The sequence below is a fragment of the Pseudomonas sp. Irchel s3h17 genome (genome assembly GCF_900187505.1).
Lineage (GTDB): Bacteria > Pseudomonadota > Gammaproteobacteria > Pseudomonadales > Pseudomonadaceae > Aquipseudomonas.
In genome coordinates this window covers 227,548-285,218 of sequence record NZ_FYDL01000007.1, presented here as the reverse complement: position 1 = coordinate 285,218, position 57,671 = coordinate 227,548, and the positions used below count along the sequence as shown (strand labels likewise).

42 protein-coding genes, 2 pseudogenes and 2 riboswitches (1 of these 46 running past the window's edge) are annotated in these 57,671 nt (G+C 61.8%); of the genes and pseudogenes, 24 read left to right on the top strand and 20 right to left on the bottom strand.

The window, feature by feature from the left end; all coding sequences use genetic code 11:
- From uvrC to CKW25_RS12590, 4 genes and pseudogenes are all read right to left on the bottom strand, one after another.
- Positions 1 to 522, bottom strand: the start of a protein-coding gene (gene uvrC, locus CKW25_RS12605) for an excinuclease ABC subunit UvrC (RefSeq protein ID WP_095079605.1). The gene continues 1,302 nt to the left of window position 1, outside the view; the window shows 522 of its 1,824 coding nt (coding positions 1–522); the start codon lies at positions 520 to 522; its stop codon lies beyond the left edge, outside the window.
- Positions 523 to 524: 2 nt separating this feature from the next.
- Positions 525 to 1,166 carry a UvrY/SirA/GacA family response regulator transcription factor gene (gene uvrY, locus CKW25_RS12600; protein WP_071555134.1) on the bottom strand — a complete coding sequence of 214 codons (642 nt, stop codon included), beginning with the start codon at positions 1,164 to 1,166 and terminating at the stop codon, positions 525 to 527.
- Between the two features lie 136 nt (positions 1,167 to 1,302).
- Positions 1,303 to 1,461 (bottom strand): annotated as a pseudogene (locus tag CKW25_RS27035) (GNAT family N-acetyltransferase); the annotation flags it as partial.
- Between the two features lie 18 nt (positions 1,462 to 1,479).
- On the bottom strand, positions 1,480 to 2,238 hold the full coding sequence (locus CKW25_RS12590; protein WP_095079603.1) for a carbon-nitrogen hydrolase family protein: 759 nt from the start codon (positions 2,236 to 2,238) through the stop codon (positions 1,480 to 1,482).
- 628 nt (positions 2,239 to 2,866) lie between these two features.
- Here CKW25_RS12590 and CKW25_RS12585 point away from each other — a divergent pair.
- The 13 genes from CKW25_RS12585 to CKW25_RS12525 all read left to right on the top strand — a co-directional run bounded on the left by CKW25_RS12585 (position 2,867) and on the right by CKW25_RS12525 (position 20,712).
- Positions 2,867 to 3,952 (top strand): 3-deoxy-7-phosphoheptulonate synthase, encoded by a 1,086-nt coding sequence (locus CKW25_RS12585; protein WP_095079601.1) that lies wholly within the window; start codon positions 2,867 to 2,869, stop codon positions 3,950 to 3,952.
- Between the two features lie 205 nt (positions 3,953 to 4,157).
- Positions 4,158 to 5,039 (top strand): triacylglycerol lipase, encoded by an 882-nt coding sequence (locus CKW25_RS12580; protein ID WP_095079600.1) that lies wholly within the window; start codon positions 4,158 to 4,160, stop codon positions 5,037 to 5,039.
- A gap of 126 nt (positions 5,040 to 5,165) precedes the next feature.
- A complete protein-coding gene (locus CKW25_RS12575) occupies positions 5,166 to 5,447 on the top strand; it encodes a peptidylprolyl isomerase (RefSeq protein ID WP_095079598.1) in 282 nt (93 codons plus the stop codon).
- A 135-nt stretch (positions 5,448 to 5,582) separates the two neighbouring features.
- Complete coding sequence (locus CKW25_RS12570) at positions 5,583 to 7,451, top strand: extracellular solute-binding protein (RefSeq protein ID WP_095079595.1); 1,869 nt, start codon at positions 5,583 to 5,585, stop codon at positions 7,449 to 7,451.
- Complete coding sequence (locus CKW25_RS12565; protein WP_095079593.1) at positions 7,451 to 8,509, top strand: microcin C ABC transporter permease YejB; 1,059 nt, start codon at positions 7,451 to 7,453, stop codon at positions 8,507 to 8,509. The genes CKW25_RS12570 and CKW25_RS12565 overlap by 1 nt, the downstream gene beginning before the upstream one ends.
- Entirely contained in the window at positions 8,509 to 9,531 is a 1,023-nt protein-coding gene (locus CKW25_RS12560) for an ABC transporter permease (protein WP_095079591.1), read from the top strand. Before CKW25_RS12565 ends, CKW25_RS12560 begins: the two co-directional genes overlap by 1 nt.
- A 105-nt stretch (positions 9,532 to 9,636) precedes the next feature.
- Positions 9,637 to 11,217, top strand: coding sequence for an ABC transporter ATP-binding protein (locus CKW25_RS12555; protein WP_095079590.1), 1,581 nt, complete (start codon positions 9,637 to 9,639; stop codon positions 11,215 to 11,217).
- A gap of 62 nt (positions 11,218 to 11,279) precedes the next feature.
- Positions 11,280 to 12,695 carry a sigma-54-dependent Fis family transcriptional regulator gene (locus tag CKW25_RS12550; protein ID WP_095079588.1) on the top strand — a complete coding sequence of 472 codons (1,416 nt, stop codon included), beginning with the start codon at positions 11,280 to 11,282 and terminating at the stop codon, positions 12,693 to 12,695.
- A 300-nt stretch (positions 12,696 to 12,995) separates the two neighbouring features.
- Positions 12,996 to 14,387, top strand: a complete 1,392-nt coding sequence (locus CKW25_RS12545) for a GntP family permease (RefSeq protein ID WP_095079586.1) — start codon at positions 12,996 to 12,998, stop codon at positions 14,385 to 14,387.
- 7 nt (positions 14,388 to 14,394) lie between these two features.
- On the top strand, positions 14,395 to 15,168 hold the full coding sequence (hbdH, locus tag CKW25_RS12540; RefSeq protein WP_095079585.1) for a 3-hydroxybutyrate dehydrogenase: 774 nt from the start codon (positions 14,395 to 14,397) through the stop codon (positions 15,166 to 15,168).
- A gap of 179 nt (positions 15,169 to 15,347) precedes the next feature.
- Complete coding sequence (locus tag CKW25_RS12535; RefSeq protein ID WP_095079584.1) at positions 15,348 to 17,303, top strand: acetoacetate--CoA ligase; 1,956 nt, start codon at positions 15,348 to 15,350, stop codon at positions 17,301 to 17,303.
- Positions 17,304 to 17,849: 546 nt separating this feature from the next.
- A complete protein-coding gene (locus tag CKW25_RS12530) occupies positions 17,850 to 20,396 on the top strand; it encodes a PAS domain-containing sensor histidine kinase (protein WP_095079582.1) in 2,547 nt (848 codons plus the stop codon).
- Between the two features lie 40 nt (positions 20,397 to 20,436).
- A complete protein-coding gene (locus CKW25_RS12525; RefSeq protein ID WP_007898282.1) occupies positions 20,437 to 20,712 on the top strand; it encodes a peptidylprolyl isomerase in 276 nt (91 codons plus the stop codon).
- A 28-nt stretch (positions 20,713 to 20,740) separates the two neighbouring features.
- Here CKW25_RS12525 and CKW25_RS12520 read toward each other — a convergent pair whose 3' ends face one another.
- The 4 genes from CKW25_RS12520 to CKW25_RS12505 form a co-directional block, all read right to left on the bottom strand.
- The gene (locus tag CKW25_RS12520; protein WP_095079580.1) at positions 20,741 to 21,676 is read right to left on the bottom strand and encodes a sugar kinase; all 936 of its coding nucleotides are present in this window, start codon (positions 21,674 to 21,676) and stop codon (positions 20,741 to 20,743) included.
- 285 nt (positions 21,677 to 21,961) lie between these two features.
- A complete protein-coding gene (locus CKW25_RS12515) occupies positions 21,962 to 23,179 on the bottom strand; it encodes an amino acid deaminase (RefSeq protein ID WP_095079579.1) in 1,218 nt (405 codons plus the stop codon).
- 36 nt (positions 23,180 to 23,215) lie between these two features.
- Complete coding sequence (locus CKW25_RS12510) at positions 23,216 to 23,980, bottom strand: IclR family transcriptional regulator (RefSeq protein ID WP_095079576.1); 765 nt, start codon at positions 23,978 to 23,980, stop codon at positions 23,216 to 23,218.
- Positions 23,981 to 23,998: 18 nt separating this feature from the next.
- Complete coding sequence (locus tag CKW25_RS12505) at positions 23,999 to 24,388, bottom strand: RidA family protein (protein ID WP_095079575.1); 390 nt, start codon at positions 24,386 to 24,388, stop codon at positions 23,999 to 24,001.
- Positions 24,389 to 24,880: 492 nt separating this feature from the next.
- Between CKW25_RS12505 and CKW25_RS12500 the strand changes: the two genes are divergently transcribed.
- Both CKW25_RS12500 and CKW25_RS12495 read left to right on the top strand, forming a co-directional pair.
- On the top strand, positions 24,881 to 25,957 hold the full coding sequence (locus CKW25_RS12500) for a GGDEF domain-containing protein (RefSeq protein ID WP_095079573.1): 1,077 nt from the start codon (positions 24,881 to 24,883) through the stop codon (positions 25,955 to 25,957).
- Between the two features lie 96 nt (positions 25,958 to 26,053).
- The gene (locus tag CKW25_RS12495) at positions 26,054 to 26,311 is read left to right on the top strand and encodes a DUF2790 domain-containing protein (RefSeq protein WP_095079571.1); all 258 of its coding nucleotides are present in this window, start codon (positions 26,054 to 26,056) and stop codon (positions 26,309 to 26,311) included.
- A 41-nt stretch (positions 26,312 to 26,352) separates the two neighbouring features.
- Here CKW25_RS12495 and CKW25_RS12490 read toward each other — a convergent pair whose 3' ends face one another.
- The 4 genes from CKW25_RS12490 to cobW form a co-directional block, all read right to left on the bottom strand.
- Entirely contained in the window at positions 26,353 to 26,958 is a 606-nt protein-coding gene (locus tag CKW25_RS12490) for a VWA domain-containing protein (protein WP_371855052.1), read from the bottom strand.
- Positions 26,959 to 27,011: 53 nt separating this feature from the next.
- The gene (locus tag CKW25_RS12485) at positions 27,012 to 28,019 is read right to left on the bottom strand and encodes an ATP-binding protein (RefSeq protein ID WP_095079567.1); all 1,008 of its coding nucleotides are present in this window, start codon (positions 28,017 to 28,019) and stop codon (positions 27,012 to 27,014) included.
- Between the two features lie 178 nt (positions 28,020 to 28,197).
- Positions 28,198 to 31,971 (bottom strand): cobaltochelatase subunit CobN, encoded by a 3,774-nt coding sequence (gene cobN, locus CKW25_RS12480; RefSeq protein WP_095079565.1) that lies wholly within the window; start codon positions 31,969 to 31,971, stop codon positions 28,198 to 28,200.
- Positions 31,972 to 31,974: 3 nt separating this feature from the next.
- Positions 31,975 to 33,042: a cobalamin biosynthesis protein CobW gene (gene cobW, locus CKW25_RS12475; protein ID WP_095079564.1), complete on the bottom strand. Its 1,068-nt coding sequence runs from the start codon at positions 33,040 to 33,042 to the stop codon at positions 31,975 to 31,977.
- Positions 33,043 to 33,140: 98 nt separating this feature from the next.
- Positions 33,141 to 33,352: riboswitch (cobalamin riboswitch) on the bottom strand.
- Between the two features lie 241 nt (positions 33,353 to 33,593).
- A riboswitch (cobalamin riboswitch) is annotated at positions 33,594 to 33,816 on the top strand.
- 97 nt (positions 33,817 to 33,913) lie between these two features.
- Here cobW and CKW25_RS12470 point away from each other — a divergent pair.
- The 4 genes from CKW25_RS12470 (at position 33,914) to cobM (ending at position 36,055) form a co-directional block, all read left to right on the top strand.
- Positions 33,914 to 34,105 (top strand): CbtB-domain containing protein, encoded by a 192-nt coding sequence (locus CKW25_RS12470; protein WP_095079563.1) that lies wholly within the window; start codon positions 33,914 to 33,916, stop codon positions 34,103 to 34,105.
- Between the two features lie 11 nt (positions 34,106 to 34,116).
- Positions 34,117 to 34,818, top strand: coding sequence for a CbtA family protein (locus CKW25_RS12465; RefSeq protein WP_095079561.1), 702 nt, complete (start codon positions 34,117 to 34,119; stop codon positions 34,816 to 34,818).
- Entirely contained in the window at positions 34,815 to 35,228 is a 414-nt protein-coding gene (locus CKW25_RS12460) for a cobalamin biosynthesis protein (RefSeq protein WP_095079559.1), read from the top strand. The genes CKW25_RS12465 and CKW25_RS12460 overlap by 4 nt, the downstream gene beginning before the upstream one ends.
- A gap of 80 nt (positions 35,229 to 35,308) precedes the next feature.
- Positions 35,309 to 36,055, top strand: coding sequence for a precorrin-4 C(11)-methyltransferase (cobM, locus tag CKW25_RS12455; protein WP_095079553.1), 747 nt, complete (start codon positions 35,309 to 35,311; stop codon positions 36,053 to 36,055).
- A 171-nt stretch (positions 36,056 to 36,226) separates the two neighbouring features.
- Here the strand turns inward: cobM and nfuA are convergent, their stop codons facing one another.
- Together nfuA and CKW25_RS12445 are read right to left on the bottom strand one after the other, a co-directional pair.
- Positions 36,227 to 36,811, bottom strand: a complete 585-nt coding sequence (gene nfuA / locus CKW25_RS12450; protein WP_007941757.1) for a Fe-S biogenesis protein NfuA — start codon at positions 36,809 to 36,811, stop codon at positions 36,227 to 36,229.
- Positions 36,812 to 36,945: 134 nt separating this feature from the next.
- Positions 36,946 to 39,237, bottom strand: a complete 2,292-nt coding sequence (locus CKW25_RS12445; protein ID WP_095079548.1) for a fatty acid cis/trans isomerase — start codon at positions 39,235 to 39,237, stop codon at positions 36,946 to 36,948.
- Positions 39,238 to 39,391: 154 nt separating this feature from the next.
- Between CKW25_RS12445 and metH the strand changes: the two genes are divergently transcribed.
- The 3 genes from metH (at position 39,392) to csrA (ending at position 44,630) form a co-directional block, all read left to right on the top strand.
- Positions 39,392 to 43,102, top strand: a complete 3,711-nt coding sequence (gene metH / locus CKW25_RS12440) for a methionine synthase (protein WP_095079543.1) — start codon at positions 39,392 to 39,394, stop codon at positions 43,100 to 43,102.
- 191 nt (positions 43,103 to 43,293) lie between these two features.
- Positions 43,294 to 43,728 (top strand): glycine zipper domain-containing protein, encoded by a 435-nt coding sequence (locus tag CKW25_RS12435; protein WP_095079540.1) that lies wholly within the window; start codon positions 43,294 to 43,296, stop codon positions 43,726 to 43,728.
- 707 nt (positions 43,729 to 44,435) lie between these two features.
- Complete coding sequence (gene csrA / locus CKW25_RS12430; protein ID WP_095079539.1) at positions 44,436 to 44,630, top strand: carbon storage regulator CsrA; 195 nt, start codon at positions 44,436 to 44,438, stop codon at positions 44,628 to 44,630.
- A 24-nt stretch (positions 44,631 to 44,654) separates the two neighbouring features.
- Here csrA and CKW25_RS12425 read toward each other — a convergent pair whose 3' ends face one another.
- Positions 44,655 to 45,848 (bottom strand): benzoate/H(+) symporter BenE family transporter, encoded by a 1,194-nt coding sequence (locus CKW25_RS12425; RefSeq protein WP_095079538.1) that lies wholly within the window; start codon positions 45,846 to 45,848, stop codon positions 44,655 to 44,657.
- A 189-nt stretch (positions 45,849 to 46,037) separates the two neighbouring features.
- Between CKW25_RS12425 and CKW25_RS12420 the strand changes: the two genes are divergently transcribed.
- Entirely contained in the window at positions 46,038 to 47,522 is a 1,485-nt protein-coding gene (locus CKW25_RS12420) for a PLP-dependent aminotransferase family protein (RefSeq protein ID WP_095079536.1), read from the top strand.
- Positions 47,523 to 47,675: 153 nt separating this feature from the next.
- On the opposite strand, the gene CKW25_RS12415 is transcribed toward CKW25_RS12420, so the two are convergent.
- From CKW25_RS12415 to CKW25_RS12400, 3 genes and pseudogenes are all read right to left on the bottom strand, one after another.
- Complete coding sequence (locus CKW25_RS12415; protein WP_095079535.1) at positions 47,676 to 48,314, bottom strand: glutathione S-transferase N-terminal domain-containing protein; 639 nt, start codon at positions 48,312 to 48,314, stop codon at positions 47,676 to 47,678.
- 112 nt (positions 48,315 to 48,426) lie between these two features.
- Positions 48,427 to 49,414, bottom strand: a pseudogene (locus tag CKW25_RS27405) (NYN domain-containing protein).
- A 190-nt stretch (positions 49,415 to 49,604) separates the two neighbouring features.
- Positions 49,605 to 50,180 carry a hypothetical protein gene (locus CKW25_RS12400; protein ID WP_095079533.1) on the bottom strand — a complete coding sequence of 192 codons (576 nt, stop codon included), beginning with the start codon at positions 50,178 to 50,180 and terminating at the stop codon, positions 49,605 to 49,607.
- Positions 50,181 to 51,448: 1,268 nt separating this feature from the next.
- Between CKW25_RS12400 and CKW25_RS12390 the strand changes: the two genes are divergently transcribed.
- Positions 51,449 to 51,877: a hypothetical protein gene (locus CKW25_RS12390; RefSeq protein WP_143497313.1), complete on the top strand. Its 429-nt coding sequence runs from the start codon at positions 51,449 to 51,451 to the stop codon at positions 51,875 to 51,877.
- Between the two features lie 262 nt (positions 51,878 to 52,139).
- On the opposite strand, the gene CKW25_RS12385 is transcribed toward CKW25_RS12390, so the two are convergent.
- Both CKW25_RS12385 and CKW25_RS12380 read right to left on the bottom strand, forming a co-directional pair.
- The gene (locus tag CKW25_RS12385; RefSeq protein WP_172736498.1) at positions 52,140 to 52,940 is read right to left on the bottom strand and encodes an OmpA family protein; all 801 of its coding nucleotides are present in this window, start codon (positions 52,938 to 52,940) and stop codon (positions 52,140 to 52,142) included.
- Positions 52,941 to 53,033: 93 nt separating this feature from the next.
- A complete protein-coding gene (locus CKW25_RS12380; RefSeq protein ID WP_095079525.1) occupies positions 53,034 to 57,503 on the bottom strand; it encodes a YadA-like family protein in 4,470 nt (1,489 codons plus the stop codon).
- Positions 57,504 to 57,671: the final 168 nt, after the last annotated feature.

The following is a 57,671-nucleotide window of genomic DNA, read 5'->3' as shown; positions in this document are numbered from 1 at the left end:
GCAGCGCTTGATCTGATACTGCAGGCAAGGCCGCGTGCGGTTCTTGTAGTAGCTGTCTTCGCACTGGCGAACGAAGAAGGTCTTTTGCAACAGGCTGAGGCTTTCACGAATGGCCCCCGCGCTGGGGTAAGGCCCGAAATACTTGCCCTTGGCCTTTTTCGCCCCGCGATGAATGCTCAGGCGCGGAAATGCGCCGTCCGACAGGAAGACATAGGGGTAGGACTTGTCGTCCCGCAGCAGGATGTTATAGGGCGGCCGCCATTCCTTGATCAGCGTCTGCTCGAGCAGCAGCGCTTCGGTTTCATTGGCGGTGATGGTGGTCTCGACCTGGGCGATACGACCAACCAGCGCGGCGGTCTTGGGCGCCAGGCCGGACTTGCGGAAGTAACTCGCCAGGCGCTTCTTCAGGTTCTTGGCTTTGCCCACGTAAAGCAGGCGCGCATCGCTGTCGAACATGCGATACACACCCGGGCGCCCACTGCAGGTCGAGAGAAAGGCGCTGGGATCAAACGGTTCGGTCATTGTCAGAGGCTGGCGTCGACCATGCCATGACGCACCGCCAACAGTGTCAGCTCAACATCACTGCTGATCGAAAGCTTTTCGAAAATGCGATAGCGATAGGTGTTCACGGTCTTGGGTGACAGGCAAAGTTTGTCGGAAATGATCTGGACCTTCTGGCAGCCGACAATCATCAGGGCGATCTGGATTTCCCGCTCCGACAGCGCATCGAAGGGCGAATCATTGCTGGGCTGGAACGACTTGATGGCCAGTTGCTGGGCAATCTGCGGGCTGATGTAGCGCTGGCCGGCGAATACCAGGCGAATCGCCTGCACCATTTCATTGAGGCCGGCGCCCTTGGTCAGGTAACCCGCCGCGCCGGCTTGCAACAGCCGCGTAGGAAAAGGGTCCTCCTCGCACACGGTCACTGCCACGACCTTGATGTCCGGATGGCTGCGCAACAGCTTGCGGGTGGCTTCAAGGCCACCGATGCCCGGCATCTTGACGTCCATCAGGACCACATCGGGCTTCAGCTCACGCGCCTTGAGCAGGGATTCCTCCCCCGACTCCGCCTGGCCGACTACTTGCAGGCCATCGATGTCAGCCAGCATTCGTGTAATACCTGTACGAACGAGATCATGGTCATCGACTACTAGCACCCTAATCAAGCAGACACCCCGCGATATGTTCTTATTGATTGCCGAGCACCTTAGCAAAAAGGATCAGCCAGACCTAGCAGCAAGCTGTTATTTAAACAGTTTCAATACATCTTGGAAGGCTTGAGTTAAGGACCTTGCAGACAATTCAGCGGGCACATCGGCGCTCCATCCTCAGGAAGCAGGCGTCCCGCCCGACGTGCTGCAGTCCCAGGCGCAGGTAAAGCGCCTGCGCCGGGTTGTCCTCGAACACCGTCAGGCGCAGCGCTGGACGGGACTCCTGGCAAGCCCTGGAAAAAACCTGACCGAGCCCCTCGTCACCGGCTCAGGCACTGTGCACCGGGACCACCGCCCCGCTCCACAGGCCCGCCGTTCGACGCGCAATCACCAATGACTCGCCGACACCCGGGTCCGCCGCAATCAGCGAACCGTCCGCCGCCCAGATGGCGCTGCGCCCCGCCGATTCCCAGCCGCCGGTTGCACCGCCGTGATTGGCCATCAGCACCACCATCGAATGTTCGACCGCATAGCCCTGGAGTTGTGCGGCATCGGCCCCATAGCCACCCGGGGTAATCAGCACGCCGGCGGCATAAATGTTCGCACCGTTGTTCGCCGCCTCGGCGGCATGACTGGCATGGGAAAAATCGGCACAGACCGCCAGCGCGACCCGATCGTCAGCCATGGTCAGCAGCGAGCCGCCCGAGCCCGGCGCAAACGCCACTTCTTCGCCGGGGTGCAAATGCTGCTTGCTGTAGACCCCCAGGGAGCCATCGGCCGCCAGCACCAGCGCACCGATCAGTACCGGCCCATCGGCCGTCAACCGGATCGGCATGCCGACCACCGCCGTCACCCCCACTTCCCGCGCCAGATCGCGCAGCGGTTGCAACGCCGTGGAGTGCGGGGCGATCGCCAGTTCCGCCGCCAGCCCGCGCTCATAGCCGGTCAGTGACAGTTCGGGAAACACCAACAGTTGCACGCCGTGCTCGGCAGCGGCCTGGATCAAGTGTTGATGGCGCGCAATATTGGCCTGGAGATCTCCAGCCATGGAGATCGATTGAGCCGCGGCGATAGTCAGCGTTGTCATCCCTGCTTTCCCTGAAAGAGTGTCACGAGGCAAACCCCGAGTCTGTCACAAAGCGTTGCGCGACTTAAGCCATAGCGACAGGACGTTGGGTCGATAGTAATTTCTGATTGAATCTGCCTACCCGCCTCAAGTAAGCTCGGTGCATTCATCGGAGACAGATCATGTTGCATTCCCCTTCACAGCTTCATCTCGCCAGCGCCCAGCGCTCGGTTGCGGCTGCCTGGGTGAATCGCGCCTGTGTACCGGCAAGCTTTTATTTTGGGTATTGGTTTAGCCACTGGCGCGCCTGATACCCACACGGCGGCCACTACTCAAGGGGTCGCCTGCCAGAGAATTCTCAACCCCCGGTCGGCCTCCCGACCGGGGGTTTTGTTTTTTTAGCGCCACACCTTTTTAGCGACATCACTGACTTCAAGGAATTACGACATGAACTACGCCACTTATTACCGTTACGACAGTTTTTCCGCCTGGCGATTTACCAGCCTCCGCTCGGGACAGCCTGCCGCCTCCGATCGGTCACCCACTGGTGGCAAGCACACACGCCAGGCCAATCCGGCCAATTGTCGAACACCCCAGTAGGGCCGAGCGTGCGGGACAGAACCCGCCGCCAGCCCAAGGAAGCCCGAACATGAACGCATCCCTCTCCGCTCTGCCGCTGTCCACCCTGAGCCCTGCCAATGAAGCGCTGACCCAGCGCCTGCCCAGCTCATTGCAACTCAAACAGCAATTGCCTCTGAGCAATGCCCTGACGGCGCAAGTCGCCGCCCACCGCCAAGCGGTCCGCGCCATTTTGCAAGGTGAAGACAGTCGCCTGCTGGTCGTCGTTGGCCCCTGCTCCATCCACGATCCGCAATCGGCCCTGGAATACGCTGAAAAGCTCGCCCGACTCGCCACCGACGTCAGCGGTGAAATGCTCATCGTGATGCGCGCCTACGTCGAAAAACCCCGCACCACGGTCGGCTGGAAAGGCCTGGCCTACGACCCCCGCCTGGACGGCAGCGACGACATGGTCGGTGGCCTGACGCTCTCGCGCGAGCTGATGCGTGAAATGCTGCGCCTGGGTTTGCCCGTCGCCACCGAACTGCTGCAGCCCATGGCCGCCAGTTACTACGACGACCTGCTCAGCTGGGTCGCCATCGGCGCACGCACCACCGAATCGCAGATCCATCGGGAAATGGCCAGCGGCCTGGGCATCCCGGTCGGTTTCAAGAATGGTACCGACGGCGGCGTTGGGGTGGCCACCGATGCCATGCGCTCGGCCGCTCATCCGCACCGACACTTCGGCGTCGACAGCCAGGGGCACCCGGCAATCATTCAGACCCAGGGCAACCCGGACACTCACCTGGTACTGCGCGGCGGCCACCGCGGCCCCAACTACGACCGCCAGAATGTCGCGCACCTACAGGCAGACCTGCAGACGCTGAAGATGGCGTCGCGCATCATGGTCGACTGCAGCCACGCCAACAGCGGCAAGGATCCCTTGCGCCAACCGGCGGTGTTCAATGACGTGCTGGAGCAACGCCTGGACGGCAATCGCGCGCTGATCGGCATGATGATTGAAGGCCACCTGTTCGAAGGCTGCCAGCCCTTGAGCCCGTCGCTGCGCTACGGTGTGTCGGTGACGGACGGCTGCCTGGGCTGGGACGCGACCGAGCAGTTGCTGCGCAGTGCCAGCTTGAAACTGCGCACGCCCGGACACTCGGCGAGCGCCTGAAGCCATTTTGTTCGACCGCTATTGCGCCGGCCACGGCGCAATGGCGGCCACCTCGGAACAACCCCTTCACTCCTGATTATTCGTCGCATCTCTATTCCGCTTTCAACAACTGACAGCGGCTTTTTCGCACATCGATCCATTGCGCACCTGCATTAGAGTGAGGGCGTGAACATCCCTCCCGAACTAACGGAATAGAGGCACGCGTATGCAACGGAATGCAGACACGCAATACCCCATCATGCTGGTCCACGGTCTCTTCGGATTCGACCGCATCGGCAAACTCGAACTGTTCCACGGCATCCGGCAGGCACTCATGAACGCTGGCGCCCATGTGTTCATCCCCTACCTCTCGGCCACTCACAGCAATGAAGTCCGTGGCCAGCAATTGCAGACCCAGATCGAGCGGGTGCTGGCAGGTACCGGGGCGAGCAAGGTCAACCTGATCGGCCATAGCCAGGGCGCACTGGCGGCACGCTATGCAGCCGCCACCCTGCCGCGGCAGGTAGCCTCGGTAACCTCGGTCAGCGGGCCGAACCACGGCTCGGAACTGGCCGACTGCCTGCGCAAGGCCTTGACCCCGGGACGCTTGCCCGAACGAGTTGCCGTGGCCGCCTCGACCTTGTTCGTCGAGTTCCTGCGCTTTGCCAGTGGCCAACCGGACATCCCGCAGAACGCCCTGGTCGCCCTCAACGCACTGACCACTGAAGGGGTTGCCGCCTTCAATGCCAAATACCCGCAGGGCCTGCCGGATACCTGGGGCGGCCAGGGCGATGAGCAGGTCAAGGGCGTTCGCTACTACTCCTGGAGCGGCACGTTGCAGGACAACCTGCTGGCTGAAGGGGCGAATGCCCTTGATCCGCTGCACGCCTTCTGTCGCGGCTTTTCCGGTTTCTTCACGCGCGAGGCAGAGCAGAACGACGGCATGGTCGGTCGCTACAGCTCGCACCTGGGCACGGTCCTGCGCTCCGACCACCCCATGGACCACATGGACAGCATCAACCAGACGGCAGGCCTGGTGCGCACAGGCATCGACCCGGTGGGGTTGTACGTTGAGCACGCCGAACGCCTCAAGCGCATCGGCCTCTGAGGGGATCGAGCGTTGATTTTCGACCGACGGCAAGGCGACACCGAATCAATCACCAGATTGACAAGAAATAGACCACTGAATCCGGTAGGCTCAGCACTTTATTGAACATTGATTGGAGATTTCCCCATGGCCAAAGCCACTGCCCGCCACATCCTGGTTGCCAGCGAAGCCAAGTGCAACGAACTCAAGGCGCAGATCGAAGCGGGTACTGATTTCGCTGAAGTTGCCAAAGCCAACTCCACTTGCCCGTCCAGCCGCCAAGGCGGCGACCTGGGTTCGTTCGGTCCAGGCCAGATGGTCAAGGAGTTCGACGCCGTGGTCTTCAGCGCACCGGTCAACACCGTACAGGGCCCGGTCAAGACCCAGTTCGGTTACCACCTGCTGGAAGTGACCAGCCGTCAGGACTGATCACCTGCGAATGTGTTAAACAACGGCCCGCCTCTTGGTGGGCCGTTGCGCATGTAACGAATGAGATTGGCTGGCGAGTCACGCGCTGCTAGCGTACAAATTGAACCACCGATCACCCGGCGCTTAAGGCTGACAATGCGACTGGCTTTCCCCTCATTGATCTTCACGGTCCTGGCCTTGCTCTTGAGTGCTGGCGTCGCGAACGCGGCGCCTCAACACGCCTTGACCGTCTACGGCGAACCGGCCAGGTACCCCGCCAACTTCAGTCATTTCGCCTACGCCAACCCGCAGGCGCCCAAGGGTGGCAGCATGCGGCGCTCGGCAATCGAAATCGGGCGTTTCGACCACGTCTTGCCGTACATCGACAAAGGCATTGGCGTGTCCCAGCTCGACGGGATGATTTATTCGCCCCTGGCCCAGCGCTCACTGGATGAGCCCTACACCGTGTACGGGCTGGTCGCGGAAAAAATGGAGCGCGCCGACGATGGTTTGTGGCTGCGCTTCTACCTGAACCCCAAGGCACGCTTCGCCGATGGCACGCCCATTACCGCCGAGGATGTGCGCTACACCTTCAACCTGCTGATGACCCAGGGCAGCCTGCGCTACCGCACACAATTCGCCGACGTCAAAGGCGTCGAAGTCGAATCGCCGCGCACCCTTCGCTTCGATTTCAAGAACAACGAAAACCGCACCTTGCCGCTGGACGTCGCCACCTTGCCGGTGTTTCCCGAGCACTGGTGGAAAACCCGCGATTTCGCCAACGGTGGCGGCTACGAAGCCCCGCTGGGCAGCGGCCCGTACCGCGTGAGCAAGATTGACTCCGGGCGCAGCATTACCTTCGAACGCAACGCCGACTGGTGGGGCAAGGACCTGCCTGTCAGCCGTGGCCTGTACAATTTCGACCACTTCAGCATCGAGTACTTCGGCGACACCGACGTCGCCCGCCAGGTCCTGCGCGGGGGCGCCTATGACTACAACCGCGAGTTCTCCGCCACCGGCTACTCCATCGGCTACGACAGCCCGGCGCTGAGCGACGGCCGCCTGCAAAAAGCCCACCTGGCCAGGCAGGCGCCGCAACCGTCCCAGGGCTTTGTGTTCAACCTGCAAAACCCCCTGTTCAAGGACCGCCGCGTGCGCCAGGCATTGGCGATGCTCTGGGACTTCGAGTGGAGCAACCGGCAGATGATGCGCGACCTGTACATCCGCCAGCAGAGCTTTTTTTCCAACACCGAACTGGCCGCCAGGCAGTTGCCGGATGCCGGTGAGCGGGCGATTCTCGAACCCCTGCGCGGGCAGATTCCCGATGAAGTCTTCGCCCAGGTGTTCGAAGCACCGAAGACCGATGGCAGCGGCCTGATCCGCGACAAGCAACTGCAGGCCCTGGCTCTGCTCGAGCAGGCTGGCTGGAAAGCCGAAGGCGACCAATTGGTCAACGCCGAAGGCGAGCCGCTGGCCTTTACCTTCCTGATCAGCCAGAACGGCATGGACCGCTTGCTGCTGCCCTACAAGCGCACCCTGGCGCAGATCGGCATCAACCTGAACATCCGCTTGATCGACTCGTCGCAATACGTCAATCGCCTGATGAGTCGCGACTACGACATGATCGTCACCGGCTTCCCGGTCACCACTTCCCCCGGGGGCGAGCTGTTCAACTATTTCGGTTCGGCGGCGGCCAACGACCCGGGTTCCAACAACTACATGGCACTGAAGAACCCCGCTGTCGACACCTTGATCACCGGCCTGGTCAAGGCCACCACCCAGGTCGACATGCTGCACCATGCCCGCGCCCTGGACCGGGTGTTGCAATGGAACTACTACTGGATTCCCAACTACTACCCGCCCGGCACCTCGACGGTCTGGTGGAACCGTTTTGGCATGCCGGCGGTACAGGCGAGCAATGACGACGCCATCGAAAGCTGGTGGGAAGTGAGCCGGACCCCGCTGACCAATGAGCAGATGGCCGCCGAACGCATCAGGCGTAGTCAACCCGGAGGGCCCCATTGATGCTGGCTTACATCATTCGCCGCTTGCTGCTGATCATCCCCACCCTGGTGATCATCCTGCTGGTCAATTTCGTGATCGTGCAGGCGGCACCCGGCGGCCCGGTCGAGCAAGCCATCGCCCACCTGCAAGGGATCGGCGGTGCCAGCCCCGGTGCTTCCGGTGACGTGGTGAGCCATGGCTCACGGGCCAGCCGCGGCCTGGACCCGCAACTGATCAAGGACATCGAGAAACAGTACGGTTTCGACAAGCCCGCCGTGGAGCGCCTGTGGCTGATGCTCAAGAGCTATGCCCGCCTGGACTTCGGCAAAAGCTTTTTTCGCGGTGCCACGGTGACCGACCTGATCCTGGAAAAGATGCCAGTGACCATTTCCCTCGGACTGTGGGCGACCCTGATCACCTACCTGGTTTCGATCCCCCTGGGCATCCGCAAGGCGGTGCATCACGGCAGCCACTTTGATGTCTGGAGCAGCACTGCGATCATCATCGGCTATGCGATGCCGGCCTTTCTGTTTGCCATGTTCCTGATCGTGGTATTTGCCGGCGGCACCTCGCTGAACTGGTTTCCGGTGCGCGGCCTGGTGTCGGAGAACTTCGACCAGCTGTCGACACTGGGCAAAATCACCGACTACTTCTGGCACCTGGTGCTGCCCGTGACGGCATTGGTGGTCGGTGGATTTGCCACCCTGACCATCCTGACCAAGAACTCGTTTCTCAATGAAATCACCCGCCAGTACGTAGTGACCGCTCGCGCCAAGGGCCTGAGCGAGCGCCGGGTGCTCTATGGCCACGTGTTTCGCAACGCCATGCTGCTGGTGGTGTCGGGAATTCCCCAGGCGTTCATCAGCGTGTTCTTCGCCGGCTCTTTGTTGATCGAGGTGATCTTCTCCCTCGACGGCCTGGGGCGCATGAGCTATGAAGCGGCCGTGTCCCGGGACTACCCGGTGGTATTCGGCTCGCTGTTCATCTTCACCCTCTTCGGCCTGCTGATAAAACTCATCGGCGACCTGTGCTACACCCTGGTCGACCCGCGCATCGACTTCGCCGCGAGGAACGCCTGATGCTCAAGCTCTCGCCCCTGGCGCGCCGTCGTTTCGAGCGTTTCAAGAGGAACCGTCGGGGCTGGTGGTCGCTGTGGCTGTTCATCGGCCTGTTCCTGCTGACCCTCGGCGGCGAGTTGATTGCCAACGACAAACCGCTGGTGCTCAGTTATCAGGACACGTTGTACTTCCCGGCATTCAAGCGCTACACCGAGCAGGAGTTCGGCGGGCAACTGCCGTTCCAGGCCGACTACCGCAGTGACTACGTGCAGAAGCTGATCAAACAGGACGGCGGCTGGATGCTGTTCCCGCCGGTCCCGTTCAGTGACGACACCCCGAACTACGACCTCAACCAACCGGCACCGAGTCCGCCCTCGACCGTCAACTGGCTGGGGACCGATGACCAGGCGCGCGACGTGCTGGCGCGGGTGATCTTCGGGGCGCGGGTGTCGATCCTGTTCGCCCTGGCCCTGACCTTTATCAGCGCGCTGATCGGTATTACCGCCGGCGCCTTGCAGGGTTACTACGGCGGCTGGGTCGACCTGCTTGGCCAGCGCTTGCTGGAGGTCTGGTCGGGGTTGCCGGTGCTGTACCTGCTGATCATCCTGTCGGGCTTCGTCGAGCCGAACTTCTGGTGGCTGCTGGGGATCATGGCGCTGTTTTCCTGGCTGGCGCTGGTGGACGTGGTGCGCGCCGAGTTCCTGCGCGGGCGCAACCTGGAATACGTCAAGGCCGCACGCGCCCTGGGCCTGACGGACCGCAAGGTGATCGTGCGGCACATCCTGCCGAACGCCATGAACGCCACCCTGAGCTACCTGCCGTTCATTCTCACCGGTGCCATCTCGACCCTCACCGCCCTCGACTTCCTCGGCTTCGGCATGCCCGCCGGCAGTGCGTCGCTGGGCGAGTTGATCGGCCAGGGCAAACAGAACCTGCAAGCGCCGTGGCTGGGACTGACGGCGTTTTTCACCCTGGCGTTGATTCTTTCGTTACTGGTGTTCATCGGCGAAGCATTGCGCGATGCGTTTGATCCACGATCTTGATCCGCGATCTTGATCCACGATCTTGATCCGCGATCTTGATCCACGATCTTGATCCACGATCTTGATCCGCGATCTTGATCCACCATTTTTCAGCGGACTGTTGATATGAGCGACAACCTGATCGAAATCCGTGACCTCAACGTGGCCTTCAGTGGTCAGGCGGCGGTGCGCAACCTGTGCCTGGACATCCGTCCCGGCGAGTGCCTGGCGCTGGTGGGCGAGTCCGGCTCGGGCAAATCGGTGACCGCCCACTCGATCCTGCAACTGCTGCCCGAATGCGGTACCGAGTCGTCCGGCAGTATTCGCTACCGAGGCCAGGAATTGATGGGCGCCGACAGTGGCACCCTGCGCTCGCTGCGGGGCGATCGCATCGCGATGATCTTCCAGGAGCCGATGACTTCCCTCAATCCGCTGCACAGCATCGAAAAACAGATCGGCGAGACCCTGCTGGTGCACAAGGGACTGGGGGGCAAGGCGGCGCAGAAACGGATTCTCGAACTGCTGGACCTGGTGGGCATCCAGAAACCCGAAGAGCGCCTCAAGGCCTATCCGCACCAACTCTCCGGCGGCCAGCGACAACGAGTGATGATCGCCATGGCCCTGGCCTGCGAGCCCGAGTTGCTGATCGCCGACGAGCCGACCACCGCATTGGACGTGACGGTGCAACGCAAGATCCTGCTGCTGCTCAAATCGCTGCAACAACGCCTGGGCATGTCGTTGCTGTTGATCAGTCACGACCTCAACCTGGTGCGCAGCATCGCGCAGCGGGTGTGCGTGATGCGCGGCGGAGAAATCGTTGAGCAAGCCGATTGCGAGCGCCTGTTCAATGCACCGCAGCACCCCTACAGCTGCGTGCTGTTGAATGCGGAACCCGAAGGTGAAGCCTTGCCACGGGACGAACGCGAAGCGGTGCTGGAGGTCGACGACCTGAGCGTACGCTTCCCGCTGGGCGGTGGCCTGTTCAAACGCAAGACCTGGTTGCACGCCGTGGACGGTATCAGCCTGAGCATTCAACGGGGCAAGACCCTGGGCATCGTCGGCGAGTCCGGTTCGGGCAAGTCCACACTGGGCCAGGCGATCCTGCGCCTGCTGGATTCCGAGGGCAGCATCCGTTTCCAGGGCGAAGCCCTGGACCGCCTGAACCAGAAGCAACTACGGCCGTGGCGCAAAAAAATGCAGGTGGTGTTCCAGGATCCGTTTGGCAGCCTCAGCCCGCGCATGTCCGTGGCGCAGATCATCAGCGAAGGATTGGAAGTCCATAGCCAGTCCACCGCCGCCGAATGCGAGGCCCAGGTGATCCAGGCCCTCGAGGAAGTCGGCCTGGACCCGCAAAGCCGGCACCGCTACCCCCACGAGTTCTCCGGTGGCCAGCGCCAACGCATCGCCATTGCCCGGGCGCTGGTGTTGAAACCGGCGCTGATCCTGCTCGACGAGCCCACCTCGGCCCTGGACCGCACGGTGCAGAAACAGGTGGTCGCCCTACTCCGCCAGCTCCAGGAAAAACACGGCCTGACCTACCTGTTCATCAGCCACGACCTGTCAGTGGTGCGCGCCCTGGCCCACGACATGATTGTGATCAAGGACGGCAAAGTCGTGGAGCGCGGCGCCAGCCATGAGGTGTTCGATGCGCCCCGGCACCCCTATACCAAAGAGCTGTTGGCGGCCGCCCACCCGGGCTGGGCATAATCGCGCCAGACCGCATCATGGCCTTCGCGAGCATGGACGATACACATTCAGGAAATGCAACCATGAACACCACCGACAGCCTCAAGGACTACCAGCGGGTACGTCTGCTGGCGATCCGCTCGTTGTTCGAAATCATCGAGCAGTCCAGCGAAGGCACGGTCATCGTCGACCATGATGCGAACATCGTCTGGATGAACGAACGCTATGCCCGGCGCTTTGGCCTGGAGTCGGCTGCGGTGGCCATCGGTAAACCCTGCGAGAGCGTGATCCCCGGCAGCCTGTTGCGTGAAGTGGTACGCACCGGCCGGCCGATCTTGCTGGACATGCAGGACACGTCCAAGGAGCCGCTGGTGGTAATGCGCCTGCCGATCCACGACGATGCCGGGGCGGTGATCGGCGCCATCGGCTTTGCCCTGTTCGATGAGTTGCGCAGCCTGTCGCCGATGCTCAAGCGCTACCTGAGCATGCAGCAAGAGCTGGCCTCCACCCGTTCGTTGCTGCGCGCTCGCCAGGCCAAGTACACCTTCGCCCACTTCATCGGCACCAGCGCCGCCAGCCTGGAAGTCAAACGCCGCGCCCGCCGCAGCGCCAGCACCGATTCACCGGTATTGCTGCTGGGCGAAACCGGCACCGGCAAGGAATTGCTGGCCCAGGCCATTCACAGCGCCTCGCCACGGGCCCACAAAGCCTTCGTCAGCATCAACAGCGCGGCCATTCCCGAGGCCCTGCTGGAGGCCGAGTTTTTCGGCACCGCCCCCGGCGCCTTCACGGGTGCCGACCGCAAGGGCCGCTCCGGCAAATTGCAGATCGCCCAGGGAGGCACCCTGTTTCTCGACGAAATCGGCGACATGCCACTGCCACTGCAAAGCAAACTGCTGCGGGTATTGCAGGAGAAAGAATTCGAACCGGTGGGCTCCAACGAAATGATCCAGAGCGATGTGCGGGTCATCGCCGCGACCTCCACCGACCTTGAGGCGGCGATCAAGCGCGGTGAGTTCCGCGCCGACCTGTATTACCGCCTCAATGTCCTGCCGATTCAGGTGCCGCCACTGCGCGAGCGTCTCGACGACCTGCCGGCCCTGAGCGAAGCCATTCTCGAAGAACTGCGCAGCCAGCATGAACTCGACCAGCAGGCCCTGGCGCTACTGGGGCAACACGCCTGGCCAGGCAATATTCGCGAACTGCGCAACGTGCTGGAACGGGCGGCGCTGCTCAGCGATGACCTGATCCTGGATGCCGACGAAATTCGCGCCGCGATCGGTGGCCTGGTTCCCGTGCCACACACTGCCCTGGCGGCGACTGCGCCCCTTGCCCATGAAACCTTCAGCGCCGCCCGCGAGCGTTTTGACCGTCACCTGATTGAAAGCACGCTGGCGCAATGCGGCGGCAAGGTGATCGACGCGGCGGCACGCCTGGGGCTGGGACGTTCGACGCTGTACAAGAAAATGCAGGCACTGGGGATTGCCGAGTCTCAATAGCGAGACTCAAGTCCATAAAACGGGACTACTTGTTTCTGCACCCCGCGCTCATCGCGGGCAACCCACTCCACGCCCTCCCTCCAAGCAAAATCAACGAAGCTCCAATCGCAGAGGGCTGGCCTGCACCAAGGGTTCGAGCACCCACACCTGTCTCTAATCAGAGACAAATATCAGTAAAATACTTCCAATAGAATTAATTTCTCTTATAAATCAATAACTTAAAAACATGGCACGAAACCCGCTGTAGGCCCTTTCACACCTGCTACACCCCAAAAAAATAACAATCCCAGGAGACACACCATGAGTGTGATCATTGCCTTGGCAGCCCTCGCGCTGCTGATGCTCGCTGCTTACCGTGGCTACAGCGTTATCCTCTTCGCTCCGATTGCCGCCCTTGGCGCGGTACTGCTCACCGACCCTTCCGCCGTTGCGCCCGCCTTCACCGGGGTGTTCATGGAGAAAATGGTCGGCTTCATCAAACTGTATTTCCCGGTGTTCCTGCTCGGCGCGGTGTTCGGCAAGCTGATCGAGCTGTCGGGTTTCTCGCGCTCGATCGTGGCGGCGGCCATTCGCCTGCTCGGCACCCGCCAGGCGATGCTGGTGATTGTGCTGGTCTGCGCCCTGCTCACCTACGGCGGCGTCTCCCTGTTTGTGGTGGTGTTCGCGGTGTATCCGTTTGCCGCGGAGATGTTCCGTCAGAGCAACATCCCGAAGCGGCTGATCCCGGCGACCATCGCCCTCGGTGCCTTTTCGTTCACCATGGATGCCTTGCCTGGCACCCCGCAAATCCAGAACATCATCCCCAGTACCTTCTTCAACACCACCGCCTGGGCCGCCCCCTGGCTGGGTGTGATCGGCACAGTGTTCGTGTTCTGCGCCGGCATGCTGTTCCTCCAGCGCCAGCGCAACAAGGCCCAACGCAGCGGTGAAGGCTATGGCTCGGACCTGCGCAACGAGCCGGAAACCGCCGAGAACCTCAAGCTGCCCAACCCCTGGCTCGCCCTGTCGCCGCTGCTGGCGGTGGGCATCATGAACCTGCTGTTCACCCACTGGATTCCCCAGTGGTACGGCAAGACCCATAGCCTGAGCCTGCCGGGCATGGCCGCGCCGGTGACCACCGAAATCGCCAAGCTCACCGCCATCTGGGCGGTGCAGGCCGCGCTGCTGGTGGGCATCCTCATGGTCCTGGCGTTCGGCTTCAACGCGATCCGCGGCAAGCTGGCCGAAGGCAGCAAAAGCGCAGTCAGCGGCGCGCTGCTGGCGGCGATGAACACCGCCTCGGAATACGGTTTCGGCGCGGTCATCGCCTCCCTGCCAGGCTTCCTGGTGCTGGCCGACTGGCTCAAAAGCATTCCCAACCCACTGGTCAACGAAGCGATCACCGTGACCTTGCTGGCCGGCATCACCGGTTCCGCCTCGGGCGGCATGAGCATCGCGCTGGCCGCCATGGCCAATGACTTCATCGCCGCGGCCCATGCCGCGAACATTCCGCTGGAAGTGCTGCACCGGGTGGCCTCCATGGCCAGCGGCGGCATGGACACCCTGCCGCACAACGGCGCGGTGATCACCCTGCTGGCCGTGACCGGCCTGACCCACCGCCAGGCTTACAAAGACATTTTCTGTATTACGCTGATCAAGACGCTGGCGGTCTTCGTCGTCATCGCTACTTTCTATGCCACCGGCATTGTGTGAGGCACTCATGACAACTCTTTCGGGCAAAACCGCACTGGTCACCGGCTCCACCAGCGGCATCGGGCTGGGCATCGCGCTGAGCCTGGCCAAGGCCGGCGCCAATCTGATCCTCAATGGCTTCGGCGATGCCACAGGGGTGATCGCCGAGGTCGGCCAGTTCGGCGGCAAGGTCGGCCACCACCCCGCCGACGTCAGCGACCCGGCGCAAATTGCCGAGATGATCGCCTACGCCGAACGGGAATTCGGCGGCGTCGACATTCTGGTGAACAACGCCGGCATCCAGCACGTGTCCGCCGTGGAAGACTTCCCCGTGGAGCGCTGGGATTCGATCATCGCGATCAACCTGTCGTCGGTGTTTCACAGCACCCGCCTGAGCCTGCCAGGCATGCGCGCCAAAGGCTGGGGGCGAATCGTCAACATCGCCTCGGTGCATGGCCAGGTGGGCTCGGTGGGCAAGGCCGCTTACGTCGCCGCCAAGCATGGGGTGATCGGCCTGACCAAAGTGGTGGGCCTGGAAACCGCCACCAGCAACGTCACCTGCAATGCCATCTGTCCGGGCTGGGTATTGACCCCGCTGGTCCAGAAGCAGATCGACGACCGCGCCGCCACCGGCGTCGACCCGCAGCAGGCACAGCATGACCTGCTGGCCGAGAAGCAGCCGTCCCTGGCGTTCGTCACCCCACCGCAACTGGGGGAACTGGTGTTGTTCCTGTGCAGCGAAGCCGGCAGCCAGGTGCGCGGCGCGGCATGGAACATCGATGGTGGGTGGTTGGCGCAGTAAAATATAACCTGTACCTGTGGCGAGAGCGCTTGCCCCTATCCGACGACGCAGTCGTCGTAATGCCAAACGCGGAGTCATACGCAGTATGCGTCAGCACGTTCGAGCCCGTTTTATGGGCCAACAGGAGCAAGCGCCCTCACCACACAAGCTTGCGTGTATATAAGAACAAGAGGCCAATCATGTCCGACCTACTCTGGCAACCCAGCGCCGAACGTATCGGCAAGACCCGCATGGATGCCTTTCGGCGCTTCTGCAATCAGCAGTACCGCCTGGCCCTCGCCGACTACCCGGCCCTGCACCAGTGGAGCATCGACCAGCGTGCAGACTTCTGGCAGGCCATCGTCGACTTCTTCGCGATCACCTTCCGTCAGGCGCCCAGCGTGGTGTTGCGTGAAGGCACGCAGATGCCCGATGCCCAATGGTTTCCCGATGCGACCCTGAACTTTGCCGAACACCTGCTGCGTCGTCGCGACAGTGCCGTGGCGGTGATCGCCCTTGGCGAAGATGGCCAGCGCGAGCAACTGAGTTATGCCGACCTTGCCCATCACGTGGCCGGCCTGCAAAAGAGCCTGCAAGCAGCCGGGGTCGGCCTGGGTGACCGGGTGGCGGCGTGCATGCCCAACACCTGGCAGACCCTGGTAGGCATGCTGGCCACCACCAGCCTGGGCGCGATCTGGTCCTGCTCGTCGCCGGACTTCGGCACCCACGGCGTGGTCGACCGTTTCGGCCAGATCGAGCCGAAAGTACTGATCACCTGCGCCGGTTACCGCTATGGCGGCAAGACCATCGACCAGACGGTCAAGGTCAACGAAATCCTTGAACGCCTGCCGTCGCTGCAGCAGCTGATCATCGTGCCTTACGCCCGGCCAGAGGCACGCATTGAAGACTACAAGACCCAGGCCCGGGTAGCGCTATGGGACGGTTTTTATCAGGCCGGCGGCGAGCCTGAGTTCGTCGCGGTGCCCTTTGCCCATCCGCTGTACATCCTCTACTCCAGCGGCACCACCGGCGTGCCGAAATGCATCGTCCACAGTGCCGGCGGCGTGTTGCTGCAACACGTCAAGGAACACGGCCTGCACGTTGACCTGGGCGCTGACGACCGGCTGTTCTACTACACCACCTGTGGCTGGATGATGTGGAACTGGCTGGTCTCGGCCCTGGCGGTCGGCAGCAGCATCGTGCTGTACGACGGCTCGCCCTTCCACCCGCAACCGCAACGCCTGATCGACCTGATCGACGAGGAATCCATCAGCGTTTTCGGCACCAGCCCCAAGTTCCTCGCCACCCTGGAAAGCAACGACATCCAGCCGCGCCTGAGTCACCGCCTTGGCAGCCTCAAGGCGGTGCTCTGCACAGGTTCGGCGCTGTCGCCGCAGAGCTTTGACTACGTGTATCGCGAGATCAAAAGCGACCTGTGCCTGTCATCCATGTCCGGCGGCACGGACATCGTGTCCTGCTTCGTGGCCGGCAACCCGGTATTGCCGGTGCGCCGGGGCGAGATGCAGGGCAAGGGCCTGGGCATGGCCATCGAGGTCTGGAACGACGCCGGCCAGCGGGTCATCGGCGAGAAAGGCGAACTGGTCTGTACCCGCCATTTCCCGGCGATGCCCATCGGCTTTTGGCATGACCCGCAGCAGGAAAGACTGCGCGCGTCCTATTTCAGCCAGTTCCCCGGTGTCTGGGCCCAGGGCGACTACGCCGAAGAGCTTGCCCACGGCGGCTGGTTGATCCACGGCCGTTCCGACGCGGTGCTCAACCCCGGCGGGGTGCGGATCGGCACCGCGGAAATCTACCGGCAAGTGGAAAAGGTCCACCAGGTGCTCGATTGCGTCGCCATCGGCCAGCAATGGCAGGACGACGTGCGCGTGGTGCTGTTCGTGCGCCTGCGTGACGGCGTGGAGTTGGACGAAGCCCTGCAACAGCAGATTCGCCAGGTCATCCGCGCCAACACCACGCCTCGCCACGTGCCGGCAAAAATCCTCAGGGTCGACGATATTCCGCGCACCATCAGTGGCAAGGTGGTCGAGTTGGCGGTGAAAAACGTCGTGCACGGGCAGCCGGTGAAAAACACCGACGCGCTGGCCAACCCCGAAGCCCTGGAGCAGTTTCGTGATCGCCCGGAATTGCGGGTGTAATGCTCCCTACATGACGACTGCAGTCGTTCAAATAGAACCCGGTGACTGGTTTTGGGGCTGCTATGCAGCCCAGCGCGAGCAAGCTCGCTGGGTGCGAAGCGCCCCCAACAAGATGCTTGCAGACTTTCAGATAAAACGCGGCGGCCGATTTTGGGGCTGCGACGCAGCCCAGCGCGAGCAAGCTCGCTCGCCACGGGGTCTGTGTACGACGCCACTTTCCTTGACTGAACGTAGCTTCTGTGGCGAGGGAGCTTGCTCCCGCTGGGTGCGAAGCGCCCCCAACAAGATGCTTGCAGACTTTCAGATAAAACGCGGCGACCGATTTTGGGGCTGCGACGCAGCCCAGCGCGAGCAAGCTCGCTCGCCACAGGGTCTGTGTACGACGCCACTTTCCTTGACTGACGCCACGGGGGCTGTGCTTGCCAGCCCTGACTCATGCGCCGCTGCGGCTCGCGCAACGAAATCCTTCCCCCCCATGGGACTTTTCAGCCGTTACGGCGTCTACTTCTCCACCACGCAATAACCGACTCGACGCAGGAACCCTTGATGAACCGACCCCCTACCGGCGACGCCCAGGCCCTGATTGCCCGACTCGACTGGTCGCAAAGCCCGCTAGGGGCTGCCAGCCATTGGCCGCAGAGCCTGCGCACCGCGGTGGACATCGTGATTCACTCGCCCATGCCCATGCTGTTGCTCTGGGGGCCTGAGCTGTCGCAGATCTACAACGACGGGTTCGCCTTGCTGGCCGGCAACAAGCATCCGCAAGCCTTCGGACAACCCACGCACCTGACGTGGCCCGAACTCGAGGATTTCACGACGCCCATCTACAGTGCCGTGCTACAGGGCCAGGTACGTGCCTACAGCGAGCAGCGCTTCAGCCTGCAGCGCGATGACCATGAGGCAGACTTCTGGCTGGACCTGACCTACAGCCCGATTCGCGACGAGCGCGGACAGGTCGCCGGGATCCTCGTCACCGCCATCGAAACCAACGAGCGGCGACGCATCGCCCTGGAGCTCAAGCAGCGCTCGGAAGCCAGCCTCAAGGCCCAGCAGGACACTGAGCAGCGCCTGCAACTGGCCCTGGCCGCCACCGACGCGGTGGGTACCTGGGACTGGGACATTGGCGACGACCGTTTCATTGCCGACGCCCACTTCGCCCAACTGCATGGTGTCGATCCGACCCAGGCCGGCCAGTTGCCCATTACCGAATACCTGCACGGCGTGCACCCCGAAGACCGGGCAATGATCACCCGCAGCATCAAGCACTGCATCACCCACGGCACCGAGTACGCCGAGGAATACCGGCTGCTGCAGGCCGATGGCGAGGTGCGCTGGGTGTTTGCCCGGGGGCGTTGCTACAAGGATCACCATGGCCGCCCGCTGCGCTTTCTCGGCGCCGCACTGGACCTGACCGAGCGCAAGCGCACCGAACAGGCGCTGCGCCAAAGCCAGACCGAGCTGCAACTGATCATCAACGCGATGCCAGTGTTGATCGGCTACGTCGACCACGAACAGCGCTTTCGCCTGAACAACAGTGCGTACCTGGACTGGTACGGCATGACCCCGCAGGAGCTGTACGGCAAGACCATCCTCGAGATCCTCGGCGACGATATCTATGCCACCCGGGTCGAGCACATCGACGCCGCGCTGGCCGGCAAAGCCTGCAGTTTCGAGGCCTACTCACCGCACCGCGACGGCCGCCCCCGTTACTCGCTGATGAAATACCTGCCACGCTTCGGTCCCGACGGCGCGGTCAACGGTTTCTACATTTTCGTGATCGACGAAACCGAGCGCAGACAGACCGAGGAGGCCCTGCGCAACCTCAATGAAACCCTGGAGGAACGGGTCGACAAGCGCACCAAGGCGCTGGCCGAACTCAACCAGCGCCTGCAAAGCGAAATGTTCGAGCGCGAGCGAGCCGAAGACGCATTGCGTCATGCCCAGAAAATGGAAGCCGTCGGCCAGCTCACGGGCGGCATCGCCCACGACTTCAACAACATGCTCACCGGGATCATCGGCAGCCTCGACCTGATGCAGCGCTACATCGCCGACGGCCGCGTCGACGAGATCGGGCGGTTTGCCGATGCCGCCGTCTCATCGGCCAATCGCGCGGCGGCCCTGACCCACCGGCTGCTGGCATTCTCCCGCCGGCAATCGCTGGACCGCCAACCACTGAACCCCAACACCCTGGTGCATTCGCTCGAAGAGTTGATCCACCGGACCAAGGGCGAACACATCGAACTGACCTTCGACCTGGCTCCCGAGGTCTGGCCCGTCAACACCGATGCCGGGCAACTGGAAAACGCCCTGCTCAACCTGGTGATCAACGCCCGCGATGCCATGCCGGAGGGCGGAAAATTGCTGATCGAAACCGCCAACAGTTACCTCGACGGCAGCGACATCAGCACCCTCGAACCGGTCAAGGCCGGGGACTACGTGATGCTGGGGGTGCGGGACAATGGCGCCGGCATGTCGTCACGGGTGCTGGCCAAGGCCTTCGATCCCTTCTTCACCACCAAGCCCATTGGCCAGGGCACCGGGCTTGGGTTGTCGATGATTTATGGGTTTGCCCAGCAATCGGGTGGCCACGTGACCCTCAGTAGCGAGCAGGGCCAGGGCACCACCGTGCGCCTGTATTTGCCCCGCCTGCACAATGCGCCCCAACAGGCTGCGACCGAGCCACAGAACCTCGGCGGCACCTTCGCCGCCGCGGGGGAATCGGTGATGCTGGTCGAAGACGACCCGGCCGTGCGCATGCTGGTGCTCAATGTGCTGAATGAACTGGGCTACACCACCCACGAAGCCCAGGACGGCAAGACCGCCCTGCCGCTGCTGGAGTCGAACCTGCACATCGACCTGCTGGTGACCGATGTCGGCCTGCCTGGCATGAACGGTCGACAGCTGGCGGAAATCGCTCGGCAGTATCGCCCTGGCCTCAAAGTGCTGTTCATGACCGGCTATGCGGAAAAAGCCGGCGAACGCCAGGGCTTTCTCGATGAGGGCATGGACCTGCTGGCCAAGCCCTTTTCCATCGAACAGTTGGCGGGCAAGATTCGCCAGATGCTCCGCCATCCACACGGATATCAGGCATAATCGCGCCCCGCCGACACCACCGTTCCAAGGTACTTGCCCCATGAAAGCTCAAGCCCGCCATATCCTGGTGAAAACCTCGGAAGAGGCCGAACAGCTCAAACAACGCATCGCCAAGGGCGAGGCCTTTGATGTGCTGGCCAAGAAGTACTCCACCTGCCCGTCCGGCAAGCGCGGCGGCGATCTGGGCGAAGTGCGGCCCGGGCAAATGGTCGGGGTGATCGATGCGGTGATTTTCAAGAAGCCGCTGCGGGTGGTGCACGGTCCGATCAAGAGCAAGTTCGGCTACCACCTGGTGCAGGTGTTTTACCGCGACTGACCGCGGCGCCTCCCCGCATTGACCCTGTTCAGTCCCTGGGGATCAGCGCTCCCGGCGCCTGAATCACCCGGCTCGCCAACTGGTGTCCGGCTTCTGCCGCCTGCGCCGCAGTGCCACCACTGAGCCGACGGGCCAGGTACGCGGCGCTGAACGAATCCCCGGCGGCAGTGGTATCCACGACCCGCTCGACACGCTGCGCCGGCACTTCGAACCGTTCGCCGGCACAATCAATCAGGCACGGCTCGGCGCCACGCTTGAGTACCACTTCCGGCGTACCGATCTGCCGGTAGGCGGCAAACACCGCTTCACTGCCGGAGAAATGAAACAGCGCCTGCTCGTCGTCCAGCGTCAACAGCGCCAGATCCACGTAGGGCAGTACCTGGCGGTACGCCGTCCGGGCCTGCTCCACGGTGCTCCACAAACGTGGCCGGTAGTTGTTGTCGAAGACAATGCGTGCTCCCCGTCGGCGCGCCTCGGCCAGGGTTTCGATGAGCCTCTTGCGCCCCTCCTCGCCCAGCACCGCCAGGGTGATGCCACTGAAATACAACACGTCGTACTCCGGCAATGCCGCCAGAATCGGCGCCGCTGCCGGCGTGGTAAAGCAGTCGCGCACGGCGGCTTCGTTGCGCCAGTAGAGAAAGCGCCGCTCGCCCGCTGCATCGGTCTGGATGCAGTACAAGCCAGGCAAACGCCCCGGTAGCCGCTGGACCATGCCAAGGCCGATGCCTTCGTCAGACCAGGCCTGGCACATGGCATCGCTGAAACTGTCATCGCCCAGCGCGGTGACGTAGTCCACCGTGGCTCGATCACCCAACGCGCGTGACAGGTACACCGCGGTGTTCAAGGTGTCGCCGCCAAAGCTTTGTTGCAGGCTGCCGTCGGCACGGTGCTGCAATTCGATCATGCATTCGCCGATCAGGGCGATGCGCGGGGCATTCGGACCCATTGGGTTCAGGGTGTTCATGGGGATGAATTCTCCGGTGATGAACGCAAAGCCGTTCAGTTAAGCGAACGCCGACCGTTGTAGGAGCGAGCATGCTCGCGATGAACTCAAGAACTACACGGTTACTCAGAAAATATGCGTAATCGTTAACGTCCATCGCGAGCGCTCGAGCGTCGACCGGCTGCTCCTACAAATACGATCTCATCGCCTTAACTGAACAGCATTGCGGTGATGGCGGGATCTATCAGGGCCTCATCGCGGGCAAGCAGCGCGCCGCCCGCGAAAACCGCACCTCGATCCGGCGCCTTAGAAGCAGGTTTCCATGCTTTCGATGACAGTCAACTGCTTATCCACCAGCAACCCGGTGCGCCACTTGTCGAAGGTCAGGCACGGGTGTGACGTACCGAAGGAAATGATGTCGCCCACCCGCAACTCGACACCCGGCGCGACGTTCATGAACGCGTGCTGGTCCATCACCGCCGTGACCTTGCAGGCACCGACATCATCGCCCACCGCCGGCACCACGCCCGCCCGATACCGCCGCAATGGCACCGGCAGGCCAGCGTCATAGGCCACATCGCGCTTGCCCAGGGCGATCACCGCAAAGCCCGGCTCCGGCAACGATTGCACGTGGGCCCAGACTTCCAGCGCCGGGCGCAGGCCTTCGTGCAGGTCGCTGCGACGGTCCAGCACGCAGCACTGCGCCTCCTTATAAATGCCATGGTCGTGGGCCACATAACTGCCGGGGCGCAGCACGCTGAGGAAGCGTCCGCCGGCATTCTGTGCTTCGAAGGACTCGGCGATCAGGTCGTACCAGGCCGAACCCGACGCGGTGATGATCGGCGTGTCGATCGCGAACGCGCCACTGTCCTGCAGCTGTACCGCCAGGCGCACCAGGGAAGCGGCGAACTCACGGATGCCGCTGACCGCATGATCACCGTGGATCACCCCTTCGTACCCTTCGATACCGGTCAGGGCCAGGCCCGGTTGAGCCTTGATGGCCTCGGCCAGCGCCAGCACCTCGGCTTCGCTGCGGCAACCGCAACGGCCACCGACCACGCCGTACTCGATCATCACGTTCAAGCGCCGACCGCTTGCCGCGAAGAAGGCCCCGAGGTCAGCCACGTTGTCCGGGTGGTCGACCATGCAATGGAACTCGAACGCGGGGTCGGCCAGCAACCCGGCGATCAACGCCATGTTCGGCGCGCCCACCAACTGGTTGGCCATCAACACCCGGCGCACGCCATGGGCATAGGCTGCCTGGGTCTGCACGGCCGTGGCCAGGGTGATCCCCCAGGCGCCAGCGTCCAGCTGACGGCGGAACAGCGCCGGGGTCATGCTGGTCTTGCCATGGGGCGCCAGTTGCGCACCGCTGTTGCTGACGAACGCCTGCATCCAGCGAATGTTGTGCTCCAGCGCATCGCGGTGCAGCACCAGCGCCGGCAGGCTGACGTCACGCACCAGATGAGTACCGGGCTGGGCGGCGCCCTTTTCCACGACTGCGATATTCAAGGTACCAGGCATGTTCTCACTCCTCACAGGCAGCCGCGTACGGCGCCGCTATTCGTTGATACGACGGGCCAGGTTGTTCGCGCTGTCGATCAGCACCCGGCGATAGTCGTAGTAATTGTTCTTGGCGTCGACCCGTGGGGCGACGATGCACAGGGTCGCGATGGCCACCCCATACGGATCTTTGACCGGTGCGGCGAAGCAATGGGTAAAGGTGTCGGCGACGCTGTCGAAAGAGAAGAAACCCTCGGCACCGGCCTGACGGATCTCGGCGAGAAAACGCTCCAGCGGCAGGCGTTCGCCATCAGGCAGGATGAAGTCGTCCTCGTCGATCAGGTCGACGATTTGCTGGTCGCTCAAATGCGCCAGCAACAGGCGCCCGGATGCCGTCCACGGGATCGGTGCGTTCTCGCCGATGTCCGAAGAGATACGAAAGTGCCGCTCGCCCTCTTTCATCAATGCCACGGTGTACTTGCGCCCGTTGAGCAGGCACATCTGCGCGGTCTCCCGGGTCTGGCGGACAATCTCCTGCAACGCCTGGTCGGCCTCACGGGTGAGGTCGAAATGGCGCAAGTGCGCCTGCCCGAGGAAGTACAGCTGACGACCCAGGTAGACATGACCGTCCTTGCCTACCGGCTCGAGAATCCGTCGCTCCAGCAATGCGGCAACCAGCTCGTAGACCGTGGATTTCGGGCTGCCGATGCCACTGGCGATATCGTTGGGGCGCAGTGGCTGGCCGATTTCCTTGAGGAAATCGAGGATGTCGAATGCCCGGTCCAGGCCGCGAGCCCGGCGCTTGATGGTGTCTTCGGTCATGTCAGGGAGTTCCCGCCTTCAGGCCTTTTTCTTGTAGGCGACGCAGTCGATCTCGACCTTGCAGTCGACCATCATGCTCGCTTGCACGCAGGCACGGGCCGGGGCGTGCTCGGGGCTGAAGTACTCGGAGAACACCTTGTTGAAGCTCCAGAAGTCCCGCGGGTCTTCCAGCCACACGCCCGTGCGCACCACGTCTTCGAGACCGTAACCGGCTTCTTCGAGGATGGCGATCAGGTTGCGGATAGTCTGGTGGGTCTGCTCGACGATGCCACCGACAATGATTTCGCCATTCACCGCTGGCACCTGGCCGGACACATGCAGCCAGCCATCGGCTTCAACGGCACGGGCGAAAGGACGGGGCTGACCACCACCGGCGGTGCTGCCGGTGCCGTAACGAGTAATGCTCATGGTGTATCTCCTGCTCGAAAAGAATCAAATCGGGCGTTGCGCAGTGGTTTCGCCAAGCGTGGCACTGCCATCATTTGAGCGACAAATTCCGCTATAGCGGACCTATATATGCAATAGCGGAATGAATGACCGGAGTGTGCCACAGCCCAACGGCAGAATCCCAGCCCAATCGCTCTGTCGGTGCGTCGATGGCACGCGTGAAACCTGCGGCTGATCAACATCGAACAAGCACGATGCGGATTGGACAACCCCAGTGTTGACTGCTTTTATTCAGGTTCTGGATCCCTATGAAGGCCTGCTGGCTACAGCGCCAATGCTTCACGATGCCTCGGAACGATGAATGTCTTCCAACGTCATGAGGGTGTCCGGTAGTCACCCGGCTGTGGCATTCAGGCTTGGCGGCAGGATGGTGCCGGCACCCCGTTTGTTCTCCTTGCGCTATCGCCCAGGGGCGGGTGATTCTGGACAACCAAGATCGGAACAGGGCCGGCGATGTACAAGACCATTGAAGATGAAGTCCTGAAAAAAGCGCCTCCGGCGGCCTTGCAAGCGGAGTTCGCACAACACCAATTCGAGCGGCTGCACAGATTCTGCCTGTTGATCTACATCGCCAGCATTGTGATCTGGCTGGTCTTCGACCTGATTGTCGGCTTCATTGGCGGCCAAGGCTTCAGCTACCTGTCGCTGGTGTTTCTGGGGACCTACCTGATCCTTGCGACCATTTTGCTGTTCACGCGCAAGGCCCGGCACTTTCACGTCCTCAACGTGATATTCGTGCTGACGATGAGCCTGGGCATCCGCCTGCTCATCAACGGATTGCCCGCCCCCCTGCACCCGGCCTGGCTGGTACTGGGCGCTTCCAGCCTGCTCTACAGTGCCTCGGTGATGCCCCTGAGCCGCTGGTCGTTCTACTGTGCGCAGGTGATTACCTGGGTGGTTCTCAATCCGTTCTACAACACCGATATCAAACTGCTCGCCCTCAAGGGCACCATGACCCTCTGCTACTCGGTGTTCCTCTGCGCACTGATCCTCTACAGCTTCCTCACGTTGCGCGAGGCCAAGCTCTACGCCTACATCACCTCCAAACTGTTGCTGGACCAGGCCTACATAGACACCCTGACCGAGATCCCCAATCGCCGCTCGTTCATGGCCAAGGCCGGCAAACACCTGCAGGCAATCCCCCGCGAGCAGGATCACTACCTGGCAATGATCGACATCGACAACTTCAAGAAGGTGAACGATGTGCATGGGCACGACACGGGTGACGTGGTGCTCAAACACATTGCCGCCCACATCAAGGCCGTCATGCGCGATCACGAGTACGCCCGGCTCGGCGGCGAAGAGTTCGCGATCTACCTGCCCGGGGTCCGGCGCGGGGATGTCGAGACCCTGGCGGCCCGCCTGTGCCAGGTGGTGCGTGACGAGCCCGGCGAGCACCCGGTGACCATCAGCATCGGCCTGGCCCTGGTTGAGGATGGCGATACCTTGAACCAGGCGCTGATCAAGGCTGACGAGGCCTTGTATGCATCAAAACACACCGGCAAGGACCGCTACACCTTTCATCAGTAAACAGCGGTTATCCTGAGCGTGACCGGGGAATAAACCGCCCTGGGGTTCGTCGTACGGTCACTGAAATCATTCAGTCGCCACCACGAGCACCCCATCATGAAAACTGCCTTGCTTGCCCTGGCCCTGGTCTCCCTGAGCACCGCGGCTGCCGCCAACACCGTCGCCAGCGGCACCCCGCCGATCATGGAGGACTACAGTTTCTCGACCCGCCTGGATATCGCCGAAGTCATCTCGACGTCCGACTACAACTATTGCGGCATCGGCCCGCGAGAATTGACCTATCTGGACCACCAAGGTGTGTTGCGCACACTGCGCTACCAGGCCTTTGGCGATGGCTGCATCGACCAGGGTTGAACCAGCACCCCGCCTCCGGTCATCACCGACACACCGGGTGCCTAGTCAGGTTGATCGATGTGTCGATACTCGGCATTCAGGTCACAGGCCAGGGCCTTGGCGCGTCCGAGCCGAATGGGGCCGCGCTCGATGTCGACCAGCAGGCTCGGGCAATCGAACACGGGCAGCGCCGGCCAATGCCTGAGGCGTCCGTCGGTCAACAGCAATAGCCGCTGCTGCTCGGCCCCGAAGCGCTTCTGACGTTGCGCCAACCACTGCGCGGCCTGTTCCAGCGCGGCCAGCAACGGCGTGCCGCCGCCGGCACCCAGCGTCTGGAGCCAGTCGCGCAAACTGCCCGAGGCCTTCAGGCCTTGTACCTGCCACTTGGGCGCGCTACCACTGGCCGTCAACAAGGCCAACCGCGCACGCTGACGGTAAGCGTCGTCGAACAACTGCGCCAACAGGCCCTTGGCATCGCTCAGCGCCTGATGGCGGCGAGTGGAGGCCGAGGCATCGACGATCACCAGCCACACCTCGTGGGGGGCGCGGCTGCGCAGATGAAACAGCAGATCCTGGTAGTGCCGCGGCCGACCGTTGAGCAGCGTCCCCGGCCAGTTCACCGCACCACTGCGTGCCGCCCGACACTGTCCCTGCCGGCCATTGTTCAAGCGTCCTGCCCGGGGCCTGGCATTCGCCCCCGCGTCAGATCGAGGGCGAATGCCTAAGGCTTTTTTGGCCAGCTCGGCACTTCACGACGCGCACCGGTGGGCAGTGCCTGGGCGGGCATGTCACCCCACTGCCCCTGGCCTTCACCAGGATTGGCCGATGGCGCGGTAGCGGTGTCTGGCGAATGATTCTGGCTCGGGGCAGACGGCGGCGTATCGCGACGCCGATGACGCAGGGCAAACTCGGCGACCGCGTCGATGTCGACCTCGCTGATGGCCGCCGCCCCCCGCCACGCAGCATGGGCCCGCGCCGCGCGCAGCCACACCAGGTCAGCGCGCAAGCCATCGACCCCGGCGGCGAAACAACGCTCGGTGATCTGCGCCAGCGCCTGGTCGTCGAGCGGGATCGTTGCCAGCGCCATACGCGCCTGCTGGCAGCGTTCACGCAGTGCCTGCTGCGGGCTTTCCCACTGAGCGCAAAAGCCCTGGGGATCGCTGTCGAAATCCAGTCGACGACGGATGATCTGTCCGCGCTCAAGGGGCGCGGTGTGACCGCTGAGGGCAACGTTCAGGCCGAATCGATCGAGCAATTGCGGACGCAATTCACCTTCTTCCGGGTTCATCGTGCCGATCAGCACGAAGCGCGCCGAATGCCGATGGGAAATGCCGTCACGCTCGATCAGGTTGGTGCCGCTGGCCGCCACGTCGAGCAGCAAGTCCACCAGGTGGTCGGGCAGCAGGTTCACTTCGTCGACGTACAACACGCCGCCGTCGGCCTTGGCCAATACGCCGGGGGAAAACTGTGCCCGGCCCTCGCCCAGCGCCGCATCGAGGTCCAGGGTGCCGACCAGGCGTTCCTCGGTCGCGCCCAACGGCAAGGTGACGAACTGCCCGCTGGCCAGCAGATCGGCCAAGCCTCGCGCCAGGGTGGACTTGGCCATGCCTCGCGGCCCTTCGATCAGCACACCGCCGATCTTCGGGTCGATGGCGGTCAGGCACAGCGCCAGTTTCAGGGCATCGGCGCCGACCACGGCGGACAGCGGAAAATGAGGGATGTCGGTCATGTCGGGTTTTCTCTTCATGGTCGGTAATGTCACGGTGGCAAGGGAGCTTGCTCCCGTCGGCCGGTCCGCCGTCGTAAAACCTGAATCTGCGGTGTGTTCTCAGGTTTTTGGGGCTGCTGTGCAGCCCAGCGCGAGCAAGCTCCCTCGCCACAGGTGTGTTCCGGCTTGGGCTTTTTCGCTAGCCGTCTTCCTCGATATCCAGCAGCAGATTCTCCAGCGCTTCGCGGTACTCGCCCGGTTCCTGCCACATCCCGCGCTGCTGGGCTTCCAGCAGGCGCTCGGTCATGTCGCGCAGGGCGTGGGGATTATGCTGGCGGACGAACTCGCGGGTCGAGGGATCGAGCAGATAGGCGTCGGCCAGCAAGGCATATTGATGGTCGTCGATCAGCTGTGTGGTGGCGTCGAAGGCGAACAGATTGTCCACCGTGGCCGCCAGCTCAAACGCACCTTTGTAGCCATGGCGCTTGACCCCTTCGATCCATTTCGGGTTGGCGGCACGGGAACGGATGACCCGGTTCAGCTCTTCCTTCAGCGTGCGGATCTTCGGCAGGTCCGGCTGGCTGTGATCGCCGTGATAACTCGCCGCCGCTGCACCGCTCAGGCTTTCCACGGCAGCGAGCATGCCGCCCTGGAACTGGTAGTAGTCGTTGGAATCGAGCAAGTCGTGCTCGCGGTTGTCCTGGTTCTGCAACACCGCCTGGACCTGGCTCAAACGCTGGGCAAACTGCTCGCGGGCAGCCGTGCCTTCATCGGCGCCGCCATAGGCGTAGCCACCCCAGTTCAGGTAGACCTCGGCCAGATCATCGCGGCTTTGCCACAAGCGCCCGTCGATGGCGCCCTGCACGCCTGCGCCATAGGCCCCGGGCTTGGCACCGAAGATGCGCCAACCGGCCTGCCGCGCAGCATCGGCTGCCGCCAGCCCCGATGCCATCAAGGCTTCACGCTCGGCGCGGACCTTGGCCGCCAGCGGATTCATGTCGTCGGGCTCATCCAGCGCGGCCACCGCTTGCACGGCGGCGTCGAACAGCCGGATCAGGTTGGCGAAGGCATCGCGGAAGAACCCGGACACCCGCAAGGTCACGTCCACCCGTGGCCGGTCCAGCAGGCTCAAGGGCAGTATTTCGAAATCGTCGACCCGCTGGCTGCCCGTGGCCCACACCGGGCGTACGCCCATCAGCGCCATCGCCTGGGCGATATCATCGCCCCCGGTGCGCATGGTCGCCGTGCCCCAGACTGACAGCCCCAACTGGCGCAAATGATCGCCGTGGTCCTGCAGGTGCCGCTCGAGAATCAGGCTGGCCGACTGAAAACCGATACGCCAGGCGGTGGTGGTCGGCAGGTTGCGCACGTCCACCGAGTAAAAGTTGCGGCCGGTGGGCAGCACATCCAGGCGCCCGCGACTCGGCGCGCCGCTAGGGCCGGCCGGGACAAAACGCCCCGCCAGGGCATCCAGCAAGCCGCGCATTTCCGCCGGGCCGCAGGCATCCAGACGCGGCGCGACCACTTGGCGCAGGCTGTCGATGATTGCAGCGACCTCAGTCCATCCGGGTTGATCCAACGACGGCACGTCAGCCCCCAGGGCCTGTTCGATCAACTGCGCAGCGAACCACTCAAGGCGTTCGCGCGTGTCGCCTGCCGTGCGCCACACCTCGTCACTCAGGCTCAGCAAGGCAGCCGGCCGGGGACCGGTCCACGGATCGGACAACTCGCAATCGAGTGGGTCAAAACCCAGGGCGAAGGCCTTGGCCAGGGCGCGCAACAGACTCGACTGCGCACCCCGCCCGTCGCCGCGCGGAATGCGCAGCAAGGCCAACAAGGTGTCGATCCGCAGACGCCCACCCGGCGACTCGCCGAACACATGCAGGCCATCGCGAATCTGCGACTCTTTCAGGTCGCACAAATAGGTGTCCAGGCGCGGTAACCAGATCGCGGCATCCGCCTCGCCGTCGAGTCGCTCGTCCAGTTGCAGTTCGCGGTCGATATGGGTTTCACGCACCAGCTTGAGGATGTCCCGTTGCAGCTCCCGCGCGCGACGCGGGTCGAGCAATTGGGCTTCGTAATACTCGTCGGCCAATAGCTCCAGATTGCGCAGCGGGCCGTAGGTTTCGGCACGGGTCAGGGGCGGCATCAGGTGATCGATGATCACCGCCTGGGTACGGCGCTTGGCCTGGGCACCTTCGCCCGGGTCGTTGACGATGAACGGGTAGATATTCGGCAGCGGCCCCAGCAATGCATCCGGCCAGCAGCTCTCGGACAACCCCACCCCCTTGCCCGGCAGCCATTCCAGGTTGCCGTGCTTGCCCACATGGATCAGGGCGTGGGCGCCGTAAGCCTTGCGCAACCAGAAATAGAACGCCAGGTAGCCATGAGGGGGCACCAGGTCCGGGTCGTGATAGACCGCGCTCGGATCAACCTGATAACCACGCGCCGGTTGAATGCCGACAAAGGTCAGGCCAAAGCGCAGGCCGGCCACCATCATGCACCCATCGCGGAACATCGGATCGCCTTGCGGCGGACCCCAGCGTTCCAGCACGGCGTTGCGATTGGCCTCGGGCAAGGCGTTGAACATCGCGTGGTAGTCGTCCAGCGCCAGGCTTTGCTGGCAGGGGCGCAGGTCGATCGTTTCCAGGTCATTGCTGACGCCGCCAAGCAACTGCTGGATCAACTCGGTACCGCTGTGCGGCAAGTCGGCGGGCAGCGGGTAACCTTCGACGTGCAACGCCCGCAAGATGTTCAGCGCTGCCGCCGGGGTGTCCAGCCCTACCCCGTTGCCGATCCGGCCGTCGCGGGTCGGGTAGTTGGCGAGGATCAGTGCAATGCGTTTGTGCCCATTGGCCACCCGTCCCAGCTCGACCCAGCGCCGCGCCAGCTCGGCGACGAAATCCATGCGCTCGGGTTGCGCACGGTAGCAGACCACGTCCGACTGGCTGCGCTCGCTGCGCCAGGCCAGGTCCTTGAAACTGATGGGGCGGCTGATGATCCGCCCGTCGAGTTCCGGCAAGGCAATGTGCATGGCCAGGTCCCGGGGGCCCAGGCCTTGCTCGCTGTCCCGCCAGCCCGGCTCGTTGTCCTGGGCGCAGATGGCCTGGATCACCGGGATGTTGCGACGGAACGGCCGCAGGTGCGGCGCTTCAGGGCTGGATTGGGCGAACCCGGTGGTGTTGAGAATCACCGCGGCCTGCACCTCGTCCAGCCAGTCTTCGACCACTGTCAGGCAGCCGGGCTCTTTCAGGCTGGCCAGCGCGATCGGCAGCGGGTTGAGCCCCGCCGCCTGCAAGCGCTGGCAGAACACATCGATGAAGGCGGTGTTGGCGGCCTGCAAATGTGAGCGGTAGAACAGCACCGCCGCCACCGGCTGACCGGCCTGCCAGTCGGCTTGCCAATCGCCCAGGGTGGCGTTGCTCTTGTGCGGATGGTAAAGCGCGGTGCGCGGCAGAACCTGCGGTTCGGCCCACGGGTAATCACGGCCCAGCCAGCGACTGGCCAGGCAACGATAGAGGTCCAGGGCGTTGTCTTTGCCGCCCTGGCGCAGGAAGTGCCAAAGCCGCTCACGGTCGGCGACTGGCACACTGCTCAAGTCGCTGAGTTCCGGGTCGGGACGGTCGTCGCCCGGCACCAGAATCAGCTGCACGCCCCGCTGCGACAGCTCCACCAACCGTTGAATGCCATAGCGCCAATAGGCGATGCCGCCGTGCAACGAGAGCAGAATCACCTTGGCGTGGCGCAGCACCTGGTCGACATACAGGTCGACCGAGGCATGATTCTGCACCTGCATCGGGTTGGCCAGGCGCAGGCTCGGGTAGTCCTCGGGCAGCTGCTGCGCCGCTTCGGCCAGCAGTGCCAGGCTGGAATCACCGCTGCACAGGATCACCAGCTCGGCCGGGGTCTGGCCCAGGTCGGCAATGTTGTCATCGGCGACGAAACCGCCAGGCTGGGTCCTGAGCAGGTGCATGGGTTAAACGCTGAGCGCGGCGCGCAGTTGCGCTTCGAGCAAGGCCGCGTCCAGCGCCTGGCCGATCAGCACCAGGCGCGTGGTGCGCGCTTCATCGGCGCCCCACTGGCGGTCGAAGTGCTTGTCGAAACGGCTGCCCACGCCCTGGATCAGCAGCCGCATCGGCTTGTTCGGGATCGCCGCGAAACCCTTGACCCGCAGGATGCCGTGCTGGACCACCAGTTGGGTCAAGGCATCCAGCAGCAGGCTTTCGTCGGTTTGCGGCAGTTCGATGGAGATTGAATCGAAGGCGTCGTGATCGTGGTCATCATGGTCAGCACCGTCGTGATGGTGATCGTGATGGCTGTGACGACTGTCGATGCGCTCTTCGGAGCCTGCACCCAGGCCGATCAGCACGTCCAGCGGCAGGCGACCGCTGCTGGCCTCGATGATCTTCACCGCTGGCGGTAGCTCTTCGGCGACTTCCAGGCGCACGCGGGCCAGGTCGGCGGGGTTGATCAGGTCGGCCTTGTTGAGGATCACCAGGTCGGCGCTGGCCAGTTGGTCGGCGAACAGTTCGTGCAGCGGCGATTCGTGGTCCAGGTTCGGGTCCAGTTTGCGCTGGGCGTCGACCTGATCCGGGAAGGCGGCGAAGGTGCCGGCGGCCACGGCCGGGCTGTCGACCACGGTGATCACGGCGTCCACCGTGCAGGCGCTGCGGATTTCCGGCCACTGGAAGGCCTGGACCAACGGTTTTGGCAGGGCCAGGCCCGAGGTTTCGATGAGAATGTGGTCGAGGTCGCCGCGACGGGCCACCAACTCGCGCATCACCGGGAAGAACTCCTCCTGGACGGTGCAGCACAGGCAGCCGTTGGCCAGTTCATACACGCGACCGCTGGCCTCTTCCTCGGTGCAACCGATGGCGCACTGCTTGAGGATTTCCCCGTCGATGCCCAGCTCGCCAAACTCGTTGACGATCACCGCGATGCGCCGACCCTGGGCGTTATCGAGCATGTGCCGCAGCAAGGTGGTTTTGCCCGAGCCGAGGAAACCGGTAACGATGGTGACGGGGAGTTTGGCCAGTGTTTTCATCGGATGCCCTTTGGCTAGGTGGCGGGCATACGAGACGAGAACCGGCAACGCAAACGCGCGCGGGAAGAGTTCGCCACCGGATCACCCCGCCCGGTTGTAGTGAGAATCTGTGTCGAGGCAGGTCTCCTGGCTGACGGTGGGCCGGTCTTTCGACTGGCGGCTTCTGCGCCTTCCCGCCGCTTGGGATCAAGCGTGCAGTGGCCTGGCAGAAACAGCACCGTTCACAGTTGCGGGGGCAGCCGCGGCATTGACCGCGTTCCCTTCTTAGCTTCGACGCATGCGCCGAAGAACCTCGAAAGCGCAAGGCTACGCATGGTGCGGGGGCGGGTCAATGTTCACAGGTTGATTGCGATGCACTGTGGCGAGGGAGCTTGCTCCCGCTGGGTCGCAAAGCGGCCCTCTGGGTTCTTTCTGGTACACCACATCCACCGGACTTGCGACGGCTTCGCCCCGAACGCGGACCGGCCGAGCGGGAGCAAGCTCCCTCGCCACAGGGTTCGGCCGCGCTTGAGAACGCTTGCCAATTGACGCGAATCCCCCGCCCATGCTCTCCTACACGCCTTGTTACGGGTGCCCTTCACAGGGTGAAACGGGAAACCGGTGAATCATGTGCTTTACTCCAAGCCATGTCAGTCCGGTGCTGCCCCCGCAACGGTAAGCGAGCGAAGCATCAGATCCACTGTGCCACTGCGGCATGGGAAGGTGATGCTTGCTGGTGTGGCGATTGCCAACCCCTCGTGAGCCCGGAGACCGGCCCGCAACACATAGATAACAAACCCGCGGTGGGCGGGCGCTGTTTTAGCCTCTGCGTGCCCGGCTCGCGGGGTTTTCATGCGCTCGATTCACCCCTGACTGACCAGAGGGAAGCGCCATGTCGATCATCAGCAACACTCGCCACGCCACCGCCAGCACCACGACCACCCTGAGCCAACGCCTCGTTGTCGCTGTCAGCGTCTCGATCCTGGGCGCGTGCCTGGTGTACTTCGCCGGTTTCTCGCACATCGAAGCGGTGCACAACGCGGCCCACGATACCCGTCACAGCGCCGCCTTCCCGTGCCATTGAGACCTGCCGACATGATCAAGCGAATCGCGCAAACCGCAGGCTTCTCCGGGCTGCTGGCCGCCCTGCTACTCACCCTGCTGCAAAGCTTCTGGGTCGCACCACTGATTCTTCAGGCCGAAACCTTCGAAAGTGCTCCGGCAACCGAAGTGCATGAACACGCCGAAGGCGCCGTGGCCGCTCACACTCACGATGCCGAGGCCTGGGCCCCGGAAGACGGCTGGCAGCGTGTGCTGTCGACCACGGGCGGTAATCTGGTGGTGGCTGTTGGTTTCGCCCTGATGCTGGCCGGCCTCTACACCTTGCGCGCGCCCCGCCGCACCGCCCAGGGTCTGCTCTGGGGCCTGGCCGGCTATGCGACGTTCGTCCTCGCCCCGACGCTCGGCCTACCACCCGAGTTGCCGGGCACCGCCGCTGCCGACCTGGCGCAACGGCAAACCTGGTGGATTGGCACCGCGGCCTCGACGGCAGCTGGCATCGCCCTGATCGCGTTTGGCAAAAACTGGCTGCTGAAAGTTCTCGGTGCCGCGATTCTGGCTGTGCCCCATGTCATTGGAGCCCCACAACCTGAAGTTCACTCGATGCTGGCGCCTGAAGCATTGGAGACCCAATTCAAAATCGCTTCGCAGCTGACCAACATGGCTTTCTGGCTGGCCCTGGGCCTGATCAGTGCCTGGTTGTTCCGCCGCAAAAGCGAAGGTCGATACAACGCATGAGTGAAAACCGCGCAGCGCCGACCCTGGTGGTTGGCCTGGGCTGCCAGCGTGGCTGCCCGGCGAGTACGCTGCGCGCATTGCTCGACCAGGCACTGGAGGCTCATCACATCCAGTTGCAGGCGATCAAGGCCCTGGCCAGCATCGACCTGAAGCGGGATGAGCCGGGGCTGATCGAGTTGGCCGCGCAGCTGGGATTGCCGATGACATACTTCAGCAGCGAACAGTTGGCCGGCTACCACCCGCAACTGAGCCACCACTCGGAAATCGCTTTTGAGCGCACCGGCTGTTATGGCGTCGCCGAAAGTGCCGCGCTGGCCCTGGCCGAACACCTGGCCCAGGCCCCGGCCAGACTGCTGATCTGCCGACAAAAATACGCCCAGGCGACCTTTGCATTGGCCTGCGCTGCGTAAAATCCCCGATAATCGCCCCTTCGATCATGAGCAAACTTCATCTGAAGCCTGCCTTGACCCCTTTTTCTCAGGAGCCGGCCATGACCGTCTACTTCATTGGCGCAGGTCCCGGCGACCCGGAACTGATCACCGTCAAGGGCCAGCGGCTGATCCGCAGCTGCCCGGTGATCATCTATGCCGGCTCACTGGTGCCCGCCGCAGTTCTTGACGGCCATCACGCCGAAACGGTGGTCAACAGCGCCGAACTGCACCTGGAACAGATCATCGAGCTGATCAAGACCGCCCATGCCCAAGGCCAGGATGTGGCCCGCGTGCATTCCGGCGACCCCAGCCTGTATGGGGCGATCGGCGAGCAGATCCGCTACCTGCGCGAGCTGCGGATTCCGTTCGAGATCATCCCCGGCGTCACCGCCACCGCGGCCTGTGCCGCACTGCTGGGGGCCGAGCTGACGCTACCGGACATCTCGCAAAGCGTGATCCTGACGCGCTACGCCGACAAGACGGCCATGCCGGCGGGCGAAGAGTTCAGCAGCCTGGCCCGGCATGGCGCGACCATGGCGATTCACCTGGGGGTCAACCACCTGGAAAAAATCGTCGCCGAGCTGCTGCCCCACTACGGTGCGGACTGTCCGATCGCGGTGGTTCACCGGGCCAGTTGGCCGGATCAGGATTGGGTGACCGGGACGCTGACGGATATCGTCGGCAAGGTGAACGCCAAGGGGTTTCGGCGTACGGCGCTGATTCTGGTGGGACGGGTGCTGGCGGCCGACAACTTCAGTGAGTCATCGCTGTACCGGGCGGGGCATGCGCACCTGTATAGGCCTTGAAGCACCTGTGGCGAGGGAGCTTGCTCCCGCTGGACCGCAACGCGGCCCCAAGACCTGCCAACGCATTCATCACGGGAAAATGCATCGGCAGGTAGGCGACTGCTTCGCAATCGAGCGGGAGCAAGCTCCCTCGCCACAGCGCCGTTTTTCAATCTCGCAGCGAACACCTTATTAGTAGTAGGCGTTTTCTTTCTGCGTGTGGTCGGTCACGTCGCGTACGCCCTTGAGCTCGGGAATACGCTCGAGCAGCGTGCGCTCGATGCCTTCCTTCAAGGTCACGTCGGCCTGGCCGCAGCCCTGGCAGCCGCCACCGAACTTCAGCACGGCGATGCCGTCTTCCACTACATCGATCAGGCTGACCTGACCGCCGTGGCTGGCCAGCCCCGGGTTGATTTCGGTTTGCAGGTAGTAGTTGATGCGCTCGTTGACCGGGCTGTCGGCGTTGACCATCGGTACTTTGGCGTTTGGCGCCTTGATGGTCAGTTGGCCGCCCATGCGGTCCGTGGCGTAGTCGACCACGGCGTCGTCCAGGAAGGCTTCGCTGAAGTGATCGATGTACGCGGTGAAGCTCTTGAGCCCCAGCGCGGTGTCTTCAGGTTTTTCTTCGCCCGGCTTGCAGTACGCAATGCAGGTTTCGGCGTATTGAGTGCCAGGCTGGGTGATAAAGACCCGAATGCCGATCCCCGGGGTGTTCTGCTTGGAGAGCAGATCAGCCAGATAATCGTGGGCGGCGTCGGTAATGGTAATGGCGGTCATGGAAATTCCTCGCAGGCTTGGGCGCAGTTTACGCCAATCATCGTGCCGGACAAAGTCCTAGTATTTCTGTCGGGAAAGAAGCGCTGCCTTCCTGCGAATGCAAGCGCCCCCGGGTTCCCCTGATCAAAGGCCGGTCAGAGGTTTTCGAAGCGGTTCATGTCCAGCACACCCTCTTCCACCGGGTCGGTTTCGTGGATGTAGCGGCTCAAGTCATGGAAATACACCCAGAACAGCGGGTGACTGCGACGAATCCCCCAGCGCCCGACGATTCTCTCGAAGCGCTGGGTATCCTTGGCGTATTCCATATCTTCGACGAACTCCGGTACTTCCCGGGCCGGAATGTTGAACATGAAGTTGGGGTAGCTGCTGAGTACCCCGGGATAGAGGGTCAGCGTGTCCATGCCCGGCTGATAGCGCAGCGCTTCGCCGACCATGAATGCGACGTTGCTGTGGGCGCGGTTGCGCAGCAGGCTGTAGACCTCGCGTTTGCCGCTGGCGGTTTCAATGCGCAGCATGGTCGCTTCGGGGAGCAGGTCGATGACCTTGAGGCCGGCCGCCGGGCGCGATGTCAGGCGGCTCAACGCCTGTTCGGCCCCCTGCAGGGCCGGGTCGATGTTGGGCCGTGAGCAGTAGGCACCGTTGCAGCGGTTGATCGGGTCGGGCCGGGCGTTCAGGTCGCCATAGCGGGCCAGCAATTGATTGGCAAAATCGCGCTTGGGGTCTTTGTCATCGAGCTTCAAGGCCGTCGGCGTATCGTCGTCGATGCTTTCGTAATCCAGCCACAACTTCAACTGGCCGCTGTTCTGGTACCAATCGTCCAGGTAACCGTCACGCGAATCAGCCGGCATCAAGCGCAGGAAGTTCTGCTCGGCGCCGTTGCGGATCAGGTCGAAATACAGTCGGGTCTGCGCCTGATGGGAGACATTGCCGAACACATCGAAATTCACCGCCAACTGATAATAGGTGCGCTCCAGCAGCGGAAAATCGAACAGCCACATCGTTTGCGGCACGTCGCCGATCAGGCCCTTGGTCACCGAGGCGCTGTCGAAATGGCGGAAGATGCTCAGCAAGGCGTTGTCATTGCCCGCCCACAAGCTCGACCAGCTGGGCGCGGGTGCATCGGCGTAGTTGTCGCGGCGCAGGGCTTCGTACTCGTTGCGCTTGTCGCGGTAGGCGTGCCACAGGCTCAGCACGCTGCCCACGTCGTCGTTCTGACCGGGCATGGCCAGCAATGGCGTGGCTTGCGCCTGGTAGTTCGGATCGACGATGTACAGATCATGCTCGGGGGCCTGGAACAAGGCCCAGAAGTTATCGCGGATCACATCGGTTGCGATCTGCCCGCGACACACCGGCCCGCGAATAAAGGTGCGCACGAAGTACTCGGCGTTATCGAGCATGAACTGATAACGCGCTTGTGCCGGGATCGCCTGGAACGTCTGGAACGGATTGGCACGGCGCTCCGGCCCGTAACCGGGCAAGGCGTCGACCTGCCAGTTGCCGCTATAGAACAGGCTCTTGATCCGGGCCATTTTCGCCGGGCTCAGTGGGTAGGTGATGTGGGTCTTGTGCACGATCACCCCTTGCACCGGCCACAGGCGGTAATACACCTGGGTACCCGGATCGTCGTTGGGGCGGCGGCTGTTGATCAGGTCGATGGGCTGGCCGGTCGGCGTGCGTGAGCGTACCCACTGGAAGAAGTGCCCCTGTTCGCCCTCCTTGAAATACAGGTGCGCGAGGAACAGGTGCTCGAACAGCCAGCGCGCCACCAGGCTTTCGCGAGCCCCCGGGGCATTGAGCAGGTTTTCCCATTGCACGATCTGCAAGGCTTCCCGCGCGCTGGGCGCCAGCCCTTGCTCATCGATGGGCGCACCCGAGGCCAGCCAGCGCTGCAGGGTCTGGTACTGCTGGCTGGTCAAGCCGGTCACGGCCAGGGGCATGCCCTCTTTCGGGTGCTCTTTGGCATAGCCGTCGAATTCGCCGGTCTGCGAACACATGTTGGCCCGGTTCAGGCCCAGAACGATGTCTTCCGGCAGCTTGGCGTTGAGTTGCAAGGGGGTCTGGTGCCCCAGTTCCAGCATGCGTGCCATCAGCCCGGCCTGGCTGCCCTGGGCATCGAGTACCGAGTAGAAGTCCTTGCGCTGCCAGGCAGCCTTGCCAAACGCGTCATAGTACAGGCGGGTCGGGGCCGACGCCTTGCTGCGATCGCCGGCGTAGACCGGCGTCTTGCTCGCCCCCCGTGCCGCGCCCTCGCCACTGCCCAGGTTGAGCTGACAGGCGGCGTCGTAGCAGGCATGGCACGCCACGCATTTTTCCGTGAAGATCGGCTGGATGTCGCGGGTATAGGAGATCGCCGGCACCGCTCCCTGTGCTGTGGCGCCCGTGCTGATAAACAGCACAACGAGGCTGATGAATACGCGATACGACATGTCCCTGGTCCCGTTCATGAAAAAACGCCGCGATTCTACCGGTCCAGGCCCGGCACCAACATGAGCGATATTCATGCAAATCCTGCTCATGCTCTAAAAGCATACAGGTTTGCTATGATTCCGACCCTTCGTAATGGCCTTACCAGGTAGTCCTATGTCCGATCGCAGTGCTCGCCTTCACGCCCTCAAGCAAGCCCTCAAAGAGCGCATCCTGATTCTCGATGGCGGCATGGGCACCATGATCCAGAGCTTCAAGCTCGAGGAGCAGGACTACCGTGGCAAGCGCTTCGCCGACTGGCCAAGCGACGTCAAGGGCAACAATGACTTGCTGGTACTGAGTCGCCCGGATGTGATCGGAGCGATCGAGAAGCAATACCTGGATGCCGGCGCCGACATTCTGGAAACCAACACCTTCAACGCCACCCAGGTATCCCAGGCCGACTACGGCATGCAGGGCCTGGCGTATGAGTTGAACGTAGAAGGCGCACGCCTGGCACGCAAGGTCGCCGACGCCAAGACCCTGGAAACCCCGGATAAACCGCGCTTCGTTGCCGGTGTCCTGGGCCCGACCAGCCGTACCTGCTCGCTGTCGCCGGATGTGAACAACCCCGGCTACCGCAACGTGACCTTCGACGAACTGGTGGAGAACTACACCGAGGCCACCAAAGGCCTGATCGAAGGCGGCGCCGACCTGATCCTGATCGAAACCATTTTCGACACCCTGAACGCCAAGGCCGCGATCTTCGCCGTCCAGGGCGTTTTCGAGGATGTCGGTTTCGAATTGCCGATCATGATCTCCGGGACCATCACCGATGCGTCCGGCCGCACCCTGTCCGGCCAGACCACCGAAGCCTTCTGGAACTCCATCGCCCACGCCAAGCCGATTTCCGTCGGCCTGAACTGCGCCCTCGGTGCCCGTGAGTTGCGCCCGTACCTGGAAGAGCTGTCGAACAAGGCCAGCACCTATGTCTCGGCACACCCCAATGCCGGCCTGCCGAACGAATTCGGCGAGTACGATGAACTGCCGGCCGAAACTGCCAAGGTCATCGAAGAGTTCGCCCAGAGCGGCTTCCTCAATATCGTCGGTGGTTGCTGCGGCACCACCCCGGGGCACATCGAAGCCATCGCCAAGGCCGTCGCCGGCCATGCGCCACGGCAGATTCCGGACATCCCCAAGGCCTGCCGCCTGTCGGGCCTGGAGCCGTTCACCATTGATCGCAACTCGTTGTTCGTCAACGTCGGCGAGCGGACCAACATCACCGGCTCCGCCAAGTTCGCCCGGCTGATCCGTGAAGACAACTACACCGAGGCCCTGGAAGTCGCCCTGCAGCAGGTTGAAGCCGGTGCCCAGGTGATCGACATCAACATGGACGAAGGCATGCTCGATTCGAAGAAGGCCATGGTGACCTTCCTCAATCTGATTGCCGGCGAGCCGGACATCTCCCGCGTACCGATCATGATCGACTCCTCCAAGTGGGAAGTGATCGAAGCCGGCCTCAAGTGCATCCAGGGCAAGGGCATCGTCAACTCCATCAGCATGAAGGAAGGCGTCGAGCAGTTCATTCATCACGCCAGGTTGTGCAAGCGCTACGGCGCCGCCGTGGTGGTGATGGCCTTCGACGAAGCCGGCCAGGCCGACACCGAAGCGCGCAAGAAAGAAATCTGCAAACGCTCCTACGACATTCTGGTCAACGACGTGGACTTCCCGCCGGAAGACATCATCTTCGACCCGAACATCTTCGCCGTGGCCACCGGCATCGAAGAACACAACAACTATGCCGTGGACTTCATCAACGCCTGTGCCTACATCCGCGACGAACTGCCGTATGCCCTGACCTCGGGCGGCGTGTCCAACGTGTCGTTCTCGTTCCGGGGCAACAACCCGGTGCGTGAAGCCATCCACTCGGTGTTCCTGCTGCACGCGATCCGCGCCGGCCTGACCATGGGTATCGTCAACGCCGGCCAACTGGAGATCTACGACCAGATCCCGGTGCAACTGCGCGACGCCGTGGAAGACGTGGTGCTCAACCGCACCCCGGCAGGCACCGACGCCCTCCTCGCCATTGCCGACCAGTACAAGGGCGATGGCAGCGTCAAGGAAGCCGAAACCGAAGAATGGCGCAACTGGGACGTCAACAAGCGCCTGGAACACGCCCTGGTCAAAGGCATCACCACCCACATCGTCGAAGACACCGAAGAATCCCGGCAGTCGTTCGCGCGGCCGATCGAAGTCATCGAAGGCCCGCTGATGTCCGGCATGAACATCGTCGGCGACCTGTTCGGCGCCGGTAAGATGTTCCTGCCCCAGGTGGTGAAGTCCGCCCGCGTGATGAAGCAGGCCGTGGCCCACCTGATCCCGTTCATCGAACTGGAAAAAGGCGACAAGCCCGAAGCCAAGGGCAAGATCCTGATGGCGACGGTAAAAGGCGACGTGCATGACATCGGCAAGAACATCGTCGGCGTGGTGCTGGGCTGTAACGGCTACGACATCGTCGACCTGGGCGTGATGGTGCCGGCGGAAAAAATCCTCCAGGTGGCCAAGGAGCAGAAGTGCGACATCATCGGCCTGTCCGGCCTGATCACCCCGTCGCTGGATGAGATGGTCCACGTGGCGCGCGAAATGCAGCGCCAGGACTTCCACTTGCCGCTGATGATCGGTGGCGCGACCACCTCCAAGGCGCACACCGCGGTGAAGATCGAGCCCAAGTACAGCAACGACGCCGTGGTCTACGTCACCGACGCCTCCCGCGCCGTGGGCGTGGCCACGCAGTTGCTGTCCAAGGAGCTGAAGGCCGGCTTCGTCGAGAAAACCCGCAAGGAATACGTCGAGGTCCGCGAACGCACCGCCAACCGCAGCGCCCGTACCGAGCGCCTGAGCTACCCGGCCGCGATTGCCAAGAAACCGCAATTCGACTGGAGCAGCTACGAGCCGGTGAAACCGACCTTCACCGGCGCCAAGGTGCTGGACAACATCGACCTGAAGGTGCTGGCCGAGTACATCGACTGGACACCGTTCTTCATTTCCTGGGACCTGGCCGGCAAATTCCCGCGCATCCTGCAGGATGAAGTGGTGGGTGAAGCCGCTACCGCGCTGTACGCCGACGCCCAGGAGATGCTCGCCAAACTGATCGACGAGAAACTGATCAGCGCCCGTGCGGTGTTCGGCTTCTGGCCGGCCAACCAGGTGCACGACGACGACCTGGAAGTCTACGGTGACGACGGCAAGCCGCTGGCGCGCCTGCATCACCTGCGCCAGCAGATCATCAAGACCGACGGCAAGCCGAACTTCTCCCTGGCCGACTTCGTCGCCCCGAAAGACAGCGGCGTCACCGACTACGTCGGCGGCTTCATCACCACCGCCGGCATCGGTGCCGAAGAAGTGGCCAAGGCCTACCAGGACGCTGGCGACGACTACAACTCGATCATGGTCAAGGCCCTGGCCGACCGCCTGGCCGAAGCCTGCGCCGAGTGGCTGCACCAGCAGGTACGCAAAGACTACTGGGGTTACGCCAAGGACGAAGCGCTGGACAACGAAGCCTTGATCAAGGAGCAGTACAGCGGTATCCGCCCTGCCCCCGGCTACCCGGCCTGCCCGGATCACACCGAAAAAGGCACGCTGTTCAAGTTGCTCGATCCCGAGGCTGCTGAACTCAAGGTGGGCCGCAGCGGCGTGTTCCTCACCGAGCACTACGCGATGTTCCCGGCTGCCGCCGTCAGCGGCTGGTACTTCGCCCACCCGCAGGCGCAGTACTTTGCCGTGGGCAAGATCGACAAGGACCAGGTGCAGAGCTACACCGCCCGTAAAGGCCAGGAGTTGAGCGTGAGTGAACGCTGGCTGGCGCCGAACCTGGGTTACGACAACTGACAGCCCAATGAGCCGGGCACTGCTTGCAGTGCCCGGATGACGGATATTCCCGGGCCGCGGTCGAACTTTTGACGACCGCACCGTCTCTAACCGATTAGACAACCGTCGAATCGGCGCACACAGCACGGCTTGAACACTCAGCGAGCTGATAGGGAAGTCTGAAATCAAACATGACTCATGAGGTCCACAGCATGCGATTAATCCTGTCCACCCTTGCCCTGGGTATTCTGTTCACACAATGCGCCATGGCCTCTGGAGATGGCGACGCTGCCGTCGGTGGCGGATTGGGCGGCGCACTGGGTAACGTTGTTGGCCAACAAATTGGCGGCAGCACCGGAGCGGCCATTGGTGCCGGTGTCGGCGGGGCCGCAGGCAGCGCCATCGCCGCCCCCAAAGGCAACCGGAACGAAGCCGCGATCGGTGGCGGAGTCGGTGCGGCAGGCGGTTCGGTGATCGGCAATTCGCTGGGCGGCTCGACCGGCTCCACCATCGGTGCCGGGCTGGGTGGCGCCGCCGGTGGCGCGGTGGGCAACAACCTGGCGGACGATGACGATCATCACTCCGGCGGAAAAAGCTATAACGGCAAGCACAAACACAAACACAAGAACAAGTACAAGCACGACTGAGTGACCCTCACCGCTTGTGCCCTGAAGCCCGCCCTGCGCGTAATGCTATTCAGTTAAGAAAGGCTTGAAGCGGGTGAGAGACCCGTGGCGAGCGAGCTTGCTCGCGCTGGTGCGTGAAGCGCACCCAACAAAGCGACTGCGGTCTTTCAGAACGAGCTCGACGATAGTTTTTGGGGCTGCTCTGCAGCCCAGCGCGAGCAAGCTCGCTCGCCACGGGGGATGTATTGAGCAACCCTATCCTTAACTGAACGTCATTACGCCCTGCGCGGGCTTTTTGCTGCCCTGGCGAAAGTGCCGGGATGAGCCGGCCTATCAAGGCACCCTGCCGGCCGGTAAATCCATATTTTTGATACTTATTAACTATGCAGAACGTTCGGGCGAGTTCTAAATGGGCGTCGAGAGGGGTTGGCTGCAAGCACTTCACGGCGCTTGCACATGGGTTGACTCGGCAGGTAGCAATCGACGCTTGCCTGCGGTGGTGCCAACCCTCTCACCCCAAGTGAAACTCCTTTTGTTCCGCGTTCCCGCTTGGGAACGCGGTTCTTTTTCTGCCCGCTCCCCCCATCCCGACGCCCCCATTACCGGCCAGCCTGGCGCATTTGCCATGGGCTGCACCCCGATCATCGACAATTGAGAATTATTGATTCGCGTCTGCACGCGCCCGAGCACCAGTATGCGGGGATATTCCATCACTCCGGAGCTACAGGATGTTACTGCTAACCAGGCGAATCGGTGAGTCCATCATTATCGGCGACGACATCAAGATCACCGTGTTGAGCCCGAGCAATATGCGCACGGGCGCCAGGATCGGAATCGATGCGCCAAAGGACGTAAAAGTGCATCGGGAAGAAGTCTATTTGCGCGACCAGAAACGCAAAGTGACTGCTACGCCGGACACCTGATCAACCCGCATCATGGCAGCCCGCTCAGCGATTTCGAATCCTGGCGTGAATCACGCCATGCATGATCAACCCCACCAGCAACCCCCAGAACGCTCCGCCAAGGCCCAGTAGCGTGACGTTGGCCGACGTGGCCAGGAAGGTAACCAGCGCGGTTTCCCGCCCTCGTACATCCGTCACGGCGGTCGCCAGACTGCCGCCAATCGCTCCCAGCAAGGCCAGGCCGGCCAGGGTGGTGATGAATGTGGCGGGCAGCACCACGAACAAGGTGGCCAAAGTGCTACCGAACACGCCGACGAGCATATAGAACACGCCACAGGCGAGCCCGGCGATGTAGCGCTTGCCGGGTTCTTCGTGGGACTCAGGTCCCGTGCAAATGGCGGCGGTGATCGCCGCCACATTGAACGCATGGGAACCGAAGGGTGCCATCAGCAGCGAGCCCAGCCCCGTCACGGTGATAATCGGATTGGCGCTGGTTGTGAAACCGTCATTGCGCAGGACCAGCATGCCGGGCATGTACTGCCCGGTCAGGGTGATCACAAACAAAGGCAAGGCGACGCTGAGCAGCGCATTGAGTGAGAACTCGGGTGTCGTCCAGACCGGCGTGGCCAGGCTGAGCTCGACACTGTCGAAACTGACCTGTCCCAGGCCGAGTAACAGCGCAACACCGATCACCAGGACGCCGACAATACTGTAGCGGGCAGTGAACCGGCGGATAAGCGCATAGCTGAAAATCAGTACCCCAACCAACAGCGGGTCAACACTCGCGCCCCCGAACGCTCCCATGCCGAATCGCAACAGGATGCCCGCCAGCAGGCCGGCGGCAATCCCCGGCGGGATCATCTTCACCACGCGCTCGAAGTAGCCCGACATCCCCAGGATCACGAAGCCGATGGCTGACAACACATATGCGCCAATGACCTCGGCGTAGGGCGTATTGGGCAGTACCGTGATCAGGAAAGCCGCGCCCGGCGTCGACCAGGCAGTGATGATCGGTTCCCGGTAGCGGTAGCTCAACCAGGCCCCCGTCAGGCCAACCCCTACGGACACCGACCAGATCCACGAAGCGGTTTGTTCGGGACTCAGCCCGGCCGCCTTTGCCCCCTGGAACACGAGAATGAAAGTGCCGCCGTAGTTGACGATGACGGACACCAGCGCCGCCACCACCGGATGGAACAGATCGGTTGATTTGAGGGGTATGGCCGTCGCCGTGTTTTTCATCCGTGAAGTACCTTCCTGAGTACACATGCTCGGACCGGGATCCGATCAGGATCTGCGCCAGACGCCCGGTCCAGAACCTGCGCGGTTAACAATGAAGCCAGTATGGGTACAAAATGGACTGGTTGAAATATCCACTTTCCACAGTTAACTTAGACCACTTGTTTCGGCGGATACGGACGTCCTGCTCTTATGAAAAAACGCGCCACGGCTTACCCGGTCTGGAACGCCTTTCTCCCCTCCCCTGACAGCCCACTGTCCCTGCGCGAACAACTGGTGCGTTTCTTTCGCAAAGGCGTGACCCATAACACCCTCAAGCCCGGCATTCGGCTGCCCGCGTCCCGCACGCTGGCACAGGAGCTGGGAGTTTCGCGGATGACCGTGACCGGCGTTTATGAACAACTGCTGGCCGAGGGGTTCTTCGAAGCGCGCCAAGGGTCCGGGACCTACGTGGCCTGCCGGATAGGGATCAGGCCCCCAGCGCCCTCCACGCCTGCACGACCGGTTCTGGCGGGCTCCCAGCGCTCACGCCAGCTGGTAGGGCTCGACTCCATGTCACTGGCCCATCCCGCCTGGCCGCTGACGCCTGGCCTCCCTGCACTGGATGCCTTCCCCTATGCGCTTTGGGGCAGGCTTGAAGGGCGGTTCTGGCGGGGACGGCTGGCCTGCGGCGCCTCCTATGGCGATCCCCAGGGCCTGCTGTCCTTGCGCGAAGCCCTGGCAGAGTACCTGGGCGTCGCCCGCGGCATCACCTGTCGCCCCGACAACATCATCGTCGCCCCCGGTGCTCAAGCGGCCGTCCTGATTGCCGCGCTCGCACTCACGGACAGAGGTGATCGCGCCTGGGTCGAAAGCCCGGGATACGATGCCACTTACCGCAGCCTGGTATTGGCCGGACTGAACACGGTTGGCGTGCCGGTCGATGCCGAAGGCCTGGAAGTGCAGGCCGGGCGCCGACTCGCACCCGACGCCAGGCTGGCACTGGTGTCACCCTCACACCAATACCCGACCGGTGTCACCATGAGCCTGGCCAGGCGCATGGCCCTTCTGCAATGGGCTGACGAGGCGAATGCCGTGATCCTCGAAGATGATTACGACAGTGAATTTCGTTATGAATGCGCCCCCACCACGGCGCTCAAGGCGCTCGATGGCGACAATGGTCGAGTCATCTACGTCGGTACGCTTAGCAAGTTGCTCATGCCCGGCCTACGCCTGGGTTTCCTGGTCGCGCCCGATCATCTGGTGGATGTGTTGCAACGCGTACGCAACGGCAGTGGCCACCGCGTACCGAAGTCGGTGCAAGCCACCGCTGCCGACTTTATCGGCAATGGCCATTTAGGCCCCCATATCCGCCGCGCCAAGTCGCTCTACACAGAGCGCCGCGCGGCCTTGCTGTCAGCTATCGCGAGCGAAGCCGACGGACTGCTTTCGGTCTCGACCGCCGCCACCGGATTGCATCTTCTCGCCGACCTGCCGGAGGGTTGTGACGATCAGGCACTGACCGCCGCCGCCCGGGCACGAGAGATTGGTGCCGGCCCATTGTCGGGATTGTTCGTGGCGCCCTACACCAAAGTCCGCCATGGCCTGTTGATGGGCTTTGGCAACACACCGGCAACGTCCATGCGCGGAGCCGTCCAGACACTGTGCGCGCTGATTGAAACGCAAATGCGCACGTGATAGCCGCCAGGAGACAGAGCCGTTGATCTAGGCTGTTTGTCGACACGGCAGTGGAAGTCTCAGTGAAGCATCGGGATTCACTGTGCAGGAGAAGAAACCGTATTCAACACAAGGTGAACAGCCCTTGGGCTGACACCTGTCGACCGCGATTGGTCAGGATGGATCGATCGGCCAATGGCGCTCAATGACAGAACGCACTTGCGGATGAAGGTCGATGCACTCCAGGGATGCATGAAAACCGGGTCGCGATAGTCTCAAATACTCACGAGCTTGCGCCCATCGACTGACGACCGCGGCCAGCATCTCAAGGGCTCCAGGATCATCACGGCACCAGACGGCTTTGCCACTGAACTGGTCGCTGAACGTATCCCAGTTTTTGTACAGCTGTGACCGAGCGCCCTCCCGAAGGCACTGCATCGATCGCTCGTCACGCTCGCTCAGCCAACGCTCCGGATAGTCGATGATGCCGATCGGTACATAGCAATTGGTTGCGATGTAAACCAGTCCCCGAAGTGCTTGCGCCTTGAGTGCGTCGCCCTGAGGCAAGAGACCGGAAGCCGGAAACCCGAGCCCCAGATGGATCAGTATGGCGACGCTTTCGGTGATCACACTTCCATCGGGCAACACCAGGGTGGGCACCTGCATCAGCGGATTGACACGCTTGAGCGCTTCGCGGCCGACACCCGGCTCCCACGAACACGCCTGCACAAGGCTGTACGGTACATTGCAGCGTTCGAGCGCCATCTCGATGACAGCGGAACCTGTGCCTGTCGCTCCAAAAAGCCTGTACATGGACTGTGACCCATCGGGGGCTGGATGTTAAACGTGTCAGGAAAAAGCGTCGATTATCCGCAATAGGTTGATTTCAGCCTGCGGCGTATCCGGACTATGGATTAACCATCGCTCACTTGCCTGGCTGTTTATGCCGCGCATAAAGTACTGCCGCCCCCGTCCCCGTCGCCCCCCTCGTTTGCAATTCAAACGTGTGTGGCTGCCCTTTGATCAAGTCGCTCAGTTTTTTATAGCCATGGGTACGGGGATCGAATTCTGGTCTCAATTTGGTGATGTTTGCGCCCAGCGCACCTAAATGCGCCCAACCGTCTTCGTCAGCAATGTCGTCCAGAATCTTCGCGATAAAATTCACGGGGGCCTTGGGTAATGCTAGTCAGTTAAGAGAAATAAAGCCGAACACGAAACCCGTGGCGAGGGAGCTTGCTCCCGCTGGGGCGCAAAGCGGCCCTGTTTTTGGGCTGCTACGCAGCCCAGCGGGAGCAAGCTCCCTCGCCACGGGTACTATGTTCGGCTGGTCTTTGGCTTAACTGATCGGCATTAGGGGCCTTGGGTTTCTTTTTCCCTTCGGGCGTACCTGTGACTTTCACTGGTTCGAAAGCCGCCGGGGTCCCGGGCTCCAGCCGTTCATTGCCATTACCCACGGCAACCACTTCGTCCCGTTCGGTATAGATGAACTTGTCGCACGCTGACACGAACGGCCTGGGTGTCTTCTCCTCGCCAAAACCATAGACCGTTAGACCCTCTTCTCGCAAACGAGAGGCAAGACGGGTGAAATCGCTGTCGCTGGATACCAGACAAAAGCCATCAAACCGTCGGGTATACAGCAGATCCATGGCATCGATGATTAACGAACTGTCCGTTGCATTCTTGCCTTTGGTGTAGGCAAATTGCTGAATGGGCTGAATCGAATGGTCAAGTAACACCTTCTTCCACCCCCCCAATTGCGGACCTGTCCAATCGCCATAAATGCGCTTGACGTTAGCGACACCGTATTTGGCGATCTCTTCGAACAGGCCTTCGACGATTGCGGCAGGGGCATTATCGGCGTCGATCAGTACCGCCAAGTGTTTTTGCGCATGGGTGATGGGATAAGTGGCCATGGTTCGTCCTTGATTAGAGGCATTCAACATACTGCCAAATCGTAGATGAAGAAAATGCAAACACGACTTGTGAGCCCACCTTCGAAACAACGACATTTAGCCCGTTGAGTGCCTCGAATGTTCTCGACACCCAGCTAGCTCATTGCAGTGTGCAGATTGCTCGTCGTTCAGCGCCTGGCGCAACCACCCTTCACTCACTGCCTGTACGCGACCACCTATCGCCCATGGTGCCCGCCGCGCTGGCGACTATCAGTGACACCGCACACGCAAGCAACGCAAGCGCAGCGAAAGCGCCCATCACATGCAAGTAAGGCAGTGCGTGATTCCAGGCTCGAGCCACGCCCAGGAAAGAGGCGAATAGCCAGCTGCTCATCGACAGCGCGCCCAAGAGCGCAAGCCGAGTGCGCCCGGAGGCGTGCAACAAGACAAAGGCCCCCTTTTGCAGGAGCGGGAAACCGATTCGATGCAGCAGTGCGCCGTTGAGGGTAAGCAGCGCGACAACGGTCACTTTGGCCCAGAGCTTCTGATTGAGCAGATACGCATCGCCTTCAGCGACATAGCCCTGGAGCACCAGCAGCAGACCACTTCCCCAAAGCGCCCACAGTGCCAGGGTGACAATCTTCTGGGTGTCTTCGATGTACTGACGCTGCGTGAGATCCAGCGCTTCCTTGCGCCAGCTCCAAAGCTTGTGATCGGCCTGCAATACCCGACCCAGGGCAATGCACGTGGCGAGCAGGTGACCGTATACGAGTAGCATTTTCAGCATTGCCTTGACCTTATTGTTATGTGGGCAATGCTCTCCTTGCGACCCTTGATTATGAAACTTAATGATACATATTTACATTTGTGTCCGCAAATTTCAAAACCAATCGTACTGTCGAGGACTCATGCTGCAAAAGCTCACGCTTGGCCAGGCAGCTACACACGAAAACCCGGTGACTGTCGTTTCAAGTCCGGATCGTCTATCGCGTGTCAGTTTGGATTGCGCTGGCCTGCCGCTCTACGTGACCGGCTGCAATCGCAGGAATGAAGAGCTCTCTCGCCAGCGGCTTCAGGGACGAGCTGATTGGGCGGCAGCCAGCGAGGATCGCAATTTGCCACTAGCCCGTTTGACGAGTGTGTCTCGTCTGTAAAAAAATCAAACCACTACCAGCCTGTTAATGGACGCTCATCGACACCACTGCGATTCACAGGGCACCCCATCGTGGTCTCCGTCCCTGCATCACAACGTGTAGATACGTGAAAGCATGGCGCGGGCCTTTCGGAATGAACATTCGGCCGCGCCGAAGAGAGGTCTGGATGACGAGCACTCCTCGCCATCAACGACATTGACGCGATCAGTTACTTCGGCTGAGCTGCACATTCTGGCTCGTGCATTCGGTGGTGCTGACAGTCCCCATGAAAGCATTCATCTTCACGGCGCACTTTTCAATGTTCAAGCCGTTACGTCCATCACTCGAGATGTTGGTGACATAGGGGCCCGCGGTCGTGCAGCCGGCCAAGACAGCGAGCAGGCCCAAGGTAATGATAGTGGGTTTCATATGAGTCCTTTCTAACCGCGGCCTGAGCCAATGAGTTTGCCGAAACCGGTAGTGGGGTCGGTTAAACAGTGCTTGCTTGTAGCCCCTCGAAATCGATCGTACTGCCAAACACTCACATTCAGCGGAATGACCCCATATCTTGAAACTGATGATCCAGTGCCAAATCCAATATTGAGGTTTAGCCAAAAGCGTAGACCAACCCGAGTGAAGCACCACTGTCGCATTCGGTCACGGAGGGTGGCGCCTGACTCACCCTCCCCTATTCAGGCGCTACTCGCGCCAGACTGCTAAGTAAGCAGCGTCAGGTTCGGGACAATGCAGTGGTCAGGGACTGGAGTCAGACAAATGCCAGCGTCGGAGACGTTCGGACCGTTCAAGCAGCGATTCCGGCAGCCTTGATCTGCCCATGGTTCACCCGAAACTCGAAATGGTGGCTGGATGCCGGTACTACACTGGGTTCGAAGGCAGGACCGCCCCCTCGGGAGGGAGAACAGTGGATAGCCTGACGAAACTCAGAGTGACCTTGACCATCGGCGCACTGGTTGGACTGGTCCCCGTCACGCTGCTTTTTATTCTGGCAGCCCTCTACTTTTCCCTGGCGGTGCTGACAATGACTCTCCAATACCCTCTCCTCTTCTTTTTCATTTTGGGCCCTTACTGTGTGTCTCTGTTCTGTATTTGCACGGGTTGGAAAATCTATGCGATCTCAATGTGCCTAAGCCCTGAAATCCGGAACAGGCGCGCGCTCATTGCAGGGCTCATAGTGGGCTTCATCTGGGGCTTGGCCTGGGTAAAATCCGGGTTGCTGCCCCCAGACTTTTGGTATGTCTTCCTGCTTCCAAGCATCACCGCGACTGCGATGCTTGCAGTGACCTTCAGCAGAATCGCTTCGGCGCAAAAGCGGGCCCGTGATACTCGGTAGGTATCGACCCAACATCCGCGCGGTCTTGCTAACTTCGCCGCCCTTTCCCGTCACAGCCACACTGACAGTGCAACAAACAGTTCGCAGTTGGATGGGCCGCTACCCGTAACCCACCCCCAAAATAATCATCTTGGCCCAATGACAGTCGCCTCAACGCGCCTATCCCATGTGCCCCGCCAAACCGCCAGCTCCCTATACGTACCATCGCAAACCACAGAAACGACGAAGGCCCCATAAGGGCCTTCTTCTTTGCAGCTGCGTTTCAGAATGCGGTGACGCGAAGTTCAACGCGACGGTTGGGAGACAGGCATTGAATCAGGGCAGGCTGAGACATTGCCCCTTCACACGCCATGATCGGGTATTCGGCGCCGACCCCTTGAGCCTGGATGACGCGGGGCTGCACACCCTGAGCGATCAGGAAGTCGCTAACGGCGCGCGCACGTTGTTGCGACAGAACCAGGTTTGCTTGCGGGGTGCCGATTCGGTCGGTGTGCCCGATCACTTCGACTTTATCAACGGTCTTGCTTGCCAATTGGCTGGTAAAGCGTTCAAGGCTGCTGCGCGCCTCAGGCTTCAACGTGTCGCGACCGAAATCAAAAGCGGCGTCGCTCTGCAAAGTAACGTCAGTGAACTGACGCTTTTGCACGACAGGAGCGGTAGCGCCCTCCTCGGCGTTGATGTTGAGCACCTGGGCGCAGGATTGCGGCAAGAACAGATACGACTGCGCGACTTTATTGTCGTCGAACATCACCTTGTACTGGCAGACCATCGGCTCGGTGGTGCCGGGCTGTGGGAACTTGAAGATGTAGTCCCACTCGCGGACGTTGAACATGGCTTCGGAGAAGTGCGGCAAACCAATCAATTCATAGAGCTGCGGCTTGGTCAGGCCCGGCACGACCTTGCGCAAATTCTCCACGTTCACATAACTGCCTTCGGTACGGCTGGCATCCTTCAGCGCCGGGAACACCGGAGCGCTGGACTTGCCATTACCATCGACGTGGCTTGGGTTGGTACCACACGCCGTCAACGTCGCGGCCACGAAACCGCACAGAAGCAGGCTCACCATACATTTATTGAGCTTTTGCATAAAATTCTCAAAACGATAAAAAGGGAGAGAAGCCCGGCTTACGCCAGGCTCTGGATCAAAGTGAACGGATTACCACTGATAGCCCACGCCAACCGAGGCGCCGAAATCGCGCTGGGTGTTGGTAGTGGCTTGCAGCTTGGTGACCCACCGGCCGTTATCGGAGATCCGCGACACGCCCAACGCCATCGCCGATTGACCGCGATAGGTGCCCATGGAACCGGAGGTCATACTTGCACCCGCGGTATAGGGTTGAGGCAGCGCGGCCATGGCCATTGCACCGGCGACACCTGCACTCAAGTCGTCATCCAACTCTTTGATATCCTTGTGCAACGAGTTGTAGACCGAATTGGTGTAGGCATTGGCCTTGTTGGTCACGTCCGACAGACCGCTGTTCAACTGGCTAACGTTGACGGCGTCCGTCGACGCCGTCCCGGCCGCCACGTTAGTGATCTGCCGCTCACGGCCTGCCGCGCCTACCGAAACACTGTTGGTGCGATCAGCCACCGAGTTGGCACCCAGGGCTACCGAGTTGTCCGCCTTGGCGTTGGAACCATTGCCCATGGCCGTCGAGTTGTTACCCGCAGCAATAGCTTGGCTACCGACGGCCGAGCTGTGCTTGCCTGATGCCTTGGCACCCGCGCCGCCAGCCACCGAGTCTTCGCCTGTCGCTGACGGTTTCGCCAGCTTGCTGGTGTTGTTGGCTTGGAACATGCCGTCGGTGCCGTTTTGCAGGTTAGTGACATTGGTCACCGCCTGGGTTACACGGTTATCGACGTTGGTCACCCGCGCATCCTGATTCGCAACGGAGGTGTTGATCGTGCTGATGGAGTCATCCGTGTATTTCTTCGACTCGGCCACAGCGCCATCCAGCTGACGCAGGTTGACCGCATCGGTGGCTTGCTTGCCGTCCGCGACATTGCTGAGGCTGCGGTTTTCGCCCGCTGCCGCATTGCCAATGGAAACCGTTCCGGATGTCGAGTTACTGGCACTGGAGTACTTGCCGGTGTAGGTTTCAGCACCGCGGCCGCCATCACTGGCACCTTCACCCAATGCAACACTGCCGTCAGCCGAAGACGCCGCACCATTGCCCATGGCAACAGAACCATTACCCGACGCATTCGCACCATTACCCGAAGCCACCGAACCACCACCCGACGCGACAGCATTCGGCCCCATGGCAATCGACTCGGCGCCACTGGCCGTTGAGTCAGCACCTGACGAATTGGCGCGGAAATACTTGATGCCGCCGCCGTTGGTGATGCTGTTGATGTTGCCTTCGATATTGGTCACCCGATTATCGATGCCGGTGACTTGCTGACCCAAGGCATACACCTGCGAACCGTTGACCGCATCCGTGGAATTAGCGCTCAGATCCCCCGCGCCGACGTTGGTGATCTTGTTGACCGTGGTACCGCCATGGCTCGCACTGAAGGCACCCAGGCTGGAATCCCACTGCAGCGCGTCATTGGTGAGCTTATTGATGTTGGTGGTGTTGTTGGTCACCTGGGTATTGGTTTGATTGAGCTGCGACATGTTCACCGCATCGCTGTCACCTACACCATCCGCCACGTTGGTGATTGTGGTGCCGCCGGTGTGGGTGCTGTTGTCGTAGGTACTGCCACCCAGGGTAATGGTGTTGTGGGTACTGTCGTCGTACTTGACTGCATCGGCCACAGAGGCAGCGGCGCCTGCAGCGACTGCTTTCAATTGCTCGACGTTAACCGCATCCGCATTGTCTGCACCGGCCGACAGGCCAGTGATACGGCGATCACCGATGTTGACCTCACCGGTCGCCGTGCCGCCGACCGAATAAGCCTGGTGACCCAGGGTGCTGCCGTCCGCAACCGAGCCTGCGCCCAGTGCCACGCTACCGTCAGCGCTAGAGATTGCGCCCATGCCGATGGCCACTGAATCCTGACCCGAAGCAACCGAATCGGTGCCGGTCGAGTTGGCGTGGAAGTACTTGGTGCCAGTCTCATAGATGTTGGTCAGCGCGTTACCCAGGCTGGTGACACTGTTGTTGGTGGTATTGAGCTGCGACATGTTCACCGCATCGCTGTCACCTACACCATCCGCCACGTTGGTGATTGTGGTACCGCCGGTGTGGGTGCTGTTGTCGTAGGTACTGCCACCCAGGGTAATGGTGTTGTGGGTACTGTCGTCGTACTTGACTGCATCGGCCACAGAGGCAGCGGCGCCTGCAGCGACTGCTTTCAATTGCTCGACGTTAACCGCATCCGCATTGTCTGCACCGGCCGACAGGCCAGTGATACGGCGATCACCGATGTTGACCTCACCGGTCGCCGTGCCGCCGACCGAATAAGCCTGGTGACTCAGGGTGCTGCCGTCCGCAACCGAGCCTGCGCCCAGTGCCACGCTACCGTCAGCGCTGGAGATTGCGCCCATGCCGATGGCCACTGAATCCTGGCCCGAAGCAACCGAATCGGTGCCGGTGGAGTTGGCGTGGAAGTACTTGGTGCCGGTCTCGAAGATGTTGGTCAGCGCGTTACCCAGGTTGGTGATCGTGTTGTTGGTGGAGAACAACTGCGAACCGTTCACTGTGTCAGTGCTTGAAGCAGACAGGTCACCAGCGGCTACGTTGGTGATCTTGTTCGGGCCAGTACCACCGTGGTTAGCGTTGTAGGCGCCGTTGCCGCCATTAGCCGCTGGATCCCACTGCAGCGCATCGTCCGTCAATCTATTGATGTTCGTGGTGTTGGTGGCGATGTCTGTGGTGTTGAGGGTTACCTGTTTGTTGGTGGCGTTCAGTTGTGAACCGTTCACCGCATCGGTGCTGGTGTCGCTTAAACGGCCTGCGGCCACGTTCGTGACGGTACGCTCGGCGCCTACATCGCCCACGCTTACCGTACCCACGGGCGCCTGGCCAGCAAAGGTGTAGTCATTACCACCGATGGTTGTACCGCTGGTGCCCGCGGTTACCTGAGTTTTCGCGCCGTCACCCAGGGCGACGCTGCGGTTCACATTCGCCACTGCGCCCATACCTATCGCAATAGCATCGGTACCGGTCGCAGACGAGTCCGTACCCGTAGAGTTGGCGTGGAAGTACTTGGTGCCCTGGTTGTAGATGTTGCTAACGTTATCACCCAGGTTGGTGATGCTGTTGTTGGTTTCGGTCAACTGAGAGTAGTTCACCGCATCACTTGGAGCCTTGCCATCCGCCACGTTGGTGATGCTGGTGCCACCGATGTGGGTGCTGTTGTCGTAGGTACTGCCACCCAGGGTAATGGTGTTGTGGGTACTGTCGTCGTACTTGACCGCGTCTGCGTCGACAGCAGAGATTGCCTGATTGGTCGCGTATAGCTGGCTGCCATTGATGGCGTCGGTACTGGTGGTACTGACCTGACCCGCCGCTACGTTGATGATCTGGCGCTCGCCGTTGACTGAACCCACGCTCACTACACCTGACGGCGACCCGCCCGCGTAGTTGTAGGTAGTGCCATTGATGATGCCCGTGGGCGTAGCCACCATTGCTCTGTCGGTACTGTTGTTGCCTAGCACCACACTGTTGCCCTGCGTGGTCGTGACGTTATTGCCAACCACGAATGTGTTGTCATTCGAGATCGTGTTGCCGTTACCCAGACTGTAGCTGTTGTTGCCGGACACTCCGTCAAAATTGAAGGTGAGCCCGGTACCGATGGCTCCGGAGTTACTGCCTGTCACCACGTTCTGGGCGCCGATGCTGATGCTGGTCGAGCCCTCGGCACGAGTAGCAGTGCCCAACGCGATGGCGCTCGATCCGGAGGCTTTTGCCCTGTCCCCTATCGCCGTGGCTCCCGAATTGCTCGCCACCGCTATATTACCGATACCCGTGCTGTTGTAGCCCGATGCGGTGGTCCAAGTACCTAATGCGACCGCGTTCGTACCCGAAGCAACCGGAGCATTACCGATACCGACAGCGCTGTAGCCGGTGGCCTTGGTACCTGAACCAATAGCAACCGTATAACCTTCGGTAGCAACAGCCGAGAAACCCAAGGCCAAAGACTTCACGATACTTGTGTTACCACTGACGCCAGAAACCGCGCCTTGACCAAGCGCCATACTTTGCGATCCAAAGGCTGACGAGCCATCACCGAGCGCGATGGCGTTATACATTTGCGCCGACGAATTCTGGCCTATGGCTATCGCGCCGCCTATGTGCCCATCGGCATCTATAGCGCCATTAGCTTTCGCAGCAGCCCCCAGCGCCAAGTCATTCACTTGTGATGCGCTTGCTCCCTCGCCGCATGCAAGAGCCTTGTCGCCGGAAGCCAAGGGCGCGGTCACCCACACTCCATTTACCAAACAGGTATTGCCCGCATAAGCAACGTTTATGGAACCTGTTCCGAACACTAATACCGCAGCGGCAAGCTTTGTGAGCGAACTCATCTGCTTGCGGTCGCCCATGGCCGGCGCGTCGGTAGTGGTTGCGACGCGGTTGGCGCCTACGGTAGTGGGCTTGGTCTTGCCAGTTGCAAGTTCGGAAGCAACAACCCACGTATTGAGTGTCGCATTCCAAACCAATTTGAAAATCCTGTTCATTATGTATAAGTCCTACTCAAGTGGGCCGAGGGACCCCAGATGAACTACCCGAGGTGCGGCAACTTTATGTAGGTTTATTCAAATTTAATGTAGGAAACTTCCCAGCGCTCTTTCCTTACAAGCATATTTTTACACACTGCTAACTCACGCCACTCGAGCAGGAAATTT

Coding starts and splice junctions, on each gene's coding strand:
- CKW25_RS12415 (WP_095079535.1), bottom strand. CDS start 48,314: ATGTACAGGCTTTTTGGAGCGACAGGCACAGGTTCCGCTGTCATCGAG.
- cobN (WP_095079565.1), bottom strand. CDS start 31,971: ATGCACCTGCTCAGGACCCAGCCTGGCGGTTTCGTCGCCGATGACAAC.
- cobW (WP_095079564.1), bottom strand. CDS start 33,042: ATGAAAACACTGGCCAAACTCCCCGTCACCATCGTTACCGGTTTCCTC.
- CKW25_RS12550 (WP_095079588.1), top strand. CDS start 11,280: ATGAACACCACCGACAGCCTCAAGGACTACCAGCGGGTACGTCTGCTG.
- CKW25_RS12500 (WP_095079573.1), top strand. CDS start 24,881: ATGTACAAGACCATTGAAGATGAAGTCCTGAAAAAAGCGCCTCCGGCG.
- CKW25_RS12495 (WP_095079571.1), top strand. CDS start 26,054: ATGAAAACTGCCTTGCTTGCCCTGGCCCTGGTCTCCCTGAGCACCGCG.
- CKW25_RS12445 (WP_095079548.1), bottom strand. CDS start 39,237: ATGTCGTATCGCGTATTCATCAGCCTCGTTGTGCTGTTTATCAGCACG.
- CKW25_RS12560 (WP_095079591.1), top strand. CDS start 8,509: ATGCTCAAGCTCTCGCCCCTGGCGCGCCGTCGTTTCGAGCGTTTCAAG.
- metH (WP_095079543.1), top strand. CDS start 39,392: ATGTCCGATCGCAGTGCTCGCCTTCACGCCCTCAAGCAAGCCCTCAAA.
- CKW25_RS12515 (WP_095079579.1), bottom strand. CDS start 23,179: ATGCCTGGTACCTTGAATATCGCAGTCGTGGAAAAGGGCGCCGCCCAG.
- CKW25_RS12580 (WP_095079600.1), top strand. CDS start 4,158: ATGCAACGGAATGCAGACACGCAATACCCCATCATGCTGGTCCACGGT.
- csrA (WP_095079539.1), top strand. CDS start 44,436: ATGTTACTGCTAACCAGGCGAATCGGTGAGTCCATCATTATCGGCGAC.
- CKW25_RS12485 (WP_095079567.1), bottom strand. CDS start 28,019: ATGACCGACATCCCTCATTTTCCGCTGTCCGCCGTGGTCGGCGCCGAT.
- CKW25_RS12425 (WP_095079538.1), bottom strand. CDS start 45,848: ATGAAAAACACGGCGACGGCCATACCCCTCAAATCAACCGATCTGTTC.
- CKW25_RS12465 (WP_095079561.1), top strand. CDS start 34,117: ATGATCAAGCGAATCGCGCAAACCGCAGGCTTCTCCGGGCTGCTGGCC.
- CKW25_RS12470 (WP_095079563.1), top strand. CDS start 33,914: ATGTCGATCATCAGCAACACTCGCCACGCCACCGCCAGCACCACGACC.
- CKW25_RS12420 (WP_095079536.1), top strand. CDS start 46,038: ATGAAAAAACGCGCCACGGCTTACCCGGTCTGGAACGCCTTTCTCCCC.
- CKW25_RS12565 (WP_095079593.1), top strand. CDS start 7,451: ATGCTGGCTTACATCATTCGCCGCTTGCTGCTGATCATCCCCACCCTG.
- CKW25_RS12530 (WP_095079582.1), top strand. CDS start 17,850: ATGAACCGACCCCCTACCGGCGACGCCCAGGCCCTGATTGCCCGACTC.
- nfuA (WP_007941757.1), bottom strand. CDS start 36,811: ATGACCGCCATTACCATTACCGACGCCGCCCACGATTATCTGGCTGAT.
- CKW25_RS12555 (WP_095079590.1), top strand. CDS start 9,637: ATGAGCGACAACCTGATCGAAATCCGTGACCTCAACGTGGCCTTCAGT.
- CKW25_RS12505 (WP_095079575.1), bottom strand. CDS start 24,388: ATGAGCATTACTCGTTACGGCACCGGCAGCACCGCCGGTGGTGGTCAG.
- CKW25_RS12510 (WP_095079576.1), bottom strand. CDS start 23,980: ATGACCGAAGACACCATCAAGCGCCGGGCTCGCGGCCTGGACCGGGCA.
- CKW25_RS12380 (WP_095079525.1), bottom strand. CDS start 57,503: ATGAACAGGATTTTCAAATTGGTTTGGAATGCGACACTCAATACGTGG.
- CKW25_RS12590 (WP_095079603.1), bottom strand. CDS start 2,238: ATGACAACGCTGACTATCGCCGCGGCTCAATCGATCTCCATGGCTGGA.
- CKW25_RS12570 (WP_095079595.1), top strand. CDS start 5,583: ATGCGACTGGCTTTCCCCTCATTGATCTTCACGGTCCTGGCCTTGCTC.
- CKW25_RS12575 (WP_095079598.1), top strand. CDS start 5,166: ATGGCCAAAGCCACTGCCCGCCACATCCTGGTTGCCAGCGAAGCCAAG.
- CKW25_RS12535 (WP_095079584.1), top strand. CDS start 15,348: ATGTCCGACCTACTCTGGCAACCCAGCGCCGAACGTATCGGCAAGACC.
- CKW25_RS12520 (WP_095079580.1), bottom strand. CDS start 21,676: ATGAACACCCTGAACCCAATGGGTCCGAATGCCCCGCGCATCGCCCTG.
- cobM (WP_095079553.1), top strand. CDS start 35,309: ATGACCGTCTACTTCATTGGCGCAGGTCCCGGCGACCCGGAACTGATC.
- CKW25_RS12400 (WP_095079533.1), bottom strand. CDS start 50,180: ATGCTGAAAATGCTACTCGTATACGGTCACCTGCTCGCCACGTGCATT.
- hbdH (WP_095079585.1), top strand. CDS start 14,395: ATGACAACTCTTTCGGGCAAAACCGCACTGGTCACCGGCTCCACCAGC.
- CKW25_RS12525 (WP_007898282.1), top strand. CDS start 20,437: ATGAAAGCTCAAGCCCGCCATATCCTGGTGAAAACCTCGGAAGAGGCC.
- CKW25_RS12460 (WP_095079559.1), top strand. CDS start 34,815: ATGAGTGAAAACCGCGCAGCGCCGACCCTGGTGGTTGGCCTGGGCTGC.
- CKW25_RS12435 (WP_095079540.1), top strand. CDS start 43,294: ATGCGATTAATCCTGTCCACCCTTGCCCTGGGTATTCTGTTCACACAA.
- CKW25_RS12545 (WP_095079586.1), top strand. CDS start 12,996: ATGAGTGTGATCATTGCCTTGGCAGCCCTCGCGCTGCTGATGCTCGCT.
- CKW25_RS12585 (WP_095079601.1), top strand. CDS start 2,867: ATGAACGCATCCCTCTCCGCTCTGCCGCTGTCCACCCTGAGCCCTGCC.